This is a genomic window from Citrobacter sp. Ce104 (assembly GCF_030334595.1).
Lineage (GTDB): Bacteria > Pseudomonadota > Gammaproteobacteria > Enterobacterales > Enterobacteriaceae > Citrobacter > Citrobacter europaeus.
Genome location: NZ_JAOWDP010000068.1, coordinates 748,252 through 805,922, shown reverse-complemented (window position 1 = coordinate 805,922; position 57,671 = coordinate 748,252). Strand labels below are relative to the sequence as shown.

General features: G+C 52.3%; 47 protein-coding genes and 1 riboswitch (2 of these 48 only partly in view). Of the genes, 29 read left to right on the top strand and 18 right to left on the bottom strand.

Annotated features, from left to right (window positions below; translation table 11 throughout):
* From OGW16_RS22205 to trhP, 7 genes are all read left to right on the top strand, one after another.
* Positions 1–2,784 carry the 3' portion of an MdtB/MuxB family multidrug efflux RND transporter permease subunit gene (locus OGW16_RS22205; RefSeq protein ID WP_286518873.1) on the top strand. 339 nt of this gene lie to the left of the window's left edge, so the window shows 2,784 of its 3,123 coding nt (coding positions 340–3,123); its start codon lies beyond the left edge, outside the window; it ends in the stop codon at positions 2,782–2,784.
* Positions 2,785–5,865 carry a multidrug efflux RND transporter permease subunit MdtC gene (gene mdtC, locus OGW16_RS22200; protein ID WP_043016892.1) on the top strand — a complete coding sequence of 1,027 codons (3,081 nt, stop codon included), beginning with the start codon at positions 2,785–2,787 and terminating at the stop codon, positions 5,863–5,865.
* Complete coding sequence (locus OGW16_RS22195; RefSeq protein WP_286518871.1) at positions 5,862–7,274, top strand: MFS transporter; 1,413 nt, start codon at positions 5,862–5,864, stop codon at positions 7,272–7,274. Before mdtC ends, OGW16_RS22195 begins: the two co-directional genes overlap by 4 nt.
* Entirely contained in the window at positions 7,274–8,677 is a 1,404-nt protein-coding gene (gene baeS / locus OGW16_RS22190; RefSeq protein ID WP_286518869.1) for an envelope stress sensor histidine kinase BaeS, read from the top strand. Before OGW16_RS22195 ends, baeS begins: the two co-directional genes overlap by 1 nt.
* Positions 8,674–9,396, top strand: coding sequence for an envelope stress response regulator BaeR (gene baeR, locus OGW16_RS22185; RefSeq protein WP_043016895.1), 723 nt, complete (start codon positions 8,674–8,676; stop codon positions 9,394–9,396). Before baeS ends, baeR begins: the two co-directional genes overlap by 4 nt.
* Before the next feature lie 26 nt (positions 9,397–9,422).
* Positions 9,423–10,133, top strand: coding sequence for a tetratricopeptide repeat protein (locus OGW16_RS22180; RefSeq protein WP_172863322.1), 711 nt, complete (start codon positions 9,423–9,425; stop codon positions 10,131–10,133).
* A gap of 120 nt (positions 10,134–10,253) precedes the next feature.
* Entirely contained in the window at positions 10,254–11,615 is a 1,362-nt protein-coding gene (gene trhP, locus OGW16_RS22175; protein ID WP_043016896.1) for a prephenate-dependent tRNA uridine(34) hydroxylase TrhP, read from the top strand.
* A gap of 268 nt (positions 11,616–11,883) precedes the next feature.
* Here trhP and clpA read toward each other — a convergent pair whose 3' ends face one another.
* Together clpA and clpS are read right to left on the bottom strand one after the other, a co-directional pair.
* Positions 11,884–14,160 carry an ATP-dependent Clp protease ATP-binding subunit ClpA gene (gene clpA, locus OGW16_RS22170; protein WP_286518866.1) on the bottom strand — a complete coding sequence of 759 codons (2,277 nt, stop codon included), beginning with the start codon at positions 14,158–14,160 and terminating at the stop codon, positions 11,884–11,886.
* A gap of 30 nt (positions 14,161–14,190) precedes the next feature.
* The gene (gene clpS / locus OGW16_RS22165) at positions 14,191–14,511 is read right to left on the bottom strand and encodes an ATP-dependent Clp protease adapter ClpS (RefSeq protein WP_003036810.1); all 321 of its coding nucleotides are present in this window, start codon (positions 14,509–14,511) and stop codon (positions 14,191–14,193) included.
* A 323-nt stretch (positions 14,512–14,834) separates the two neighbouring features.
* On the opposite strand from clpS, the gene cspD reads away from it, so the two are divergent.
* A complete protein-coding gene (cspD, locus tag OGW16_RS22160; protein WP_003036813.1) occupies positions 14,835–15,059 on the top strand; it encodes a cold shock-like protein CspD in 225 nt (74 codons plus the stop codon).
* Positions 15,060–15,133: 74 nt separating this feature from the next.
* Here the strand turns inward: cspD and macB are convergent, their stop codons facing one another.
* Positions 15,134–17,080: a macrolide ABC transporter ATP-binding protein/permease MacB gene (macB, locus tag OGW16_RS22155; protein ID WP_043016897.1), complete on the bottom strand. Its 1,947-nt coding sequence runs from the start codon at positions 17,078–17,080 to the stop codon at positions 15,134–15,136.
* Complete coding sequence (gene macA, locus OGW16_RS22150) at positions 17,077–18,192, bottom strand: macrolide transporter subunit MacA (protein ID WP_080624943.1); 1,116 nt, start codon at positions 18,190–18,192, stop codon at positions 17,077–17,079. Before macA ends, macB begins: the two co-directional genes overlap by 4 nt.
* A 160-nt stretch (positions 18,193–18,352) precedes the next feature.
* Between macA and OGW16_RS22145 the strand changes: the two genes are divergently transcribed.
* Positions 18,353–19,303 (top strand): VirK/YbjX family protein, encoded by a 951-nt coding sequence (locus tag OGW16_RS22145; RefSeq protein WP_075145940.1) that lies wholly within the window; start codon positions 18,353–18,355, stop codon positions 19,301–19,303.
* Here OGW16_RS22145 and OGW16_RS22140 read toward each other — a convergent pair.
* Positions 19,300–20,958 carry an ATP-dependent endonuclease gene (locus tag OGW16_RS22140; RefSeq protein WP_043016900.1) on the bottom strand — a complete coding sequence of 553 codons (1,659 nt, stop codon included), beginning with the start codon at positions 20,956–20,958 and terminating at the stop codon, positions 19,300–19,302. The genes OGW16_RS22145 and OGW16_RS22140 overlap by 4 nt on opposite strands.
* A gap of 372 nt (positions 20,959–21,330) precedes the next feature.
* Here OGW16_RS22140 and aqpZ point away from each other — a divergent pair, with 372 nt between their 5' ends.
* The 5 genes from aqpZ to OGW16_RS22115 all read left to right on the top strand — a co-directional run bounded on the left by aqpZ (position 21,331) and on the right by OGW16_RS22115 (position 27,675).
* Entirely contained in the window at positions 21,331–22,026 is a 696-nt protein-coding gene (aqpZ, locus tag OGW16_RS22135) for an aquaporin Z (RefSeq protein WP_043016901.1), read from the top strand.
* Positions 22,027–22,169: 143 nt separating this feature from the next.
* Entirely contained in the window at positions 22,170–23,069 is a 900-nt protein-coding gene (locus OGW16_RS22130) for a LysO family transporter (protein ID WP_043016902.1), read from the top strand.
* 156 nt (positions 23,070–23,225) lie between these two features.
* Positions 23,226–24,878 (top strand): hydroxylamine reductase, encoded by a 1,653-nt coding sequence (hcp, locus tag OGW16_RS22125; protein WP_172863170.1) that lies wholly within the window; start codon positions 23,226–23,228, stop codon positions 24,876–24,878.
* Positions 24,879–24,888: 10 nt separating this feature from the next.
* A complete protein-coding gene (gene hcr, locus OGW16_RS22120) occupies positions 24,889–25,857 on the top strand; it encodes an NADH oxidoreductase (RefSeq protein WP_172863171.1) in 969 nt (322 codons plus the stop codon).
* Positions 25,858–26,058: 201 nt separating this feature from the next.
* Positions 26,059–27,675 carry an FAD-NAD(P)-binding protein gene (locus tag OGW16_RS22115; RefSeq protein ID WP_172863172.1) on the top strand — a complete coding sequence of 539 codons (1,617 nt, stop codon included), beginning with the start codon at positions 26,059–26,061 and terminating at the stop codon, positions 27,673–27,675.
* 70 nt (positions 27,676–27,745) lie between these two features.
* On the opposite strand, the gene OGW16_RS22110 is transcribed toward OGW16_RS22115, so the two are convergent.
* On the bottom strand, positions 27,746–28,180 hold the full coding sequence (locus OGW16_RS22110) for a DoxX family protein (RefSeq protein WP_043016906.1): 435 nt from the start codon (positions 28,178–28,180) through the stop codon (positions 27,746–27,748).
* A gap of 152 nt (positions 28,181–28,332) precedes the next feature.
* On the opposite strand from OGW16_RS22110, the gene poxB reads away from it, so the two are divergent.
* The 4 genes from poxB to OGW16_RS22090 all read left to right on the top strand — a co-directional run bounded on the left by poxB (position 28,333) and on the right by OGW16_RS22090 (position 33,760).
* Positions 28,333–30,051 (top strand): ubiquinone-dependent pyruvate dehydrogenase, encoded by a 1,719-nt coding sequence (poxB, locus tag OGW16_RS22105; protein ID WP_043016907.1) that lies wholly within the window; start codon positions 28,333–28,335, stop codon positions 30,049–30,051.
* A 155-nt stretch (positions 30,052–30,206) separates the two neighbouring features.
* A complete protein-coding gene (gene ltaE / locus OGW16_RS22100) occupies positions 30,207–31,208 on the top strand; it encodes a low-specificity L-threonine aldolase (RefSeq protein WP_043016908.1) in 1,002 nt (333 codons plus the stop codon).
* A gap of 10 nt (positions 31,209–31,218) precedes the next feature.
* Entirely contained in the window at positions 31,219–32,649 is a 1,431-nt protein-coding gene (locus OGW16_RS22095; protein WP_043017946.1) for an SDR family oxidoreductase, read from the top strand.
* Between the two features lie 97 nt (positions 32,650–32,746).
* The gene (locus OGW16_RS22090) at positions 32,747–33,760 is read left to right on the top strand and encodes a 3-beta-hydroxysteroid dehydrogenase (protein ID WP_075145934.1); all 1,014 of its coding nucleotides are present in this window, start codon (positions 32,747–32,749) and stop codon (positions 33,758–33,760) included.
* Here the strand turns inward: OGW16_RS22090 and OGW16_RS22085 are convergent.
* Together OGW16_RS22085 and OGW16_RS22080 are read right to left on the bottom strand one after the other, a co-directional pair.
* Positions 33,757–34,587: an N-acetylmuramoyl-L-alanine amidase gene (locus OGW16_RS22085; RefSeq protein ID WP_080624939.1), complete on the bottom strand. Its 831-nt coding sequence runs from the start codon at positions 34,585–34,587 to the stop codon at positions 33,757–33,759. The two genes, OGW16_RS22090 and OGW16_RS22085, sit on opposite strands and share 4 nt — an antisense overlap.
* Positions 34,584–34,907, bottom strand: coding sequence for a heavy metal-binding domain-containing protein (locus tag OGW16_RS22080; RefSeq protein ID WP_043016911.1), 324 nt, complete (start codon positions 34,905–34,907; stop codon positions 34,584–34,586). Before OGW16_RS22080 ends, OGW16_RS22085 begins: the two co-directional genes overlap by 4 nt.
* A 126-nt stretch (positions 34,908–35,033) precedes the next feature.
* Here OGW16_RS22080 and OGW16_RS22075 point away from each other — a divergent pair, with 126 nt between their 5' ends.
* The 7 genes from OGW16_RS22075 (at position 35,034) to yegS (ending at position 40,669) form a co-directional block, all read left to right on the top strand.
* Entirely contained in the window at positions 35,034–35,549 is a 516-nt protein-coding gene (locus OGW16_RS22075) for a lipoprotein (RefSeq protein ID WP_181634558.1), read from the top strand.
* 225 nt (positions 35,550–35,774) lie between these two features.
* Positions 35,775–36,503 (top strand): arginine ABC transporter ATP-binding protein ArtP, encoded by a 729-nt coding sequence (artP, locus tag OGW16_RS22070; protein WP_003027295.1) that lies wholly within the window; start codon positions 35,775–35,777, stop codon positions 36,501–36,503.
* 16 nt (positions 36,504–36,519) lie between these two features.
* Positions 36,520–37,251, top strand: a complete 732-nt coding sequence (gene artI, locus OGW16_RS22065; protein ID WP_003027298.1) for an arginine ABC transporter substrate-binding protein ArtI — start codon at positions 36,520–36,522, stop codon at positions 37,249–37,251.
* A 6-nt stretch (positions 37,252–37,257) separates the two neighbouring features.
* Positions 37,258–37,974 carry an arginine ABC transporter permease ArtQ gene (artQ, locus tag OGW16_RS22060; protein ID WP_043016913.1) on the top strand — a complete coding sequence of 239 codons (717 nt, stop codon included), beginning with the start codon at positions 37,258–37,260 and terminating at the stop codon, positions 37,972–37,974.
* Positions 37,974–38,642: an arginine ABC transporter permease ArtM gene (gene artM, locus OGW16_RS22055; protein ID WP_075145931.1), complete on the top strand. Its 669-nt coding sequence runs from the start codon at positions 37,974–37,976 to the stop codon at positions 38,640–38,642. Before artQ ends, artM begins: the two co-directional genes overlap by 1 nt.
* A 264-nt stretch (positions 38,643–38,906) precedes the next feature.
* Positions 38,907–39,638, top strand: a complete 732-nt coding sequence (gene artJ / locus OGW16_RS22050) for an arginine ABC transporter substrate-binding protein ArtJ (protein WP_043016914.1) — start codon at positions 38,907–38,909, stop codon at positions 39,636–39,638.
* Positions 39,639–39,769: 131 nt separating this feature from the next.
* On the top strand, positions 39,770–40,669 hold the full coding sequence (yegS, locus tag OGW16_RS22045) for a lipid kinase YegS (protein ID WP_043016915.1): 900 nt from the start codon (positions 39,770–39,772) through the stop codon (positions 40,667–40,669).
* Between the two features lie 21 nt (positions 40,670–40,690).
* Here yegS and fbaB read toward each other — a convergent pair whose 3' ends face one another.
* Entirely contained in the window at positions 40,691–41,743 is a 1,053-nt protein-coding gene (gene fbaB / locus OGW16_RS22040; protein ID WP_043016916.1) for a class I fructose-bisphosphate aldolase, read from the bottom strand.
* Positions 41,744–41,995: 252 nt separating this feature from the next.
* Between fbaB and OGW16_RS22035 the strand changes: the two genes are divergently transcribed.
* From OGW16_RS22035 to OGW16_RS22025, 3 genes are read left to right on the top strand one after another with little or no spacing between them, the layout of a single operon-like run.
* Complete coding sequence (locus tag OGW16_RS22035; protein WP_181231262.1) at positions 41,996–43,273, top strand: nucleoside permease; 1,278 nt, start codon at positions 41,996–41,998, stop codon at positions 43,271–43,273.
* Entirely contained in the window at positions 43,270–44,274 is a 1,005-nt protein-coding gene (locus tag OGW16_RS22030; protein WP_087051337.1) for an ADP-ribosylglycohydrolase family protein, read from the top strand. The genes OGW16_RS22035 and OGW16_RS22030 overlap by 4 nt, the downstream gene beginning before the upstream one ends.
* On the top strand, positions 44,271–45,236 hold the full coding sequence (locus OGW16_RS22025) for a PfkB family carbohydrate kinase (protein ID WP_286518858.1): 966 nt from the start codon (positions 44,271–44,273) through the stop codon (positions 45,234–45,236). The genes OGW16_RS22030 and OGW16_RS22025 overlap by 4 nt, the downstream gene beginning before the upstream one ends.
* On the opposite strand, the gene OGW16_RS22020 is transcribed toward OGW16_RS22025, so the two are convergent.
* From OGW16_RS22020 to OGW16_RS22000, 5 genes are all read right to left on the bottom strand, one after another.
* Positions 45,210–45,956, bottom strand: a complete 747-nt coding sequence (locus OGW16_RS22020) for a GntR family transcriptional regulator (RefSeq protein ID WP_043016920.1) — start codon at positions 45,954–45,956, stop codon at positions 45,210–45,212. The genes OGW16_RS22025 and OGW16_RS22020 overlap by 27 nt on opposite strands.
* A gap of 41 nt (positions 45,957–45,997) precedes the next feature.
* Positions 45,998–46,798 (bottom strand): bifunctional hydroxymethylpyrimidine kinase/phosphomethylpyrimidine kinase, encoded by an 801-nt coding sequence (gene thiD / locus OGW16_RS22015; protein WP_286518857.1) that lies wholly within the window; start codon positions 46,796–46,798, stop codon positions 45,998–46,000.
* Positions 46,795–47,583: a hydroxyethylthiazole kinase gene (thiM, locus tag OGW16_RS22010; protein WP_043016922.1), complete on the bottom strand. Its 789-nt coding sequence runs from the start codon at positions 47,581–47,583 to the stop codon at positions 46,795–46,797. Before thiM ends, thiD begins: the two co-directional genes overlap by 4 nt.
* A gap of 31 nt (positions 47,584–47,614) precedes the next feature.
* Positions 47,615–47,712, bottom strand: a riboswitch (TPP riboswitch).
* Positions 47,713–47,933: 221 nt separating this feature from the next.
* The gene (locus OGW16_RS22005) at positions 47,934–48,551 is read right to left on the bottom strand and encodes a TetR/AcrR family transcriptional regulator (RefSeq protein ID WP_047410037.1); all 618 of its coding nucleotides are present in this window, start codon (positions 48,549–48,551) and stop codon (positions 47,934–47,936) included.
* A complete protein-coding gene (locus OGW16_RS22000) occupies positions 48,544–51,669 on the bottom strand; it encodes an efflux RND transporter permease subunit (RefSeq protein WP_100194583.1) in 3,126 nt (1,041 codons plus the stop codon). Before OGW16_RS22000 ends, OGW16_RS22005 begins: the two co-directional genes overlap by 8 nt.
* 813 nt (positions 51,670–52,482) lie before the next feature.
* Here OGW16_RS22000 and OGW16_RS21995 point away from each other — a divergent pair.
* A complete protein-coding gene (locus OGW16_RS21995) occupies positions 52,483–52,815 on the top strand; it encodes an RcnB family protein (RefSeq protein WP_003834436.1) in 333 nt (110 codons plus the stop codon).
* Positions 52,816–52,870: 55 nt separating this feature from the next.
* On the opposite strand, the gene OGW16_RS21990 is transcribed toward OGW16_RS21995, so the two are convergent.
* The 4 genes from OGW16_RS21990 to yehD form a co-directional block, all read right to left on the bottom strand.
* Entirely contained in the window at positions 52,871–53,893 is a 1,023-nt protein-coding gene (locus tag OGW16_RS21990; RefSeq protein WP_181634552.1) for a fimbrial protein, read from the bottom strand.
* Positions 53,894–53,904: 11 nt separating this feature from the next.
* Positions 53,905–56,391 carry a fimbrial biogenesis outer membrane usher protein gene (locus tag OGW16_RS21985; protein WP_286518855.1) on the bottom strand — a complete coding sequence of 829 codons (2,487 nt, stop codon included), beginning with the start codon at positions 56,389–56,391 and terminating at the stop codon, positions 53,905–53,907.
* 13 nt (positions 56,392–56,404) lie between these two features.
* Positions 56,405–57,085 carry a fimbrial assembly chaperone gene (locus tag OGW16_RS21980; RefSeq protein ID WP_172863181.1) on the bottom strand — a complete coding sequence of 227 codons (681 nt, stop codon included), beginning with the start codon at positions 57,083–57,085 and terminating at the stop codon, positions 56,405–56,407.
* Between the two features lie 63 nt (positions 57,086–57,148).
* On the bottom strand, positions 57,149–57,671 hold the 3' portion of the coding sequence (yehD, locus tag OGW16_RS21975) for a fimbrial protein YehD (RefSeq protein WP_286518853.1). 17 nt of this gene lie beyond the right edge of the window; 523 of the gene's 540 nt are visible here — the last part of the coding sequence; its start codon lies off the right edge, out of view — the gene reads right to left on this strand; it ends in the stop codon at positions 57,149–57,151.

Sequence of the window (57,671 nt, the reverse complement as noted above, 5' to 3'; positions counted from 1 at the left end):
GAACAGGAAGTCCAGGCTGCGATTAACGCCGCCACCAACCTGTTACCGACCGATCTGCCTAACCCGCCGGTGTACAGCAAGGTAAATCCGGCGGATCCACCGATCATGACGCTGGCGGTCACCTCCAGCGCCATGCCGATGACGCAGGTGGAAGATATGGTCGAGACCCGCGTCGCGCAGAAAATATCCCAGGTTTCCGGCGTCGGTCTGGTGACGCTGTCCGGTGGACAACGTCCAGCAGTGCGCGTGAAGCTTAACGCACAGGCTATTGCCGCTCTCGGTCTGACCAGCGAAACCATCCGTACGGCCATTACCGGCGCTAACGTCAATTCGGCAAAAGGGAGTCTTGATGGCCCAACGCGTGCCGTTACCCTTTCAGCCAACGACCAGATGCAGTCCGCAGACGAATATCGTCAGCTCATTGTTGCCTATAAAAATGGTGCGCCGGTTCGTCTGGGCGATGTCGCCACTGTCGAACAAGGTGCAGAAAACAGCTGGCTGGGCGCATGGGCCAATAAGCAACAAGCTATAGTCATGAATGTTCAGCGCCAGCCTGGAGCGAACATCATCTCCACGGCAGACAGTATCCGCCAGATGCTGCCGCAGCTCACCGACAGCCTGCCCAAATCAGTTAAGGTCAGCGTGCTTTCGGATCGTACGACCAATATTCGTGCGTCTGTTGCTGACACCCAGTTCGAGCTGATGCTGGCGATTGCGCTGGTAGTCATGATTATCTACCTGTTTTTGCGCAATATTCCGGCGACTATTATTCCCGCGGTTGCCGTTCCTCTATCGTTAATCGGTACCTTCGCGGTAATGGTGTTTCTTGATTTCTCTATCAATAACCTGACCCTCATGGCGCTAACCATCGCGACAGGCTTTGTGGTGGATGACGCTATCGTGGTCATCGAGAATATTTCGCGCTATATCGAAAAAGGCGAAAAACCGCTAACTGCCGCCCTGAAAGGTGCAGGTGAGATTGGGTTTACCATCATCTCTCTGACATTTTCACTGATCGCCGTGCTGATCCCGCTGTTGTTTATGGGGGATATCGTGGGCCGGTTGTTCCGTGAGTTTGCCGTTACGCTGGCCGTGGCGATTCTGATTTCCGCCGTCGTATCACTCACCCTCACGCCGATGATGTGCGCACGTATGCTTAGTCAGGCCTCGTTGCGTAAGCAGAACCGCTTCTCTCGCGCCTCGGAGCGTATGTTCGATCGCGTTATTGCCGGGTACGGCCACTGGCTAGCAAAAGTGCTTAACCACCCTTGGCTCACACTGGGCGTGGCGCTCGGCACGCTGGCACTGAGCGTCATGCTCTGGGTCTTTATTCCCAAAGGTTTCTTCCCAATCCAGGACAATGGCATTATCCAGGGTACGCTACAGGCACCGCAGTCCAGCTCATTTGCCAGCATGGCCCAGCGCCAGCGTCAGGTTTCAGATGTCATCCTTCAGGATCCGGCGGTAGAGAGCCTGACCGCTTTTATCGGCGTGGATGGCACTAACCCGGCACTGAACAGCGCACGTTTGCAAATCAATCTTAAACCGCTGGATGAGCGCGACGATCGCGTGCAGAAAGTGATCGCGCGGCTACAGGACGCGGCTGACAGAGTACCCGGCGTCGACCTTTATCTTCAGCCCACCCAGGATCTGACGATTGATACCCAGGTCAGCCGGACGCAATATCAGTTTACGCTGCAAGCAACGTCCCTGGATGCCCTCAGCACCTGGGTTCCACAACTGTTAGCAAAACTACATCAGCTACCGCAACTGTCCGATGTCAGTAGCGACTGGCAGGATAAAGGCCTGGTGGCGTATGTGAACGTCAATCGCGACAGCGCCAGCCGTTTAGGCATCAGCATGGCGGATGTCGATAACGTTCTGTACAACGCTTTCGGCCAGCGACTGATTTCAACCATTTACACCCAGGCAAACCAGTATCGCGTGGTGTTAGAGCATGACACTAATAGTACGCCGGGACTTGCCGCGCTCGACACTATCCGCCTGACCAGTAGCGAAGGCGGCGTGGTACCGCTCAGCGCGATAGCAAACATTGAACAGCGTTTCGCCCCACTGTCGATTAACCATCTCGATCAGTTCCCGGTCACCACCATCTCGTTCAACGTGCCAGACGATCATTCACTGGGCGATGCGGTGCAGGCGATTCTGGATGCCGAAAAAACGCTTAACCTGCCCGTGAATATTACCACCCAGTTCCAGGGCAGCACGCTCGCTTTCCAGGCCGCGCTGGGTAACACCATCTGGTTGATTGTGGCTGCGGTTGTCGCGATGTATATCGTGCTCGGCGTGCTGTATGAGAGCTTTATTCACCCGATTACCATTCTCTCCACGCTACCCACGGCGGGCGTCGGGGCGCTTCTGGCGTTAATGATTGCCGGGAGCGAACTGGACGTCATCGCGATTATCGGCATTATTTTGCTCATTGGTATCGTCAAGAAAAACGCCATCATGATGATCGACTTCGCCCTGGCTGCAGAGCGCGAACAGGGCATGGCACCGCGCGAAGCCATCTTCCAGGCGTGTCTGCTGCGTTTTCGCCCAATTCTGATGACCACGCTGGCAGCACTGCTCGGCGCCTTGCCGCTGATGTTAAGTACCGGCGTAGGTGCCGAATTACGCCGCCCATTAGGAATTGGTATGGTCGGCGGGCTGCTGGTAAGCCAGGTATTAACCCTGTTTACCACCCCGGTGATTTATCTGCTGTTTGACCGTTTGTCGCTGTATGTGAAAAGCCGCTTCCCGCGCCAGGAAGAGGAAGCGTAAATGAAATTTTTTGCGCTTTTCATTCATCGTCCGGTGGCGACCATTCTCATTTCGGTAGCGATCACCCTGTGCGGGATACTGGGCTTTCGTCTGCTGCCGGTCGCTCCGCTGCCGCAGGTGGATTTTCCGGTGATTATGGTCAGCGCCTCGTTACCGGGGGCGTCGCCTGAAACAATGGCATCATCCGTTGCCACCCCGCTGGAGCGCTCTCTGGGGCGCATCGCGGGCGTGAATGAAATGACCTCAAGCAGCTCGCTTGGCAGTACACGTATTATTCTCGAATTTAAATTCGACCGTGACATCAACGGCGCGGCGCGAGACGTTCAGGCCGCGATTAACGCCGCACAAAGCCTGCTACCAAGCGGAATGCCCAGTCGCCCAACGTACCGCAAAGCCAACCCTTCCGACGCGCCGATTATGATCCTGACGCTCACCTCTGATACGTATTCCCAGGGTGAGCTGTACGATTTCGCGTCAACCCAGTTGGCGCAAACCATCGCGCAAATCGACGGCGTGGGTGACGTGGATGTGGGAGGTAGTTCTCTGCCTGCCGTGCGCGTAGGCCTCAACCCACAAGCGCTGTTTAACCAGGGCGTATCGCTGGACGACGTGCGTAGCGCAATCGACAACGCCAACGTGCGTAAGCCGCAGGGCGCCATCGAGAATGATGCCCATCGCTGGCAGGTACAAACCAACGATGAGCTGAAAACCGCCGCCGAATATCAACCCATTATCATTCACTACAACAACGGCGCTGCAGTGCGGCTGGGCGACGTTGCGTCTGTAACTGATTCGGTGCAGGACGTTCGTAACGCGGGGATGACCAATGCCAAACCGGCCATTCTGCTGATGATCCGCAAACTGCCGGAAGCCAATATTATTCAGACGGTAGACAGCATTCGCGCCAAATTACCGGAGTTACAAACGATGGTCCCGGCCGCCATCGATCTGCAAATCGCTCAGGACCGTTCGCCGACTATTCGCGCCTCACTGGAGGAAGTCGAACAGACGCTGATTATCTCCGTTGCGCTGGTTATCCTGGTGGTCTTTGTTTTCCTGCGCTCCGGGCGCGCGACCCTGATCCCCGCGGTAGCGGTTCCGGTCTCGCTCATCGGGACGTTTGCCGCCATGTATCTGTGTGGATTCAGTCTGAACAACCTGTCGTTGATGGCGTTAACCATTGCCACAGGATTTGTCGTTGATGATGCCATCGTGGTGCTGGAAAATATTTCCCGTCACCTGGAAGCGGGAATGAAGCCGCTCCAGGCGGCGTTACAAGGAACGCGTGAAGTGGGATTCACGGTGCTCTCCATGAGCCTGTCGCTGGTGGCGGTGTTCCTGCCGCTACTGTTAATGGGTGGATTACCTGGGCGCTTGCTGCGCGAGTTTGCCGTCACGTTGTCGGTTGCTATTGGTATCTCGCTGCTGGTATCGCTGACCTTAACGCCAATGATGTGCGGCTGGATGCTTAAATCGAGCGCCCCGCGCGAACAGTCCCGGAAACGGGGTTTTGGTCGTGTGCTGGTCGCGCTACAGCAAAGTTACAGCACCTCGCTTAAATGGGTGCTGCGCCATACGCGACTGGTAGGCGTGGTGTTACTTGGCACCATTGCGCTGAATATCTGGCTTTATATTTCCATCCCCAAAACCTTCTTCCCGGAGCAGGATACGGGCGTATTGATGGGTGGGATCCAGGCCGACCAGAGCATCTCTTTCCAGGCGATGCGCGGCAAACTGCAGGATTTTATGAAGATAATCCGCGACGACCCGGCGGTGAATAACGTCACCGGCTTTACCGGTGGTTCACGGGTTAACAGCGGGATGATGTTTATTACCCTCAAGCCACGCGGTGAGCGCCATGAAACCGCTCAGCAGGTGATCGACCGCCTGCGTGTCGCGCTTGCCAAAGAACCCGGAGCAAACCTGTTTCTGATGGCGGTGCAGGACATTCGCGTCGGCGGTCGTCAGGCCAACGCCAGCTATCAATACACGCTGTTGTCAGATGACCTCGCGGCACTGCGCGAGTGGGAACCGAAGATCCGTAAGGCGCTTGCCGCCCTGCCCCAACTGGCGGACGTCAACTCCGATCAGCAGGACAATGGCGCGGAGATGAATCTGATTTACGATCGCGACACCATGTCTCGTTTGGGGATCGACGTTGCCGCCGCCAACAGCCTGTTGAATAACGCTTTCGGACAACGGCAGATTTCAACTATCTATCAACCGATGAACCAGTACAAAGTGGTGATGGAAGTCGATCGACGTTACACCCAGGACATCAGCGCGCTGGATAAAATGTTCGTCATCAACAATGACGGTAAGGCCATCCCGCTATCGTACTTTGCAAAATGGCAACCGGCGAATGCCCCGCTGTCGGTGAACCATCAGGGCTTGTCCGCCGCCTCAACCGTGTCGTTTAACCTGCCGACAGGGTCTTCACTGTCCGAAGCGACAGAGGCCATCAACCGAACCATGACCCAGCTCGGCGTCCCGTCCACGGTTCGCGGTAGCTTTGCCGGAACGGCACAGGTATTTCAGGACACCATGAACTCACAGGTGATCCTGATTATTGCCGCCATCGCCACGGTCTACATCGTGCTGGGTATGCTGTATGAAAGCTATGTCCATCCGCTGACCATTCTCTCCACGCTACCTTCGGCTGGCGTCGGAGCGTTGCTGGCACTGGAACTGTTCAATGCCCCGTTCAGCCTAATCGCCCTGATAGGGATCATGCTATTAATTGGCATTGTGAAGAAAAACGCCATCATGATGGTCGATTTTGCGCTGGAAGCGCAGAGAAACGGTAAGCTGCAGCCGGAAGAAGCTATCTTCCAGGCCTGCCTGTTGCGCTTTCGCCCAATAATGATGACCACGCTGGCGGCGTTGTTTGGCGCGTTGCCGCTGGTGTTATCCGCAGGGGATGGCTCCGAACTGCGCCAGCCTTTGGGGATAACCATTGTCGGAGGGCTGGTCGTGAGCCAACTCCTGACGCTGTACACCACGCCCGTGGTCTATCTCTTTTTCGACCGTCTGCGTCTGCGTTTTTCGCGTAAAAACAGCAAACCGGTAGCAGAGTTATGACAGAACTTCCCGACAGCACCCGCTGGCAACTTTGGATTGTGGCATTCGGCTTTTTTATGCAGTCGCTGGATACCACCATCGTTAATACCGCGCTTCCCTCAATGGCGGCAAGCCTCGGGGAAAGCCCGTTACACATGCATATGGTCATTGTGTCATATGTTTTAACCGTTGCCGTGATGCTGCCCGCCAGCGGATGGCTGGCGGACAAAGTTGGCGTGCGTAATATCTTCTTCACCGCCATTATCCTGTTTACGCTTGGCTCGCTGTTTTGTGCCGGGTCCAGCACCCTCAACGAGCTGGTGATGGCGCGCGTCTTACAAGGCGTTGGCGGTGCGATGATGGTGCCGGTCGGCAGGCTAACGGTGATGAAAATCGTCCCGCGTGAGCAATATATGGCGGCGATGACGTTTGTCACTTTGCCCGGTCAGATTGGTCCTCTGCTGGGGCCGGCATTAGGCGGGATTCTGGTTGAGTACGCCTCCTGGCACTGGATATTTTTGATTAACATTCCGGTTGGTATTGTCGGCGCGATAGCGACGTTAATGTTGATGCCCAACTACACCATGCAAACCCGACGCTTCGACCTCTCGGGATTCGCGATGCTGGCGGTCGGCATGGCGGTACTGACGCTGGCGCTCGATGGCAGTAAAGGAACTGGCCTCTCCAGTATCACGCTGGCGGCGCTGGTTATCTGCGGGGTGTTGGCTATTGCGCTGTATCTGAAACACGCCCATCGAAATCCACGCGCGCTGTTCAGCCTGAATCTGTTTCGCACACCAACCTTCTCGCTGGGGCTGTTCGGCAGTTTTGCCGGACGCATCGGCAGCGGCATGCTGCCGTTTATGACGCCGGTGTTTTTACAGATTGGTCTCGGTTTTTCACCTTTTCATGCCGGGCTGATGATGATCCCAATGGTGCTGGGTAGTATGGGTATGAAGCGCATTGTGGTACAGGTCGTTAACCGCTTTGGCTACCGTCGCGTACTGGTCGCCACAACGTTTGGCCTGTCGCTGGTCAGTTTGCTGCTGATGACCACCGCGCTGCTCGGCTGGTATTACGCTCTCCCCTTCGTGCTGTTCTTACAGGGAATGGTCAACTCAACGCGCTTTTCATCCATGAACACCCTGACGTTAAAAGACCTGCCTGACGATCTCGCCAGTAGCGGCAATAGCCTGCTGTCGATGATCATGCAACTGTCGATGAGTATTGGGGTGACCATCACGGGCCTGCTGCTAGGTATGTTCGGTCAGCAGCATATTGCCATCGATAGCGGTAGTACGCATACCGTCTTTATGTATACCTGGCTGTGCATCGCCTTCATTATTGCGCTGCCCGCCATTATTTTTGCCCGCGTGCCGAACGACACGCAAACCAACGCGGTGATTTCACGGCGCAAAAGGAGCACCTGATGAAGTTCTGGCGGCCCGGTATCACCGGCAAACTGTTTCTGGCGATTTTCGCCACCTGCATCGTATTGCTGATCAGCATGCACTGGGCCGTACGCATAAGCTTCGAACGTGGTTTTATTGACTATATCAAGCACGGTAACGAACAGCGGCTGCAAATGCTCAGCGACGCATTAAGCGAGCAGTATGAGCAGCACGGCAACTGGCGGTTCTTGCGCAATAACGATCGTTTTGTTTTTCAGATCCTGCGCTCTTTTGAACACGACAACGACGATGATAAGCCAGGTCCAGGCATGCCGCCGCACGGCTGGCGTACGCAGTTTTGGGTTGTTGATCAAAATGCCCACGTTCTGGTCGGTCCGCGTGCTCCGGTTCCCCGCGACGGTATGCGCCACCCTATCCGCGTCAACGGTAGCGAAGTGGGCGCCGTGATTGCCTCTCCCGTGGAACGCTTAACGCGGAATACGGATATCAATTTCGACATGCAGCAAAGGCGTTCCAGTTGGCTCATCGTTGCGCTCTCCACAATCCTGGCGGCACTGGCAACGTTTACGCTGGCGCGCAGCCTGCTGGCCCCGGTCAAGCGGTTGGTGGAAGGCACCCATAAACTGGCGGCAGGCGATTTCACCACTCGCGTTGCGCCAACCAGTACGGATGAGCTGGGCAAACTGGCGCAGGACTTCAACCAGCTCGCCAGTACGTTGGAAAAAAACCAGCAGATGCGTCGAGATTTTATGGCCGATATTTCTCACGAGCTGCGCACGCCGCTGGCGGTGTTACGCGGTGAACTGGAGGCCATTCAGGATGGCGTACGCCAGTTTACCCCTGACTCCGTCGCCTCGTTGCAGGCTGAAGTCGGTACCCTCACCAAGCTGGTGGACGATCTTCATCAGCTCTCTATGTCTGACGAAGGCGCGCTGGCTTACCAGAAAACCTCGCTGGATCTTATTCCCCTGCTGGAAGTGGCAAGCGGTGCATTTCGTGAACGCTTCGCCAGCCGTGGACTGACGATACAACTTTCGCTCCCCGACAGCATGACGGTGTTTGGCGACAGGGATCGTCTGATGCAGTTGTTCAACAATCTGCTGGAAAACAGCCTGCGCTACACCGACAGCGGCGGCGGGCTGCACATCAGCGCCGAACAACGCGAGCGTATGGTTTTAATAACCTTTGCGGATTCCGCTCCCGGCGTAAGTGACGGCCAGTTACAGAAGCTGTTTGAGCGATTTTATCGCACCGAAGGCTCGCGTAACCGCGCCAGCGGAGGTTCCGGGTTGGGGCTGGCGATTTGCGTCAATATCGTACAGGCGCATAATGGTCTGATCCGTGCCGACCATTCGCCTTTTGGCGGGGTTAGCATTACAGTAGAGTTACCGCTGGAACGCGATTTACAGAGAGATGTATGACTGAGTTACCCATTGATGAAAACACGCCGCGTATTCTGATCGTGGAAGACGAGCCCAAGCTGGGACAACTGCTTATCGACTATCTGCGGGCGGCAAGTTACGCGCCTACGCTCATCAGCCATGGCGATTTGGTGCTGCCTTACGTGCGTCAAACGCCGCCCGATCTGATCCTGTTGGATCTGATGCTGCCCGGTACCGATGGCCTGACCCTGTGTCGGGAAATTCGCCGTTTCTCTGAAATCCCTATCATGATGGTAACCGCCAAGATAGAAGAAATTGACCGTCTGCTGGGACTGGAGATTGGTGCCGATGATTATATTTGTAAACCCTACAGCCCGCGCGAAGTTGTGGCTCGCGTGAAAACAATTCTGCGGCGTTGTAAACCGCAGCGCGAACTGCAACAAATGGATGCCGACAGCCCGCTGATTGTCGATGAAGGTCGCTTTCAGGCATCGTGGCGGGGGAAAATGCTCGACTTAACGCCGGCTGAATTTCGCTTACTCAAAACGCTGTCGCATGAACCGGGAAAAGTGTTCTCTCGTGAACAGTTGCTCAATCATCTCTATGACGATTACCGCGTCGTCACCGACCGCACCATCGACAGCCATATTAAGAACCTGCGACGCAAACTGGAGTCGCTGGATGCGGAGCAGTCGTTTATCCGCGCGGTCTATGGCGTAGGATATCGCTGGGAAGCGGACGCCTGCCGAATTGCTTAATGTCTTTAAAGGATGCATACATGAAAATGGACTTACGCTGCGGACCGTTACTGTTTTTACTGGCCTCAGGTTTTACCCACGCTGAAATCACTGAGCAGCAAATCAAAGCTGACTGTGCCAAAGTCCCGACCTACGCCAGCCAGGGCGAACAGTTCTACAAAGCTAAGAACTACGCAAAAGCGCGTGAAGCTTTTGAAAAGCAGGTCACCTGGAGCGAAGGCTGCCGCCTTGATGATAAAACCGTAGCGACGGCTTACAACAACGTGGCCCTGACCTGGATGCGCGAAGGACAATGGCGTAAGGCGCAGGCCTGGCTGATGATCAATCCCAATGATGCGAAGTCGGTTTACAACCTGGGTCTTATCAAAGATAAGCTGGCCGCACTGCCAAAGAACGATTCTCCTGCCGGTGAATACTGGAACTACGCAGGTCTGGCATCCTGGGAAACGCTGGTCATTAAACCTACAGAGCATAAATCAGACTATCAGGTTGATTTTCAGGGTTATTACTTTGGCATGATGGCTCTTTATTATGGCCCAAACATGGGTGAATTCTCAGAATTGGTCACGCTGAAAAACGATAAAGGCGTGATCGCGCTCAGGGAGGGCGACTATATCCACTGCGATATCTCACTTACGGTCACGCCTGAGGGCATCGACGCCAGAACCGACGACCCGCAAAACTGCGGTTTCGGTATGAATGTCAGCGCCGACGGACACTATCTACGGGTTGATTGAGCCTACAAGGTTTACGGCATCTTCGCGCAGCGCTACAATGCCCGCCCTTAATATGGGGGCACTCCCCTAACCGCCTCATTGAGTGAGGCGAGTCTGACCTGTCATCAGAACGAGAAAATTATGTTTAAACCGGAACTCCTTTCCCCGGCGGGAACGCTGAAAAACATGCGTTACGCTTTCGCCTATGGCGCAGACGCTGTGTATGCGGGCCAACCGCGTTACTCACTGCGCGTACGTAACAACGAATTCAACCACGAAAACCTGCAGCTCGGCATTAATGAAGCCCATGAACTGGGTAAAAAATTCTATGTGGTGGTTAACATTGCCCCACACAATGCCAAGCTGAAGACCTTTATTCGTGACCTGAAACCGGTGGTGGAAATGGGACCGGATGCACTGATCATGTCGGACCCGGGTCTTATCATGCTGGTGCGCGAAAACTTCCCCGACATGGACATTCACCTTTCAGTACAGGCTAACGCCGTAAACTGGGCGACAGTGAAATTCTGGAAGCAGATGGGGCTGACCCGAGTGATCCTCTCTCGCGAACTGTCACTGGAAGAAATCGAAGAAATCCGCACTCAGGTGCCGGATATGGAGCTTGAGATCTTCGTTCACGGCGCCCTGTGCATGGCCTACTCCGGTCGCTGCCTGCTCTCTGGCTACATCAACAAGCGTGACCCAAACCAGGGTACCTGTACCAATGCCTGCCGCTGGGAATACAACGTACAGGAAGGCAAAGAAGACGTGGTGGGCAATATCGTGCATAAGTACGAGCCTATCCCGGTACAAAACGTTGAGCCAACGTTAGGTATTGGCGCACCGACAGACAAAGTCTTTATGATTGAAGAAGCCCAGCGTCCGGGTGAGTACATGACCGCGTTTGAAGACGAACATGGCACTTACATCATGAACTCAAAGGATTTGCGTGCCATTGCCCACGTTGAACGTCTGACGCAGATGGGCGTGCATTCGCTGAAAATCGAAGGCCGCACCAAGTCATATTATTACTGTGCACGTACCGCGCAGGTATATCGCAAAGCCATTGATGATGCCGCGGCCGGTAAACCGTTCGACCCGCAATTGCTGGAAACGCTGGAAGGCCTGGCCCATCGCGGTTACACCGAAGGATTCCTGCGCCGCCATACGCATGACGACTATCAAAACTATGAATACGGTTTCTCCGTTTCCGAGCGTCAGCAGTTTGTCGGCGAATTCACTGGCGAGCGTAAAGGCGAGCTGGCAGCCGTACTGGTGAAAAACAAATTCACCGTTGGCGACAGCCTGGAGCTGATGACCCCACAGGGCAACATCAACTTTACTCTCGAGCAGATGGAAAACGCGAAAGGCGAAGCGATGCCAGTTGCGCCAGGCGATGGTTACACCGTGTGGATGCCTGTACCGGAGGATATCGATCTGAATTATGCATTGTTGATGCGTAATTTTACCGGTGAGTCCACACGCAACCCACATGCTAAGTAGTTAATTACGGTTATTTTTCAGCGTTCGGAAGATTCTTAGAAATCGATCACATACCGTTTCGTTCATTAAGGGTATTATCGCTTCCGCTGAAAAACATAACCCATAAATGCTAGCTGTACCAGGAACCACCTCCTTAGCCTGCGTAATCTCCCTTACGCAGGCTTATTTTTTGCCTGCCGTTTAAACTCTGCGAGTCCCCCTATTCTATTCACTACTTTCAGGCGAAAAAAAACCGGGCATTATGCCCGGCTTATTAGGTGATTAGAAATTAATGTGCTGCTTCTGGCTTGTGCTTTTGCGCACTCTGGAAACCATAGGTCAGCTCATTTTTCTCTTTATCCAGCGCAACGGTCACCTGACCGCCATCCACAAGCGAACCGAACAGCAGTTCGTTAGCCAATGGTTTTTTCAGGTTATCCTGGACCACACGCGTCATTGGACGTGCGCCCATTGCACGGTCGTAGCCTTTCTCTGCCAGCCAGTCACGGGCTTCCTGACTCACTTCCAGAGAGACACCTTTCTGATCAAGCTGAACCTGAAGCTCGACGATAAACTTATCAACAACCTGATGAATCACCTCTGTAGAGAGATGATCGAACCAGATAATGTTGTCGAGACGGTTACGGAATTCCGGCGTAAACACTTTTTTGATTTCGCCCATTGCATCGGTACTGTTGTCCTGATGAATAAGCCCAATCGATTTACGCTCGGTTTCACGTACGCCGGCGTTAGTGGTCATGACCAGCACCACGTTGCGGAAATCCGCTTTACGCCCGTTATTGTCGGTCAGCGTGCCGTTATCCATTACCTGCAGCAGCAGGTTAAAGACGTCCGGATGCGCTTTTTCGATTTCATCCAACAGCAGTACCGCATGCGGATGCTTAATGACTGCATCGGTCAGCAAACCGCCCTGGTCGAAACCAACATATCCCGGAGGCGCACCAATCAGGCGGCTAACGGTGTGGCGTTCCATATATTCGGACATATCAAAACGCAGCAGTTCAATACCCAGCGCTTTGGATAGCTGTACCGTGACCTCGGTCTTACCGACGCCAGTTGGCCCGGCAAACAGGAACGAACCAACCGGTTTATGCTCGTGACCCAGACCGGCACGGCTCATTTTGATCGCTTCAGTCAGCGCCTCAATGGCTTTATCCTGTCCGAATACCAGCATCTTCAGACGGTTACCCAGGTTTTTCAGCGTATCACGATCGCTTTGCGAAACGCTCTTCTCCGGGATCCGCGCAATGCGGGCCACGACGGACTCGATATCCGCCACGTTGACGGTTTTCTTGCGCTTGCTGACCGGCATCAGACGCGCCCGCGCGCCCGCCTCGTCGATCACGTCAATCGCTTTATCCGGCAGGTGACGATCGTTAATGTACTTCACCGCCAGTTCGACCGCTGCACGCACCGCTTTGGCGGTATAGCGGACATCATGGTGCGCTTCGTATTTCTGCTTCAGACCGTTGATTATCTGCACGGTCTCTTCGACCGATGGCTCAGTGACATCGATTTTCTGGAAACGGCGCGCTAACGCACGGTCCTTTTCAAAGATATTGCTGAATTCCTGATAAGTAGTAGACCCTATCACACGGATCTTACCGCTGGAGAGCAACGGCTTGATCAGGTTAGCCGCATCCACCTGGCCGCCCGATGCCGCACCCGCACCGATAATGGTATGGATCTCATCGATGAACAGAATGCTGTTAGTATCCTGTTCCAGCTGTTTCAGCAGCGCCTTGAAGCGTTTTTCAAAATCGCCGCGATATTTGGTACCCGCCAGCAGCGAGCCGATATCCAGAGAATAAAGGGTACAATCAGCCATGATTTCAGGCACATCGCCCTGGACGATACGCCAGGCGAGGCCTTCAGCAATCGCGGTTTTACCGACGCCAGACTCTCCCACCAGCAGCGGGTTGTTTTTTCTGCGACGGCACAGTACCTGAATGGCGCGCTCCAGCTCTTTGTCCCGGCCAATGAGCGGATCAATTCCGCCCACACGGGCAAGCTGGTTAAGGTTAGTCGTGAAGTTCTCCATACGGTCCTCCCCGCCAGCTTGCTCTTCGTTATTCGGCTGATTACCAGAGTCAGAAGACTGACTTGGTTCGTCTTTGCGCGTGCCATGAGAAATAAAATTCACCACATCAAGGCGACTCACTTCATGCTTACGCAGCAGATAAGCCGCCTGAGATTCCTGCTCGCTGAAGATAGCGACCAGCACATTCGCGCCGGTAACTTCATTGCGCCCGGAGGACTGAACATGGAAGACCGCACGTTGCAACACTCGCTGAAAACTCAACGTTGGCTGCGTGTCGCGCTCTTCTTCACTGGCAGGCAATACGGGTGTGGTTTGTTCAATGAAGGCTTCGAGTTCCTGACGCAGCGCCACCAGATCCACAGAACACGCTTCCAGCGCTTCGCGGGCCGATGGGTTACTGAGCAACGCCAGTAACAAGTGCTCGACGGTCATAAACTCATGTCGGTGCTCGCGCGCTCTGGCGAAAGCCATGTTTAAACTGAGTTCCAGTTCTTGATTGAGCATAGGCACCTCCCCCAATATTTATGCCTGCATTCAGGCTTTTTCTAGCGTACACAGCAACGGATGCTCGTTCTCCCTCGCATACTTGTTCACCATCGCCACTTTGGTTTCAGCTACTTCGGCAGTGAATACGCCGCAGATCGCTTTACCTTGATAGTGAACTGCAAGCATCAGTTGCGTTGCACGTTCTACGTCATAAGAAAAGAATTTTTGTAACACGTCAATAACAAACTCCATCGGAGTGTAATCATCATTGACTAATATCACTTTATACATAGATGGCGGTTTTAGCGCGTCGCGCAATTTATCTTCCGCCAGCAGATCGAAATCCAGCCAGTCGTTCGTCTTACCCATTGTCTGTCGTCATCTTCAGTTACGGTTTCCGGCAGAAAATCTTGCCGCTGACAAGCAGCCTATGCGCACAATCAATCTACCTCAAGTATTAGATAACTATCATCTATTAGTGCCATCCGCGACATCTGTCACATAACCGACAATAGCGTTAACTGCTTCAAATTTTGATGCATTTTTACCCTATTCCGTCTGCCTGGCGCTTGACGCCTCGCCTGATTTCTCTAAATTGTAGTTTCGAGAGTTGGCGAGGTTTTGAACAGCCCCCACTCCGCCACCGGTTCATTCCATCTTACTTATATAAGATTTACGAAGGATGTCGAAGTATGGAAACGGGTACTGTTAAGTGGTTCAACAACGCCAAAGGGTTTGGTTTCATCTGCCCCGAAGGCGGCGGCGAAGATATTTTCGCCCATTACTCCACCATTCAGATGGATGGTTACAGAACGCTAAAAGCCGGACAGTCTGTCCAGTTTGATGTCCACCAGGGGCCAAAAGGCAATCATGCCAGTGTCATCGTGCCTGTCATTGAAGCAGAAGCTGTCGCATAACTCTTCTGTCTCATTGTGTACATCCCGCAGTCAAAATGCCAGCCCTTGCGGCTGGCATTTTTATCTCAGTGGCATTATTCCCGCGCCAGGGCATCTACCGGATCCAGCCGCGCCGCATTTCGTGCTGGTAGCCAGCCAAACAAAATCCCGGTCGCGGTTGAGCACAGAAACGCCGTCAACAAGGCCACGGGTGAGAAACCAATTTCCCAGCCAGGCAGGAATAGCTGAAGCGTAAAGGCGATCAACATCGACAGGCTAATACCTAACGCACCGCCCACCAGACATACCAGCACCGCTTCAATTAAGAACTGCTGCAGCACGTCACTGGCGCGAGCGCCAACCGCCATACGAATGCCAATCTCGCGCGTTCGCTCGGTTACCGAAACCAGCATAATATTCATCACGCCAATCCCACCGACCACCAGCGAAATCACCGCCACCAGCGTCAGGAAGAGTTGTAATGTACGTGTGGTCTTTTCGGCAGTTTTCAAGACGCCGTCCATGTTCCACGTGAAGAAATCTTTCTTACCGTGGCGCAACGTCAACAATCGGGTGAGCTGCTGCTCGGCCTGGGCACTATCAAAACCGTCCTTCACCCGCACGGTTATCGAGTTCAGCCACGACTGCCCCATAATTCGCCCGGACATGGTGCTGTAAGGCAGCCAGACCCGCAGGATCTTGCTACTGCCAAACATCGACTGTTTCTCTTCTGCAACGCCGATAACCGTGGCAGGCATATTCCCCACCAGCACGACTTCGCCAACGACTTTCGCTTTATTGGGGAACAACTGACGCCGGGTATTGCTGTCGAGCACCACCACCTGAGCGCGGCCCGCCAGTTGTTCAGCGTTAAAAGTGGTCCCTTCGCTAAACGTCATGCCATAGACGTTGAAATAGTCGCCGCTCACGCCGTTAGCACTGGCTGCCACATCGATATTGCCATAGCGTAGCCGCAGGTTCTTCGACACCGCAGGCGTCACCGAACTTACCCATGGCTGCTTCTGTAGCGCCGTTAAATCGTCATACTTCAACGCCTGTTGATATTGCGGGTCGTCGTCGCCGAAATCTTTGCCAGGGTAGATATCGATGGTATTAGTGCCGATAGCGCGAATATCCGCCAGCACCAGCTGTTTAGCCGCATCGCCAACCACCACGATCGACACCACCGAAGCAATACCGATGATGATCCCAAGCATGGTCAGCAGCGTTCGCATTTTATTCGCGGCCATTGCCAGCCAGGCCATAGTGAGGGCTTCACGAAAACCACTGACAAACTGCCCCCAGCCGGACGCCGCTTTCACCGTCGGCTCCACGATGTCGCGCCCGCCAGAGGGCTTGTGTGACGGAGGATTGCGCACAATCTCGCCGTCACGAATTTCAATGACGCGTTCAGCCTGCGCGGCGACCTGGCTATCGTGAGTGACGATAATCACCGTATGCCCGCGATCGCGCAACTGATGCAAAATCGCCATCACCTCTTCGCCGGAATGGCTGTCCAGCGCACCGGTGGGTTCGTCAGCAAGGATCACCTGCCCTCCGTTCATCAGCGCACGCGCAATACTGACCCGCTGCTGCTGACCACCGGAAAGTTGAGAAGGCTGATAGTCAACTCTGTCACCCAGCCCCAGCCGCTGAAGGAGTTCCTGCGCACGAGCCAGGCGCTGTTTGCGTTCGGTGCCAGCGTAGACCGCGGGTACCTCAACATTTTGCGCGGCGGTTAAATGCGACAGCAAATGATAACGCTGGAAGATAAAACCGAAATGCTCACGACGCAGTTGCGCTAGCGCATCGCTATCCAGCGTGGAGACATCACGCCCGGCAACCCGATACGTACCGCTGGTGGGTTTATCCAGACAGCCGAGAATGTTCATCAGCGTCGATTTACCCGAGCCAGACGCCCCGACAATCGCCACCATTTCCCCGGCCTGAATGCTCAAGGATACGTCCTTCAACACCTCAACCTGGCCTTCGCCTGACGGATAGCTGCGGCGGATATTGCTCAGTTCAAGCAATGCCGTCATTTTGCAGCTCCAGCGTTGCCCTCACCGGTGATGACTTCATCCCCCTCTTCAAGCCCTTTCACGATCTCCACATCGGTGTCATTACGCGCGCCGATAATCACTTCACGTTCGCGGGTTTCGCCGTTGCGCAGCAGCCTGACGTTATAACGATTGTTGCCGATAGGATCGCCCAATGCCGACAGCGGGATCGTCAGGACATTTTTAACATCCGTAAGCTGAATATGGACCTGCGCGGTCATATCCAGGCGCAGGATCCCTTTCGGGTTGGGAACTTCGAAGCGAGCATAGTAGAAAATAGCGTCATTCACTTTTTCTGGCGTCGGAAGAACATCTTTGAGCTTACCTTCGTAACGCGTCTGCGGATCGCCGAGAACGGTAAACCAGGCCTTTTGCCCAGGATGCAGATGAATCACATCCGCCTCGGAAACCTGCGCTTTCACCAGCATGGTGCTCATATCGGCCAGCGTCAGAATGTTAGGTGCCTGCTGGGCGGCAATAACGGTTTGCCCCTGCAGGGTAGTAATTTGCGTGACTTCACCTGCCATTGGCGCGACGATGCGGGTGTAATCAAGGTTAGTTTTTGCCGTATCAAGAGAGGCCTGATTACGCTTAATTTGTGCGTCAATTGTGCCGATTTGCGCCTGTTTTACCGCCATCTCGGTAGCCGCGGTGTCGAGATCCTGCTGTGAGACCGCCTGGGTTTTCGCCAACTGTTGCTGACGGGAAAGCGTCACCCGCGCCAGTTTCCACTCGGCTTCAGCCTGTAACCGCTGGGCGCGTAATTCCATCAGCGTCGCTTCGACCTCTTTGATCTGGTTTTGCGCCTGTTCAGGATCGATAACGCCGAGCAGTTGATCTTTTTTTACTTTGTCGCCAATCGCGACAGACAGCGTTTTTAACTGCCCACTGACCTGCGCCCCGACGTCAACTTTACGCAGCGCATCCAGTTTCCCGGTTGCCAGTACGCTTTGCTGCAGATCGCCCGGACGAACAATTAAGGTTTGATACTGAGGTAAAGGCGCATTAAGCGTTCGCCAAAGTGCAATTATCGCCACAATAATGATGATGGCGAAAAGAATATAGCGTTTTTTGATTTTTCCCTTGAGCTTCATAAATGTCCCAATTTCCCCCAATACGTCCACCAGAGTGAAGTGTTAAACATCAACGTTAAATAAATAGCCGTTGAAAAATGCAAGAATAACAGAGTTATTGATGAATGGTTAAGATCCGCTGTGCTGAAATTAGTGCCAGAGTATCCATCGGATTGTTATTATGAGCCAGCTAACTGACAGCACTTTTCATTCTTCAAAACCAGTCACAAGTTTTAGTCTCTTTTGTAGCCTGATGACCGGACATTGGCGCCCCGGAAAATTTTGGCATCAGCGAAGCTTTCGTCGTAAGTTTTTGTTGCGCTCAGCGCTTATGCCGAGATTAACGCGTGAATGGATGTCTGAGCTGGCACAATGGCCTGACCTGGATAGCGTACTTGCACGCCAGCCTCGATTGCCGGTTCGTTTGCATCGCGCCTATCTTGCGCAAAACCTTGACCGGAAGACGAAACTGGATGCTGTGCGTTATCATTACCATGCTATCCGCAGCTCTTTTTCAACCACTGAGTTTAAGGATTATTTAAGTGCAGATGGATTACAACTGGCACAAATTGAAGGCAAAAACAGCGAAATATTTAACGTAATAATGGCCTCATTTATCTCACTGGATAAAGAAGGTGAAAGCACCATTTTGGTACGTAATTGCGCTGGCGAGACTTTAGCGGAAATGACGTTTACGCTATGCAATTATCAAGGAAGCAGTACGTTGTTTATTGGCGGGTTACAGGGAGGCAGCCGATTACTGCCACATGAAGAAATTCAAAAAGCGACCAAGTCATGCCATGGGATTTTCCCAAAACGTATTGTGATGGAAGCCATTTGCTGTTTTGCAGAACAATTGAATGTCGAACAAATTCTTGCTGTCAGCAATGAACAGCATATTTTTCGCAGCCCTCGTTACCACGACAAAAACAAGGTAATCCTTTCCGACTACAACACATTTTGGGAGTCGGTTGGCGGTGAGTGCGACAGCCACGGTTACTATCATATTCCACGCACAATGGCGCGAAAAAGCGAAGCGGACATTGCCAGCAAAAAACGCGCGGAATACCGCCGTCGCTATCAGCTACTGGACAGCATCCACTCGCAGCTGTCGTCGATGTTTCGCCACTAATCCGCTCTGCCGCGTGCCAACCACAGCACGCGGGAAAACATTTTTCGCAGCAACGTTGGCACCGCGTCAACGCCGCGCCGCCCGGCTTCCATCGCCACCTCAATGGCTAAATCTGGTTTTGACGACCGGTGAATCGCTTTTGAGATAATTTTGCGCATATTCATGGGCACGTTTTCGGGGATTTGCGCCACCCGGTGAAAAACGTCAGCGAATCCCTGGCGATACATAAAGTGTTCCATATCCAGCGCGGGGAGCATGGTTAAATGATCGCGCTCTTCTTCCCTGTCGTTATTCAATAAACTCCGCACCGTAGCGGCATACTTTTTCCCGGCTTCATCTCCATCGACCAGCACATGCCACTCGATTCCCATCCGGCGGGCAAACTTAACCAGCGGCTTAAGTCCAGACTGGGCAAATTCAATCACCTTGATACCTTCCGCGTCAAAATGGTGGCCGCACTGTCGGGCCAGTTCGTTAATGACCCAGGTTTCCGTTTCGCCTTCCACCAGTAGCCAGCAGCGAGCAAACAACGACGAAGCACGATTGAAACGAATATGGAAGGCAATGCGCCGACCATCTTCTGCGCTGATCCCACCCGGTCCAAGCCGCCAGGCAGCAACCCGGGAGGATTCACGCACCAGGCGGACAACGTGTTCCACGGGCGTGAGGGACAGCAGTTCACCAGAGTTGGTAGTCGCTACCCGCTGCAGAGGCAGTAAATTCAGCAGGTGCCAGGCAACGGAGAGCATAATAGGATGTAAACGCGTTTCCGGATCTTCGACCAGCAGCAAAGGCCGGGCGTCTTTATCCAGTCTCAGCGTACCTTTGGCCTGTAACAACGTTGAAAACAGGCCCAGCAGGATCACCCGGTGCGTGCGTCCGCCGGGTTTATCAATCATCCGGTTGATAATATCCAGATAGCGCCAGCTACGTTGTTCGTTATTAGAACGCCGACGCATCAGACGATAGCGGGACTGGCCGGAACCCTGCTCAGAAAAATAGTGTTCTAACAGCTGGACCATAGCCGATAGCCCCTGACGTATCTGCCCATCTGTCAGGTTTTGCGGTCGGGTGGCCAATTCGCGCGCCAGAAAATCCAGTTGCCGGGCGGTCACTTCGACATCCGCCGAATCCGGCACCGTACCGTTACGGATACGTCGCATGAAACGCGCGTCGCGCAGGCGCAGGACCGGCATCAAACGCACGAGATGCCGCGCCATATCGTTAATGTCGTCAAGAGTGAGCGGGTGGCCCTCGCCATCAAGAAAACTGCGTAACGTCAGAACGCTACCATCATCCGCACATTCACCTTCCAGCCGATAGAAAATGCGGTGATAGCCATCCTGGCACTGCGTCCAGCAGTTTTCCAGAGGACGATATCTGCGTACGCGGTGGCGACCCGGTTGAGACTCACGAAAGGTCAGGATGATATGCAGGTGATGTTCCCGCCCTTGTATATCACCCGGCGGGAACCAAAAATCTTCGCGGTCAAAGTGGTACAAATCAGTTTCCGGTGACAGCAGAAGGGTTAAGGCATCCAGCAGACTGGACTTCCCCCACGCGTTCTCCCCAATCAGCACGTTGCTCTGCTCCAGCATCAACGACAGACGGTTAATACCACGAAATCCAACAATCTCAACGCGTTCGAGAATCATATAGCCTCCGGAAATGCTAACTTTTTCCTTCAAGTTATCAGGAGTATAACGGCAAGCGGGCGCGCAGGACACCCGATATCATCAGGAGGTTAGTCGCAGAAATTGAATAATATAAGAATATTCTTCTTATGTTTTCCTCGGAATATTATTTCAGAACTCAATCATCACCTTTTTCTAATTGAACTATGCTTCATTCATCCAATATTCATAAAGGAATAACAACATATTGCCTTAAATCAAATTTTTTCATCAATTTAACTGGCGAAGGGATGATTTTTTTATCTAAAATACCCGCTCTTTCATCATCGTCCCTTTTTAGCGATGAATTACCGGGCAAGGAACACGAACCCGGAACTTTTAATTGAGGTGGTTATGTTCAGGAAATTAGCAGCCGAATTCTTCGGTACGTTTTGGCTCGTCTTTGGCGGGTGCGGTAGCGCAATACTGGCCGCAGCATTCCCGGAGTTGGGTATTGGATTTGCCGGTGTGGCCCTGGCGTTTGGTCTGACCGTACTGACCATGGCATTCGCCGTAGGTCATATTTCCGGTGGGCACTTTAACCCAGCGGTAACCTTCGGTTTATGGGCTGGCGGTCGCTTCCCGGCAAAAGACGTTATTGGTTATGTTATTGCTCAGGTTGTGGGCGGTATTGTTGCAGCAGCGGCGCTGTATCTTATTGCCAGCGGTAAAGCAGGTTTTGATGCCTCCGCCAGCGGTTTTGCCTCGAACGGCTTTGGTGAACATTCACCAGGCGGCTATTCCATGCTTTCTGCCGTAGTAATTGAAATTATTCTGACCGCTGGTTTCTTATTAGTAATCCATGGCGCAACTGATAAACATGCTCCGGCAGGTTTTGCCCCCATTGCGATTGGTCTGGCGTTAACCCTGATCCACTTGATCAGTATTCCGGTTACCAACACGTCGGTAAACCCGGCGCGTAGTACCGCAGTAGCCATCTTCCAGGGTGGCTGGGCGTTACAACAATTGTGGTTCTTCTGGGTTATGCCGATTATCGGTGGGGTTCTCGGCGGTCTTATTTACCGCACCCTGCTCGAAAAACGCGATTAATCGCTAACAAAAAGGCCTGGCGAAAGTCAGGTCTTTTTTTTCCTCTCTATATTTCCTTTTATTTGCAACTTTACTCCCCTCTTTGCATTGAGTAGTGTGTGCTGGCGCATTTCGTCTTACATCTCAGCAAGGATCGGGTTTTCATGTTTTCAGGGCTGTTAATCATTCTGGTTCCCCTTATTGTGGGCTACCTTATTCCGCTTCGGCACAGGGCTGCATTAAAACTCATCAATCGCCTGTTGAGCTGGATCGTCTACCTTATTCTCTTTTTTATGGGTATCAGTCTGGCGTTTCTGGATAATCTCGCCAGTAACCTGCTGGCCATTCTTCATTATTCTGCAGTCAGCGTGACGGTCATTTTGCTGTGTAATATCGCGGCGCTGTTCTGGCTGGAGCGTACGCTGCCCTGGCGACATAATCACAAGCAAGAAAAGCTCCCCTCACGAATAGCAATGGCGCTTGAGTCACTTCAGCTTTGCGGCGTCGTCGTCATCGGTTTTCTGCTCGGCCTCACCGGTCTTCCCATTCTGCAGCACGCCACCGAAGCCAGCGAATATACGTTAATCTTTTTACTGTTCCTGGTGGGGATCCAACTGCGCAACAGCGGTATGACCTTAAAGCAAATTGTGCTGAATCGCCGGGGGATGATTGTAGCGGTGGTGGTGGTCGCCAGTTCGATGCTGGCGGGGGTTATCAATGCGTTGATTCTCGGCCTGCCGTTGAAAACCGCGCTGGCGATGGCGTCAGGTTTTGGCTGGTATTCCCTGTCAGGTATTTTGTTGACCGAATCGTTCGGCCCGGTAATTGGGAGTGCCGCCTTCTTCAACGACCTGGCGCGCGAGCTGATCGCCATTATGTTGATTCCAGGACTGGTTGGCCGTAGCCGCTCTACCGCGTTGGGGCTATGTGGCGCGACATCAATGGATTTCACCCTGCCCGTACTACAACGCAGCGGCGGCCTGGAAATGGTCCCGGCAGCCATCGTTCACGGTTTTATTCTGAGTCTGTTGGTGCCTCTGCTGATGGCGTTTTTCTCCGCCTGAAACCCGAACAAATACCTCCCTGGCGGTAGTCAGCTACCGCCAAAATTGCGCTAAATCAATCTCCCTGCAAGTTGTAGCAGAAATCCCTTTTATCCCTTCGCGCACAGGCATAACCTTAAACATGTATATTAAATATAACTTTAAAAAGGTGTGACCATGTTTTGTGTGCAATGTGAACAAACCATCCGTACTCCGGCAGGAAACGGCTGCTCTTACGCGCAGGGTATGTGCGGTAAAACGGCTGAAACCTCCGATTTGCAGGATCTGCTGATTGCTTCCCTACAAGGTCTGTCTGCATGGGCTGTTAAAGCACGTGAATACGGCATCATCGACCATGAGGTTGATAACTTTGCGCCGCGTGCATTCTTCTCCACGCTGACCAACGTAAACTTCGATTCCCCGCGTATTGTTGGCTATGCCCGTGAAGCTATCGCCATGCGCGACGCCCTAAAAGCGCAATGCCTGAACATCGACGCGAACGCAGCGGTCGCCAACCCGATGGCCGATCTGCAACTGGTCAGCGACGATCTGGGCGACCTGCAACGTCAGGCCGCTGAATTTACCCCGAATAAAGACAAAACAGCCATCGGCGAGAATATTCTCGGCCTGCGACTGCTGTGCCTGTACGGCCTGAAAGGTGCGGCAGCTTATATGGAGCACGCACACGTTCTCGGCCAGTACGACAACGACATCTATGCTCAGTACCACAAAATCATGGCGTGGCTGGGTACCTGGCCTTCCGATATGAACGCTCTGCTGGAGTGCTCAATGGAAATCGGCCAGATGAACTTCAAAGTGATGAGCATTCTGGACGCCGGTGAAACCACCAAATACGGTCACCCGACTCCGACTCAGGTCAACGTCAAAGCCACCGAAGGTAAGTGCATTCTGATCTCCGGTCACGACCTGAAAGATCTGTACAACCTGCTGGAGCAAACCGAAGGTACCGGCGTTAACGTCTATACCCACGGTGAAATGCTGCCGGCACACGGTTACCCAGAACTGCGTAAATTCAAACACCTGATCGGTAACTACGGCAGCGGCTGGCAGAATCAGCAGGTTGAATTCGCCCGCTTCCCAGGTCCAATCGTGATGACCTCTAACTGCATCATCGACCCAACCGTTGGCGCGTACGACGACCGTATCTGGACCCGTAGCATCGTCGGCTGGCCGGGCGTGAGCCATCTCGAAGGCGACAACTTCGGTCCGGTAATTGCTCAGGCACAGCAAATGGCGGGCTTCCCGTATAGCGAAATTCCGCACCTGATAACCGTAGGTTTTGGTCGTCAAACCCTGCTGGGCGCCGCGGATACCTTGATCGACCTGGTCAGCCGTGAAAAACTGCGTCACATCTTCCTGGTGGGCGGTTGTGACGGCGCACGTGGGGAACGTAACTACTTCACCGATTTCGCGACCAGCGTACCGGACGACTGCCTGATCCTGACCCTGGCGTGCGGTAAATACCGTTTCAACAAACTGGAGTTCGGCGATATCGAAGGTCTGCCGCGTCTGGTGGATGCCGGTCAGTGTAACGATGCTTACTCTGCCATCATCCTGGCGGTAACCCTGGCTGAGAAACTGGGCTGTGGCGTGAACGATCTGCCGCTGTCTCTGGTGCTCTCCTGGTTCGAACAGAAAGCGATTGTTATCCTGCTGACCCTGCTGTCTCTGGGCGTGAAAAATATCGTTACTGGCCCGACCGCGCCAGGCTTCTTCACACCGGACCTGCTGGCCGTGCTCAACGAGAAGTTCGGTCTGCGTTCCGTGACCACCGTTGAAGAAGATATGAAGCAGCTGCTGAGCGCGTAAGGAGTAAAGAATGTCAATGCCAACTCATCAGTGCCCATGGCGGATGCAGGTTCATCACATCCATCAGGAAACGCCGGATGTATGGACAATTTCGTTGCTGTGCCACGACTATTATCCATACCGCGCCGGGCAGTATGCACTGGTCAGCGTACGTAATTCAGCGGACACGCTGCGTGCTTACACCATCTCTTCAACGCCGGGCGTTAGCGAATACATCACGCTGACCATCCGCCGGATTGACGATGGCGCAGGCTCACAGTGGCTGACCCGCGACGTGAAGCGCGGCGACTATATCTGGCTGTCTGATGCAATGGGTGAATTCACCTGTGAAGATAAAGCGGAAGACAAGTTCCTGATGCTGGCCGCCGGCTGCGGCGTTACGCCAATCATGTCAATGCGCCGCTGGTTGGCAAAATACCGCCCACAGGCTGATGTGCAGGTGATCTTCAACGTACGTTCTCCGCAAGATGTTATTTTTGCCGACGAATGGCGCGAGTATCCGGTGACATTAGTTGCTGAAAACAATGCCACTGAAGGTTTTGTTTCCGGCCGACTGACTACCGAACTGCTGCAAAGCGTTCCGGACCTCACCTCGCGCACCGTGATGACCTGTGGCCCGGCGCCGTACATGGATCTGGTCGAGAAAGAAGTCAAAGCGCTGGGCGTGACGCGCTTCTTTAAAGAGCAGTTCTTTACCCCGGTGGCTGAAGCCGCCACCAGCGGTCTGAAGTTCACTAAACTGCAGCCGGCGAAAGAGTTTTATGCGCCGGTGGGCAGTACGCTGCTGGAAGCGCTGGAAAGCAATAAAGTACCGGTTGTTGCCGCTTGCCGTGCAGGCGTTTGCGGCTGCTGCAAAACCAAAGTGGTTGACGGTAACTACACGGTAAGCAGCACCATGACGCTGACCGACGCAGAAATCGCTGAAGGTTATGTACTGGCGTGCTCCTGCCATCCGCAGAGTGACTTAGTGCTGGCGTAATCGCCTGATATCAGATGTACAAAAGGCTACCTGGCTATACCGGGTGGCCTTTTTTTATCCTGTCAGGCGCTGCAAAATTCTGATTTTTCCATCCCCAAGGGCAAAATAGCACCTTCCTCCCGCCAATTATCGACCACACTTACCCTGCACAACGTAAGCAATATCCCCGACTACCACGTCGAACTTTCTACAAGGATCCCCATGAAAAAAGTGGCCATTGTCGGCGTCGGTCCCACCGGTATTTATACGTTTTATGCCCTGGTTGAGCGTGGTGAACCGCTGGAGATACAGCTTTATGAGCAAGCTGAGGAAGCGGGCGTCGGCATGCCTTATAACAGCGACAACAACGCAGAACACATGTTGGCAAATATAGCCAGCATCGAGATCCCACCGATTTATATCAGCTACCTGACGTGGCTACAAAATCAAAGCGATGACTACCTGGCGCAGTTTCGAATTGAACGCACCTCTTTGCATGAGCGGCAATTTTTGCCCCGCGTGATCCTCGGCGACTATTATCGCGATCGTTTTTTAGCCATCGTCGATAACGCGCAAAGAGCCGGTTTTACGATTCGCATATATGAATCAAGCCAGGTCACCGACCTGCAAGCAACGTCGAATGGGGTCTCCCTGTGGATCAACCGCGCGTCCCAACCCGTTGAGGTGGATTTCGCCGCTATCGCTACCGGTCATCTGTGGCCCGAAACGGATGCTCAGGCACGCAAGTTTTTCCCCAGTCCGTGGACCGGTCTGATGGACGCCGAGATTAGCGCTTGCAGGGTGGGGATTCTGGGCACATCGCTAAGCGCTATCGACGCAGCGATGGCCGTGGTCTGTCAGCATGGCACCTTTACGACCAATACCGACCATTCACTGCGGTTCACACGTAAACCTGACAGCCAAAATCTGAAACTGACCCTGATGTCGCGCAGCGGAGTGCTGCCTGAAGCTGATTTTTACTGCCCTCTTCCCTATGAACCGCTGAATATCGCGACGCCAGAAGCGATTGAAGACGCCATTGCCCGGGGCCAAAACGGATTGCTGGACCGCATCTTCCGCCTTATTGCTCGACAACTGCAAGATGCGGCGCCAGGGTGGTGCCAACAGATAACACTTGCGACGCTTAACGCCGACACATTCCCCGAAGTCTATTTTGCCAACAGGATCAGGCATGACCCTTTTGACTGGGCGAGACGTAATCTGGTGGAGGTTGAACGCAACAAGCAGGAACAACATACCGTCGCCTGGCGATATACCTTGCTGCGCCTGCACGAGGTTATCGAAGAGATAGTCCCTCATCTTGATGACTGCGACGAAAAACGTTTCAGGCGCGGACTGGCGCGCGTATTTATTGATAACTATGCGGCTATCCCGTCTGAGTCTGTCCGCCGACTGCTGGCGCTGCACGACGCCGGGCTGATAGAGATCCTCGCGCTCGGCTCAGATTATGAGCGTATGAATGAACAGGGAATGACGGTGATTTACCACCAGGGCCAGCGCCACGAATTTGATGTGTTTATTGACGCCCGAGGACAACGGGCATTGCAGAGCAAAGATATCCCGTTCCCAACGCTACGCGATCAACTGCTGGCTTGTGGCGATGAGATCCCGGAGATTGGCGAGGATTACACACTGCAAGCGCCGGAGTATGCCCGCAATCGCATCGCTTTTGGCGGGCTGCCGTGGTTGATGCACGATCGTCCGTTCATTCAGGGACTGGTGGTCAGCGCTGAAATAGGCGCCGCGATGGCCAAAGCATTGACGCAGCGAGCGCTGAGACGTCGGCACAAACTCTGGAACAGAGACGACATAGATTAGCTACACAATGAACGACGAGGCGGAGCAAGGCTACGCGTTCCCGCCTCTGTATTGATTCTCGGATGGCAAACTATCGCCAGGCTGAATTTCCGGCAAGGGAGAATCGCCCCGCCCCCAAAAACGCCACGGCCAGCGCGCCGATGAAGAAATACACCAGACTTTCAATCGCCCATGCACCGGTTTTATCCAGTAACCAGGTTTCGCCCATCCCAACCATCAGCCATGCCACAACCATCGTAAACGCCAGCCCCAACGCTGCAGGACGCGTCAGGATCCCAAGGATAATCAGACACGGCGCTACAACTTCTCCCAGCAGGACGCCATACGCAATAAAGCCCGGGAAACCTTTCGCTATCAGCATGCCGCTGATGCCATCAATACCCGCGAACAGTTTATGCAACCCATGAAAAAGCATCAGCCCCCCCACGGCAAGGCGTAACAAAAACTTGCCAAAATCTTCATGAGTCAGTACCCGGTTAACGCTATTTAATAGTTTTATAACCATCTGAATTTATTCCTTGTTTCGCCATGTCCAATAACAAACTACGCTTAGTACAGGTCAAATGAAACCTGCCGGAAATAAGGGGGAATGAGAAGCATAACTATTATCTTCATCTAAACTTGTAACCGGTATCACATTAAAGGAGAAGGAAAACCATGAAACAAACGGTTGCCGCTTTTATTGCTAAAACACTCGAACAAGCTGGCGTAAAACGCATTTGGGGTGTAACGGGTGACTCACTCAATGGCCTAAGTGATAGTCTGAATCGTATGGGAACGATTGACTGGATGCCAACCCGTCATGAAGAGGTTGCTGCCTTCGCCGCAGGTGCTGAAGCGCAGTTAACGGGTGAATTGGCCGTCTGTGCAGGCTCGTGTGGGCCAGGCAACCTGCACCTGATTAATGGCCTGTTTGATTGCCACCGCAACCACGTCCCGGTGCTGGCCATTGCCGCACATATTCCATCCAGCGAGATAGGCAGCGGTTATTTCCAGGAGACCCACCCACAAGAGTTGTTCCGCGAATGTAGCCATTATTGCGAGCTGGTTTCCAGCCCTGAACAGATCCCACAGGTGCTGGCAATTGCCATGCGTAAAGCGGTGCTCAACCGCGGTGTCTCTGTGGTGGTATTACCTGGCGATGTCGCGCTGAAGCCGGCCCCTGAGAGCGCCACCACGCACTGGTACCATGCGCCGCTGCCGGTGGTCACTCCGGAAGAAGAAGAGCTCAGAAAACTGGCGCAACTGCTGCGCTACTCCAGCAATATCGCTCTGATGTGCGGCAGCGGCTGCGCCGGTGCGCATAAAGAGCTGGTTGAGTTTGCGGCTAAAATCAAAGCGCCGATTGTGCACGCCCTGCGGGGTAAAGAGCATGTTGAGTACGATAACCCGTACGACGTGGGCATGACCGGGCTAATTGGCTTTTCATCCGGCTTCCATACCATGATGAATGCCGACACGCTGATCCTGCTCGGCACCCAGTTTCCCTATCGCCCGTTCTATCCAACCGACGCCAAAATTATTCAGATTGATATCAATCCGGCGAGTATTGGCGCGCACAGTAAAGTTGATATGGCGCTGGTGGGCGATATTAAATCCACCCTCCGCGCCCTGCTGCCGCTGGTGGAAGAAAAAACCGAGCGGAAGTTTTTGGACAAAGCGCTGGAGCACTACCGTGAAGCGCGCAAAGGGCTGGATGATTTAGCTAAACCCAGCGATAAAGCCATTCACCCGCAGTATCTGGCACAGCAAATTAGCCACTTTGCCGCAGACGACGCCATCTTCACTTGCGACGTTGGCACGCCAACGGTGTGGGCGGCACGCTATCTGAAAATGAACGGCAAACGTCGCCTGCTCGGTTCGTTTAATCATGGTTCGATGGCCAATGCCATGCCGCAGGCACTCGGCGCCCAAGCGACCGAACCGGGACGCCAGGTTGTCGCAATGTGCGGGGACGGCGGATTTAGTATGCTGATGGGCGACTTTCTGTCGGTGGTCCAGATGAAGCTGCCGGTGAAGATTATCGTCTTTAACAACAGCGTACTGGGATTTGTGGCGATGGAGATGAAGGCTGGCGGTTATCTGACCGACGGCACGGAGCTGCACGATACCAACTTCGCGCGGATTGCCGAAGCCTGCGGCATTACGGGCATTCGTGTGGAGAAATCCTCAGAGGTTGATGAAGCGCTGCAAAGGGCAATGTCGATTGACGGCCCGGTGCTGGTCGATGTGGTTGTGGCGAAAGAAGAGTTAGCCATCCCGCCACAGATCAAACTCGAACAAGCGAAAGGTTTTAGCCTGTATATGTTGCGCGCAATCATCAGTGGACGCGGTGATGAAGTGATGGAACTGGCGAAAACTAACTGGCTCAGGTAAAACATCCTTATTAAATCACACACAAAATCATTCATGATGCATCAAGGCGGCTAACCCGAAAATCCCCAGGAGCATAGGTAAACTATGTGACTGGGGTTTAAGGGTGCGGCCAACGCAGAGGCAGCTTGAAGGATGAAGTGTAATAAGGAGACACCATGATTGATTTACGCAGTGATACCGTTACCCGGCCAAGTCGCGCCATGCTGGAAGAGATGATGGCGGCCCCGGTCGGGGACGACGTGTACGGTGATGACCCTACCGTTAACGCCCTCCAGCAATACGCTGCAGAGCTCTCTGGCAAAGAAGCCGCTATTTTCCTACCCACCGGCACTCAGGCAAACCTGGTTGCGCTGCTCAGTCATTGCCAGCGCGGCGAAGAGTATATTGCCGGTCAGGGCGCACATAACTATCTCTATGAAGCGGGCGGCGCAGCGGTGCTTGGCAGCATTCAACCGCAACCCATCGACGCCGCCCCGGATGGTTCCCTGCCGTTAGACAAAGTTGCAGCGAAAATCAAAGCTGACGATATCCATTTTGCCCGCACCCGTCTGCTCAGTCTGGAAAACACCCACAACGGCAAAGTGCTTCCGCGCGAGTATCTGAAAGACGCCTGGGAATTCACCCGTGAGCGCAATCTTGCCCTACACGTCGACGGCGCGCGTATTTTTAACGCCATCGTCGCCTATGGCTGTGAGCTTAAAGACATCACGCAATACTGCGACTCGTTCACCATTTGTCTTTCCAAAGGTCTGGGAACGCCGGTAGGTTCGCTGCTGGTCGGCAGCCAGGACTACATCAAGCGCGCCATTCGCTGGCGCAAAATGACCGGTGGCGGAATGCGCCAGGCCGGTATTCTGGCGGCGGCGGGACTGTATGCGCTGAAAAATAACGTGGCGCGTTTGCAGGAAGACCATGACAACGCCGCCTGGATGGCAGAACAACTGCGCGAAGCAGGGGCAGACGTCATGCGCCACGACACCAACATGTTGTTTGTTCGCGTTGGTGAAGAGCACGCTGCCGCGCTGGGTGAATACATGAAAGCGCAAGGCGTGCTGATTAACGCCTCCCCGATTGTGCGCCTGGTGATGCATCTGGACGTATCGCGTGAACAACTTGCTGAAGTCGTCGCCCACTGGCGCGCTTTTTTAACCCGCTAAGGAGATGGGCGTGCCGCAACGGATTTTGGTTCTTGGCGCCAGTGGCTACATTGGTCAGCATCTGGTTCAGGCGCTCAGCCAGCAAGGGCATCAGGTGCTGGCTGCGGCACGCCGCATTGAACGTCTGGAAAAGCAGCAACTGGCCAACGTCAGTTGCCATAAGGTCGATTTGAATTGGCCAGATAACCTCACCCCGCTGTTGACGGGTGTTGATACGGTTTACTATCTGGTTCATGGTATGGGTGAAGGCGGTGATTTTATCGCCCACGAACGCCATGTGGCGATGAACGTACGCGATGCGCTGCGTAATACGCCAGTTAAACAGCTTATTTTCCTGAGCTCATTACAGGCTCCCCGGCATGAACAGTCCGATCATTTGCGTGCGCGGCAAATAACCGCTGACACCCTGAGAGAGTCAGGCGTGCCAATGACGGAATTGCGCGCTGGCATTATCGTAGGGGCAGGTTCCGCCGCCTTTGAAGTGATGCGCGACATGGTCTATAACCTGCCGGTTCTCACCCCTCCGCGCTGGGTACGTTCGCGTACCACGCCCATCGCGCTGGAAAATTTGATGTACTATCTGGTGGCGCTGTTGGACCATCCCACAAGCCATCACCGCATACTCGAAGCTGCCGGGCCGCAGGTGTTGAGCTATCAGGAACAGTTCGAGCATTTTATGGCGGTCAGCGGTAAACATCGCCTGCTCATCCCCATCCCCTTTCCTACCCGCTGGATTTCGGTCTGGTTTTTAAACGTCATTACGTCAGTACCGCCGACCACGGCCAAAGCGCTTATCCAGGGTTTAAAACACGATCTGCTGGCCGATGACACCGAATTACGCGCGCTGATCCCGCAAAAGTTGATTGCCTTTGATGACGCGGTACGCAGCACGTTGAAAGAAGAGGAGAAGCTGGTCAATTCCAGCGACTGGGGTTACGACGCGCAGGCGTTTGCCCGCTGGCGCCCTGAATATGGCTATTTTGCCAAACAGGCAGGCTTTAGCGTTGAAACCTCCGCCAGCAAAAAAGCGCTATGGCAGGTTGTGAATCGACTCGGCGGCAAAGAAGGCTATTTTTTTGGCAATATTTTGTGGAAGACGCGGGCGGCGTTAGACCTGCTGGTTGGCCATAAGCTGGCTAAAGGTCGACCAGAACACTCTCTGTTGCAGGTTGGCGATACCGTCGATAGCTGGAAAGTTATCATCGTTGAACCAGAAAAACAGCTGACGCTGCTGTTTGGGATGAAAGCGCCTGGTTTGGGTCGCCTGAGTTTCACCCTGGAAGATAAAGGCGATCACCGACGCATTGATGTACGTGCCTGGTGGCATCCGCACGGCATGCCAGGACTCTTCTACTGGCTGTTGATGATCCCAGCTCATCTGTTCATTTTCAGAGGGATGGCGAAGCGTATTGCTAAACTTGCAGAACAAATCACAGACTAATGATAAAAAGAGCCTGTATTCTTTCATGTTTCCCATTGCATACAGGCGTATTTCACGGAAGAATGCGCACGATGTTTTTTAAACACAGTGGATTGATATGAAGGTACTGGTTACCGGAGCCACCAGCGGCTTGGGCCGAAACGCGGTTGAGTTTCTATGCAGCAAAGGCGTCAGCGTCAGAGCTACCGGTCGCAATGAAGCGATGGGCAAGCTGCTGGAGAAAATGGGCGCAGAGTTTGTACATGCCGATTTGACCGAGCTGGTGTCTTCACAGGCAAAAGTGATGCTTGCCGGCATCGACACGCTGTGGCACTGCTCCAGTTTCACCTCACCGTGGGGAACTCAGGAAGCCTTCGATCTGGCCAACGTTCGAGCGACCCGACGTCTGGGCGAGTGGGCCGTGGCCTGGGGCGTACGTAACTTCATTCATATCTCCTCTCCATCGCTCTATTTTGATTATCACCACCATCGCGATATCAAAGAAGATTTCCGTCCACATCGCTTCGCCAATGAATTCGCCCGCAGCAAAGCGGCAGGCGAAGAGGTAATTGCGCTGCTCGCGCAGGCTAACCCGCAGACCCGCTTCACGGTATTGCGCCCACAAAGTCTGTTCGGACCTCACGATAAAGTCTTTATTCCACGCCTGGCCCATATGATGTATCACTACGGCAGCATCCTGCTGCCGCACGGCGGAAGCGCGCTGGTGGATATGACCTACTACGAGAATGCAGTGCACGCGATGTGGCTGGCCAGTCAACAAGCCTGCGATAAGCTGCCGTCGGGACGCGCGTACAACATTACCAACGGCGAGCATCGCACCCTGCGCAGCATTGTGCAGAAACTTATCGACGAGCTGAATATTGATTGCCGTATCCGCTCCGTGCCCTACCCGATGCTGGATATGATTGCCCGCAGCATGGAGCGTTTAGGCAATAAATCGGCGAAAGAGCCAAAGCTTACGCATTACGGCGTCTCGAAGCTGAATTTCGATTTTACGCTGGATACTACCCGCGCTCAGGAAGAGTTGGGTTATCAGCCCGTTGTGACGCTGGATGCAGGAATTGAGCGTACCGCGGCCTGGCTGCGTGACCACGGTAAGCTGCCGCGTTAACCCTGCCCGTATTTCTCCAGTAACGCTTCGGCAATTGCCTGAGTTTCTGCATCCGCCACGCCGTTCCACAACGTCGGGCGGAAGTGCATCTGAAACGCCATAATCACCCGCTGCTGTTCACGCGGCGTCATATCAGGTTTTACTTCATAACCATAGCGCGACAGCAGATCGAGTAATGATGCGGTTTCTACCGGCGTATGGGGCGCTCGTCCGGCAAGATAAAATGCCACGCGCTGGGCATCGGGCCACGCGCCGATGCCCTGAGCGGCCAGTGCTTTCCACGGAAATAGCGGGCCGGGATCGTCCTTGCGCTGCGGAGCGACGTCCGCATGGGCCACCACGTTCTGCGGTTTTATGTCGTAGCGGGCGATAATATCTTTCGCCAATGGGATTAACGCCTGAATTTGCGCGGGCTCAAACGGCGCAAAATACTTGCTGCCCGCTGATTTTTGCCAGCCGCGGTTTTCCAGCTCAATGCCGATCGAAGTATCGTTGATACGCGTAGCGCCGCGCCAGAAGCTAATCCCTGCATGCCAGGCCAGATCTTTTTCCGGGACCAGTTGCCAGATACGCGGCTTGCCGTGGTAGAGCGGCGGCACTGCCGGGATCAGATAGTGTGAACTGACGTTTTTATCGGTCAGCGTAGCCAGAGAAGCGTCGAAATCATCCGCCGTGTAATGGATAACCAGCACTTTAATGCGCGGGTAAGCAGCCTGCGCCTGACGGCGGGTATCTAACTGATACCCGTCTTTGTCGACTATTCCTTTTTCGCCAGTACACCCCACCAGCAGTAGCGTTAATGTCAGCAAATACAACAGACGTTTCATCGACGAGTTTTCACCGCGGTGCCGCTGACGCTCACCATCAGCATGCTACCGTCCTTGCCCACCGTTTCGTAATCGATATCGATACCGACTACCGCATCAGCACCGAGTGCTTTCGCCTGTTCACCAAGCTCCTGAAAAGCAATTTCACGCGCTTTACGCAGCTCTTTTTCATACGCGCCGGAGCGACCGCCGACAATATCGCGAATGCCGGCGAAAAAATCGCGGAAGATATTCGCGCCTAAAATGGCTTCGCCAGTAACAACACCGCAGTATTCCACGATGCTCTGTCCTTCCAGCATAGGGGTTGTCGAAAACTGCATGATTAATCTCCTTTTTGCGCTAAGAGCACGATCTCAAAAGCATTATCGAACCGATCCACTATCATTGAAAGGATATATTCTATCAACGTAGAACACTAATAGTAGAAAGCTAATAAGGAAATCATTATGCGCTACTCGAAACTCTCTCTGCTGGTTCCCTGTGCACTACTTCTCAGCGCCTGTACTACCGTGACGCCGGTCTATAAAGATAACGGCACGCGTAGCGGTTCATGCGTAGAAGGCGGGCCAGACAGCGTGGCTCAACAATTCTATGATTACCGTATTCAGCATCGAAACAATGACATTACCTCCCTTCGCCCGTACCTCAGCGACGACCTGGCTAAGCTGCTGAACGATGCCAGCCGTGATAACGCGCATCGCGAACTGTTTAACAGCGATCCGTTCTCCAGTCGCGCCACGTTACCGGACAGCGTCAGCGTCGCCAGCGCATCGACTATTCCGAATAGTGATGCACGCAACATTCCACTGCGTGTAGAGCTGAAACAAGGTGACCAAAGCTGGCGTGATGAAGTGCTGATGATCCGTGAAGGCCAGTGCTGGGTCGTTGACGATGTCCGCTATCTGGGCGGCAGCGTACACGCGCCAGCCGGGACGCTGCGCCAGTCTGTCGAAAACCGCTAACCGCCCCATTCACCTGCTTAAATCATAATCCCCATAAATTGTCTGGCATTCTGCATAGAATGCCGACAATTATTCTTGCCCACTGGTGGCCCCGCTATTTTGTGCTATGTTTAGATAAGAATGCGGTTTGCATTTAACTTTTAACGCATAAATATTGCATAACTATTCTGTCAAAGGTAGTATCTGCGGCTTCAATAGCTATCAGACTGCCAGTATCGAGTGTCAATGAGTATTCAATTAAACGGCATTAACTGCTTCTACGGCGCACATCAGGCGCTGTTCGATATCACGCTGGATTGCCCTCAGGGTGAAACACTGGTGTTACTTGGCCCTAGTGGCGCCGGGAAAAGCTCGCTGCTGCGCGTACTCAACCTGCTTGAGATGCCGCGCTCGGGCACGCTCTCTATTGCGGGTAACCGTTTCGACTTCACTAAGACCCCGTCAGATAAAGCCATTCGGGATCTGCGTCAAAACGTGGGCATGGTCTTCCAACAATACAACCTCTGGCCACATCTCACGGTTGTGCAGAATCTGATTGAAGCGCCCTGCCGCGTACTGGGTCTGACAAAAGAGCAAGCGATGGCGCGCGCCGAGAAACTGCTGGAACGTCTGCGCCTGAAGCCATACAGCGATCGCTATCCGCTGCATCTCTCAGGCGGCCAGCAACAGCGTGTGGCCATTGCCCGCGCGTTGATGATGGAGCCACAGGTGCTGCTGTTTGATGAACCGACCGCCGCGCTTGACCCGGAAATTACCGCCCAAATCGTCAGCATCATTCGTGAACTGGCGGAAACCAACATTACTCAGGTGATCGTCACTCACGAAGTGGAAGTTGCCCGTAAAACGGCCAGCCGTGTGGTGTATATGGAAAACGGTCATATCGTCGAGTTTGGGGATGCGAGCTGCTTTGCCAACCCGCAAACCGAAGCGTTTAAAAACTATCTTTCTCACTAAGATTCGGGACAATACAATGAAAAAAGTTCTGATTGCCGCGCTAATCGCAGGTTTTAGCCTTTCCGCTACCGCAGCCCAAACCATTCGTTTCGCCACCGAAGCGTCTTATCCTCCGTTTGAATCAATCGATGCTAATAACAAGATCGTCGGGTTTGACGTTGATCTGGCGAATGCGCTGTGTAAAGAGATTGACGCTACCTGTACCTTCACCAATCAGGCCTTCGACAGCCTGATTCCGAGCCTGAAGTTCCGTCGTTTTGACGCGGTAATGGCCGGTATGGACATCACCCCAGAGCGTGAAAAACAGGTGCTGTTCACCACCCCGTATTACGACAACTCTGCGCTGTTTGTTGGCCAACAGGGTAAATACACCAGCATTGATCAGCTGAAAGGCAAAAAAGTCGGTGTACAAAACGGGACTACGCACCAGAAATTCATCATGGATAAACATCCGGAAGTGACTACCGTGCCGTATGACAGCTACCAGAATGCCAAACTCGATCTGCAAAACGGTCGTATTGACGGCGTATTTGGCGATACCGCAGTGGTGACCGAGTGGCTGAAAGATAATCCTAAGCTCGCCGCGGTTGGCGACAAAGTGACGGATAAAGATTACTTCGGTACCGGTCTGGGCATTGCTGTGCGCCAGGGCAATACCGAACTGCAGCAGAAATTTAACGCTGCGCTGGAAAAAGTGAAGAAAGATGGGACTTACGAGACCATCTACAACAAATGGTTCCAGAAGTAATATTTGATGAATGAATTTTTTCCTTTAGCAAGCGCCGCCGGGATGACCGTCGGCCTTGCCGTTTGTGCGCTGATCATTGGCCTCGCGCTTGCCATGTTGTTTGCCGTCTGGGAGTCAGTTAAATGGCGTCCAGTGGCATGGGCTGGCTCGGCTCTGGTCACCATCCTGCGCGGTCTGCCGGAAATTCTGGTGGTTCTGTTTATCTATTTTGGCTCCTCGCAGCTGCTGCTGACGCTGGCCGATGGCTTTACGATCAATCTCGGGTTTGTACAAATCCCGGTTCAGATGCAGATCGAAAACTTCGACGTCAGTCCGTTCCTGTGCGGTGTGATTGCGCTGTCATTGCTGTATGCCGCTTACGCGTCGCAAACGTTGCGTGGCGCGCTGAAGGCCGTGCCACTCGGACAATGGGAGTCAGGTCAGGCGTTAGGTTTGTCTAAAGCTGCGATCTTCTTCCGTCTGGTGATGCCGCAGATGTGGCGTCATGCACTACCGGGACTGGGTAACCAGTGGCTGGTATTGCTGAAAGATACTGCGCTGGTCAGCCTTATCAGCGTGAACGATCTGATGCTGCAAACCAAGAGCATCGCCACCCGTACCCAGGAGCCGTTTACCTGGTACATTGTGGCGGCGGCTATTTACCTGGTGATTACGCTGGTGAGCCAGTACATTCTCAAACGCATTGACCTGCGCGCGACACGTTTTGAGCGGAGACCAGGCTGATGCTTGAGTATTTACCTGAATTGTTGAAAGGGCTGCATACCAGCCTGACGCTGACGGTCGCCTCCATCGTGGTTGCTCTGGTGCTGGCATTGATTTTCACCGTCATCCTGACGCTGAAAACACCGGTTCTGGTTTGGCTGGTTCGCGCTTATATCACGCTATTTACCGGTACACCGCTGCTGGTGCAAATCTTCCTGATCTACTACGGGCCAGGACAATTTCCGACGTTGCAAGAGTATCCGGTGCTGTGGCATCTGCTGTCAGAACCGTGGCTGTGCGCTTTAATTGCGCTGTCGTTAAACAGTGCGGCCTATACCACTCAGCTGTTCTACGGCGCTATTCGTGCAATCCCGGAAGGCCAATGGCAGTCCTGCGGAGCGTTGGGGATGAGCAAGAAGGATACGCTGGCGATTCTGTTGCCGTACGCCTTTAAACGCGCCCTCTCCTCGTATTCCAACGAAGTGGTGCTGGTGTTTAAAAGTACTTCGCTGGCATACACCATCACGCTGATGGAAGTCATGGGCTATAGCCAACTGCTGTACGGTCGCACTTATGACGTCATGGTTTTCGGTGCGGCAGGTGTGATTTACCTGATCGTCAACGGTTTGCTGACGCTGATGATGCGCTTAATCGAACGTAAAGCGCTGGCGTTTGAACAGCGGAATTAAACATATGCCTGATGGCGCTACGCTTATCAGGCCTACGGTTCATGCACCTTTTGTAGGCCGGATAAGGTGCTAGCACCGCCATCCGGCAAATATGCATAAAGTAAAAAACATGAAGACGGACAAGAACCTAAATTGTCCGTCTTTTTTTATATCAGAAAAAAATATTTAATCATTTTTATTGCATATAAATTCATTAAGTGGCATTGTTAATCCACGCCGCAGATACGGTAAATAATCATAAGATTGACAGACGGGAGTTCCACCATGAAAAAGTTAGTACTGGCTGCATTACTTGCTACTTTCGCCGCTGGCGCCTCAGCCGCTGATAAAATTAGTTTCGGTGTATCAGCAACTTACCCGCCATTTGAGTCGCTCGACGCAAACAATAAAATTGTCGGATTTGACATCGATCTGGCAACGGCGCTGTGCAAACAAATGCAGGCTGACTGTACTTTCACCAATCACGCTTTCGACAGCCTGATCCCCGCGCTGAAATTTAAGAAATATGATGCGGTAATTTCCGGAATGGATATCACGCCTGAGCGTAGCAAGCAGGTTGCATTTACTCAGCCGTACTATGCAAACTCCGCGCTGGTGATTGCGAAAAAAGACACCTATAAAACCTTTGCCGACCTGAAAGGAAAACGCATCGGCATGGAAAACGGCACCACGCACCAGAAATACTTGCAGGACAAACATCCTGAAGTGAAAACCGTGGCCTACGACAGCTATCAGAATGCGATTATCGACCTGAAAAATGGTCGTATTGATGGCGTATTTGGCGATACCGCTGTGGTTAACGAGTGGCTTAAAACCAACCCGCAGCTAGGCGTAGCCACTGATAAAGTGACCGACCCACAATACTTCGGTACTGGCCTTGGCATCGCGGTTCGCCCGGATAACAAAGCCCTGCTGGAAAAACTGAACAGCGCGCTGGCGGCAATCAAAGCTGACGGCACGTACCAGAAAATCAGCGATCAGTGGTTCCCACAGTAACGTCTGCCCAATCTGAAAAGCCGCGCTCTGCGGCTTTTTTTATCTCTTCGCCTGCGCTTTCAGTCAGTTCTTACGCCAGAAACGCATTCCTGGCGTACACTTGTTAAAACGAAAAAAAGTGAGGCAAAAGGATGATAGCATTCCCTGCCAGTTTACTGATCCTCAATGGAAAAAGTGCTGATAACCTTCCCCTGCGTGACGCCATTGCGAATCTGCGTGATGAGGGCGTGGAAATTCATGTTCGCGTTACCTGGGAAAAAGGCGACGCCCAACGATACGTTGATGAAGCTCGTCAGTTGGGCGTTGAAACGGTGATTGCCGGTGGCGGCGACGGCACAATAAACGAAGTCTCGACGGCGCTTATCCAGTCGCAGGGCGGCAATATTCCGGCGCTGGGTATTTTACCGTTGGGAACGGCGAATGACTTTGCCACCAGCGTTGGTATACCCGACGACCTTGATAAGGCGTTAAAGCTGGCTATCGCCGCAAATGCGACGGCGATCGATATGGTGCAGGTCAATGATAAAACCTGTTTTATCAACATGGCGACCGGTGGCTTCGGCACACGCATCACGACCGAGACACCAGAAAAACTCAAGGCTGCGCTGGGTGGCGTATCGTACTTTATTCACGGATTAATGCGCATGGATACGCTCAAACCCGACATCTGCGATATTCGAGGGGAAGACTTTCACTGGCAGGGTAAAGCGCTGGTAATTGGTATCGGTAATGGTCGCCAGGCCGGTGGGGGGCAACAGCTATGCCCGACAGCGCTTATCAACGATGGTCTGCTGCAACTGCGTATTTTTACCGGAGAAGAGCTGTTGCCTGGGCTGCTTTCGGCGTTAACGCAATCCGAAGACAACCCTAACATTATCGAGGGCGCATCATCGTGGTTTGATATCCGCGCCCCGCATGAAATTACCTTTAATCTCGATGGCGAACCGCTCAGCGGACAAGAGTTTCATATTGAAATCCTGCCCGCGGCGTTACGTTGCCGACTGCCGCCGGGTTGTCCGCTGTTGCGCTAACACGACGGCAGTCGCCTGAAATCAGGCGATGGTGACTTTGCTATCCAGATAAACATCCTGCACGGCGTTAATCAGCTTAACGCCGTCGGCCATGGTTTTCTTGAATGCCTTGCGCCCAAGAATCAGCCCCATGCCGCCCGCACGTTTGTTAATCACCGCAGTACGTACCGCATCGCTCAGATCGGTTTCGCCGCCAGCCGCACCGCCAGAGTTAATTAACCCGGCGCGTCCCATATAGCAGTTCGCCAGTTGATACCGCACCAGGTCAATCGGGTTGTCGCTGGTCAGCTTGCTATAGACGCGATCGTCGGTGTAGCCAAAATTGACCGCTTTATACCCGCCGTTATTTTCCGCCATTTTTTGCTTCACGATATCCGCCCCGATAGTGGCCGCCAGATGGTTAGCCTGCCCGGTAAGATCGGCAGAAACATGGTAATCCACGCCATCTTTTTTAAACGCCGGGTTACGCAGATACGCCCACAGCACCGTGACCATACCCAGCTCATGAGCACGCTCGAATGCGGCAGAAATCTCTTCAATCTGGCGGCGAGACTCCTCTGAACCGAAATAGATGGTTGCCCCCACCGCAACCGCACCCATATTGAACGCCTGCTCTACGCTGGCATACAGCGTCTGGTCAAACGTATTGGGATAGCTCAGCGTTTCGTTGTGGTTAATTTTTACCAGGAACGGAATGCGGTGCGCGTAGCGACGGGAAACAGAAGCCAGCACGCCATAGGTCGATGCCACGCAGTTACACCCTGCTTCGATAGCCAGCTCCACAATATTCTTCGGATCAAAGTACAGCGGGTTAGCCGCAAACGATGCTCCAGCGGAGTGCTCCACGCCCTGGTCCACCGGTAGAATAGACAGATAACCTGTCCCGGCCAGTCGGCCCGTGTTATACAGCGTCTGCATATTACGCAGCACGGCTGGCGGACGGTTGTTATCCACCATCACGCGGTCGACGTAATCATGTCCAGGCAGGTAAAGTTGATCAGAAGGAATGGTCATACAACGATGCTGTAAAAGGTTGTCGGCGTCTTTGCCAAGCAACTGCGCAATATCAGTCATAGCTATGCTCCCGTAAGTTCCGCTTTGAAAACGGAATGTGGATTGTCCTGGCCCGTTTTGTTGCGGGCAGCAATAAGCCTGGTACCGACTGCGTTTTTTTTCCATCTTTAGCGCACTTTTCAGCAACTTCTGCTGGCTCGATTCAGGAAGAAATAATGTTAAGGCGGTCAAATTTAGACCTCAAAGGTATTTTAAAGGTATTATCGAATGGTACTATCATGGCGTACCTTACCTGTCATGAAGGATTTAAAGATGAAAACTACAGTTAAGCTGTCGTTCATGATGTTTGTAGAGTGGTTTATCTGGGGCGCCTGGTTTGTACCGCTGTGGCTGTGGCTGAGTAAAAGCGGCTTTAGCGCCGGGGAGATCGGCTGGTCTTACGCCTGTACCGCGATCGCCGCGATCCTGTCGCCCATCCTGGTCGGCTCTATCACTGACCGCTTTTTCTCCGCGCAGAAAGTGCTGGCGGTGTTGATGTTCGCTGGCGCTATTTTGATGTATTTCGCCGCTCAGCAAACCACCTTCAGTGGATTCTTCCCGCTGTTACTGGCCTATTCGTTAACCTATATGCCGACGATTGCGCTGACCAACAGCATCGCTTTTGCCAACGTACCGGACGTTGAACGTGATTTCCCACGCATCCGTGTGATGGGGACCATCGGCTGGATTGCTTCTGGTTTGGCCTGCGGTTTCTTACCGCAAATGCTTGGCTATAGCGATATTTCACCCACCAATATCCCCCTGCTTATCACTGCCGGAAGCTCTGCGCTGTTGGGCGTCTTTGCGTTCTTTTTACCGGATACGCCGCCAAAAAGTACCGGCAAGATGGATTTCAAAGTCATGCTGGGTCTGGATGCGCTGATCCTGCTGCGTGATAAGAACTTCCTCGTCTTTTTCTTTTGCTCTTTCCTGTTCGCAATGCCGCTGGCGTTCTATTACATCTTCGCCAACGGCTACCTGACAGAAGTTGGAATGAAAAACGCCACCGGCTGGATGACGCTGGGCCAGTTCTCTGAAATCTTCTTTATGCTGGCGTTACCGTTTTTCACCAAACGCTTTGGCATTAAAAAGGTATTGCTGCTTGGTCTTATTACTGCGGCTATCCGCTACGGATTTTTCGTTTACGGCGGCGCGGAGGAATATTTCACTTATGCTCTGCTGTTTCTCGGCATTCTGCTGCACGGCGTTAGTTACGACTTCTACTACGTCACGGCCTACATTTATGTCGATAAAAAAGCACCGGTACATATGCGCACCGCTGCGCAAGGGCTTATCACCCTCTGCTGTCAGGGATTCGGCAGCCTGCTCGGTTACCGTCTGGGCGGCGTGATGATGGAAAAAATGTTTGCTTATCGGGAACCGGTTAATGGTCTTACCTTCAACTGGGCTGGCATGTGGGGATTTGGCGCGGTCATGATCGCCGTCATTGCCGTGATGTTTATGATTTTCTTTCGCGAATCAGATAAAGAAATCACCGCCATTAAGGTGGACGATCGCGATGTAGCGTTGAAACAAGGGGAAGTGAAATGAAAGCAGAACGTATTCTCGGTGCCCTTTACGGGCAGGCGTTAGGGGATGCGATGGGTATGCCGTCGGAACTGTGGCCACGAACCCGGGTTAAGGCCCATTTCGGTTGGATCGACCGTTTTTTGCCCGGCCCTGCGGAGAATAATGCCGCCTGCTATTTTAACCAGGCGGAGTTCACTGATGACACGTCAATGGCGCTGTGTCTGGCAGATGCCCTGCTCGAGTGCGACGGAGAGATTGTGCCAGACGTTATTGGCCGCAATATTCTGGCCTGGGCCGAACGTTTTGACGCCTTTAATAAAAACGTGCTCGGCCCAACCTCAAAAATCGCGCTAAAAGCCATTCGCGACGGCAAACCTGTCGCCGAACTGGAAAACAACGGCGTGACCAACGGAGCGGCAATGCGCGTTTCGCCGCTGGGATGCCTGCTACCCGCCCGTGATGTCGATGCTTTTATCGATGATGTGGCATTGGCCTCCAGCCCGACGCATAAATCGGATCTGGCTATCGCTGGGGCTGTTGTGGTCGCGTGGGCGGTATCACGCGCTATCGACGGAGGCAAGTGGTCAGAGATTGTCGATGCGCTACCTGCCATTGCCCAACATGCGCAGCAAAAAAGGATCACGACCTTTAGCGCATCACTCTCTGCACGACTTGAGCTGGCACTGAAAATCGTCCGTAACGCTACCGGCATTGAGTCTGCCTGCGAGCAGTTGTATCAGGTTGTGGGCGCCGGAACCAGTACCATTGAATCCGTGCCTTGCGCCATTGCCATGGTTGAACTGGCGCAGACCGATCCTAACCGCTGCGCTATTCTGTGCGCAAACCTCGGGGGTGATACCGACACCATCGGGGCGATGGCAACCGCCATTTGTGGCGCTATCCATGGCGTAAGCGCGATTAACCCGACATTGAAACATGAGCTGGATGCGGTGAATCAACTGGACTTTATCCGTTACGCCAGTGGATTGATGCGACTGCGCGAGCAGCGGGAGGCGCTATGATCGCCACGCATCTGCAACACCTCCTCCCGCAGTTGTGTACACAGCGGCCAGTTACGGTGGTGGGTGCGGCGGTAATTGATGTCATTGCCGATGCATATGCCCTTCCCTGGCGCGGATGTGACATTGAACTCAAACAGCAGGGGGTGAACGTTGGCGGCTGTGCGCTCAATATTGCCGTGGCGCTCAAACGTTTAGGTATCGACGCCAGTAATGCTTTACCGCTGGGTCAAGGGGTGTGGGCCGACATTATCCGCAACCGGATGGCAAAAGAGGGATTGCACAGCCTGATCGACAATGCCGCGGGCGATAACGGCTGGTGTCTGGCTCTGGTCGAGCCGGATGGCGAACGTACCTTTATGTCCTTTAGCGGCGTTGAAAATCAGTGGAACGCTGACTGGCTGGCACAGCTGGATATCCCACGCCATAGTCTGGTGTATCTCTCGGGCTATCAGTTAGCCTCTGGGTGTGGCGAACTGCTGGTGCAGTGGCTGGAAGGTCTGGAGGAGGTGACGCCGTTTATTGATTTTGGGCCACGCATCGGCGACATTCCCGAGCCCTTACTGGCAAGAATTATGGCCTGCCGTCCGCTGGTATCACTTAATCGTCAGGAAGCGGAAATTGCCGCCGAGCGGTTTGCATTGAGCCATGATGTAGAGGGTTTTGGCGCAGAATGGGTACAACGTTTCGCCTCGCCGGTAGTGGTACGCCACGATAAAGACGGCGCGTGGTATTTCAGCGCTCAGACATCCGGTTGCATACCGGCATTTGCGACAGCGGTCGTTGATACTATCGGCGCAGGCGACAGCCACGCGGGCGGCATGCTGGCCGGACTGGCGTCTGGCTGGACCCTGGCTGATGCCGTACTGCTGGGTAACGCGGTTGCGTCCTGGGTGGTAGGGCATCGCGGCGGCGATTGCGCCCCTTCGCGCGAGGCGTTACTCCTCGCACACAAAGACGTATAGATCGCTTCGACAATAGCTGATGCTGTATTCAATGGGCCGTTGCTGCTGGTCAAGCGCTACTTGCTTGATCACCAGTACCGGCACTTTGCTGTCCATTTGAATGTGCGCCTGGAACTCCGCATCAGGCATTCGGGCGCTGACGCGGGAGCGCGTGCGCTGCGGGAAAATATGCTGGCTGCGAAAATAGTCATACAGTGAAACGCCGATGGCATCCACGTCATGGATAAGATGGGCAGGAACCCATGACTCTTCAATAGAAACCGCGTCTTCATCTACATAGCGAATGCGCTTGAGCAGGAAGACGTCACTCCCCGCGGCAACAGCCAACTGCTGAGCCACCTCTTCCGGGCAAGGCACAATACGCTTGTTGACCCACAGCGTATCTGGCTTTTTACCGCGCAAAACCACCTGCTGTGAAAAACCACGCGCTTCTTTTAGCGAATACTCGAAGATGTTGTTGATCTGCGTCCCGTAACCACGGGCGCGCGTCACTACGCCTTCTTCTTCCAGGGCCTGCATCGCCTTGCGTACCGTAATTCGCGAAACGCCGGTTAACTGGCTGAGATCGCGCTCGCCGGGCAGGATATTTCCATGCTCCAGAATCCCGCTACGCACAGCGTTTTTCACTGTTTGCGCAAATTTCATATACAGCGGCGTGTTATCTGCCGCTGCAATGCGTTCATTCAGTTGCGCGATAAGCTGGGTATGCGCTTGTTCCATTTATCTTTTTCCTGCAGCCTTCTCTGCAGCCAGTATACCCATTACCACCACGCGTGGAAATGATGTACCGGACCAATTCCCTCACCAACCTCCAGGGTGTCGGCCTGCGCCAACGCCGCAGAAAGCCACAGCTTAGCTTCCTGCACTGTCTGTGCCCAGTTGTCATGGCACGGACGCAGCGCCGCCAGCGCCGCGGATAGCGTACAGCCGGTGCCATGGGTATTTTTGGTCATCACCCTTGGCGCGGTAAAACGCTGCTCTCCCTCACGGGTAAAGAGCCAGTCGGGGCTTTGCGCATCCTCCAGATGACCGCCTTTCATCAACACCGCCTCGCAGCCCAGCGCCCGCAGTGCCCTTCCCTGCTCTAGCATCTCCTGCTCAGTCTGCGCATGGGGAGCCCCGAGCAGTGCCGCAGCTTCGGGTAAATTAGGGGTGATAATCGAAACCTGCGGCAGCAAATGGGTACGCAGTGTTTCTACCGCCGAGGGCGACAGCAACGGATCGCCGCTTTTCGCCAGCATCACCGTATCCAGTACGACATTTTGCACCCGATGGCGACGCAAACGTTCGGCAACCGCTTCAACAATATCCGTCTCCGCCAGCATACCGATTTTGGTGGTGTCGATACGCACATCACTCAACACCGAGTCCAGTTGTGCGGCAACAAAGTCAGGTTCTATGCGATAAACCGACTGCACCCCGCGCGTATTTTGCGCCACCAACGCCGTGATAACCGAACAGCCGTAAGCGCCCAGCGCCGAGAAGGTTTTTAAATCGGCCTGAATACCCGCACCGCCGCTTGGATCGGTTCCGGCGATCGTTAATGCGTTAATCCGTTTCATGCTTGCTCCTGTGCGTTCAGGTTATAGAGGGCATCGAGAAAAGCCGGGACAAAACTGCCCGGTCCGGTTGATTGTTGTGTGGCTATTTGCCCGGCCTGTTTCATCCAGCTACAGGCGGAGGCGATGTTATCAAGCCGGTCACCGTGCAGGGCGCAACTGGCCGCAACGACCGCCGACAGCGCGCATCCGGTGCCCACCACGCGGGTCATCAACGGATCACCGCCGTTCACGCAGACGGTACGCTGACCATCGGTCACGTAGTCCACTTCGCCGGTAACCACGACAATGGTCCCAACCTGACGAGCCAACGCCTGCGCAGCGGAAAGCGCAGCGGCTGGCGTATCTGTCGTGTCGACGCCGCGGCCCCCGCTGTTCATACCCGCCATAGCAAGTATTTCCGAGGCGTTGCCACGGATAGCGGCAGGCTGTAGTACCAGTAAATCCAGACAGAAGCGACGGCGAAACTCTAGCGCGCCCACGGCAACGGGATCGAGCGTCCACGGGGTTTTAACGAGATGTGCCCGCTCAACGGCGGCACGCATCGCCGTAGCCCGCGTCTGGGTTAAAGTGCCGACATTCACCAGCAACGCACTGGCGATAGCCGCAAACTGGCTGGCTTCCTCAGGCTCGATTACCATCGCAGGGGATGCGCCCAGCGCCAGTAGCGTATTGGCCGTAAAGCTTTGCACGACCTCGTTGGTCATACAGTGTGTGAGTGGTGAAAGCGTTCTAAATTGGTGCAAGGTGTGAGCCGCGAGTGCGCGGCTGTGCAGGTCAGGCTGCATGGTTTAGCTCCTGCCCGCGCGAAGAAGGGACACGAGCAGTGTCAGACTTCCCTACGCTGGCATTATCCAGATCAGGTGGTACGGGTATTTCTCAGCCTTCAATGAAGAAGGGCACCCCGAGTCGTTGTTACATAAAACTCAATAATATTAAAAGGACAGTAAGGGAAACTTACATACTTAAGCCCCTGCTATCCATTTACTGAATGGCGGAATGTATCCACACCGCATACTTTACCAGCCAGCGAGGGAGGTGAACAGCAGCGGTTTATTCTGGAAGGGGAGCTCATTGCCGCAGGCGTCGTCATCCACTCAGGCATTTCGTAGCGCGTCTCAATGCTGAGACACCACGATCATCCGCTCTTAAATTCCCAGGCAGACAGAAAGGTTGCAATTGAACATTCAGCCAGTTTCTCAAGTTTATGGGGATCAACTGCTTTTTGCGAGATTATTGCTCCAGGAAGCAGATATCCCATAATGGCCCCGAGGAAAGCAGTAGCCTGTAATTCCGGATTATCTAACGTGACTATTCCTTCATTATTTTTCTGTTCCAGAATTTCTGTCAGCGCCTGCAAAACGCGTCCAGAGTTTCTTTGTTCCAGCATAACGTGTAAATCGGGCTTTTGAACCAGCACTTGAATCAATAATCGCTGGAAATGGATATTCTCAGGGGTATAGAAATGATTCTGTACAACCCGGGCAAAACCTCTCAGGAGATCGGGAAAATCCAGTTGCTCCTGGAGTAACTGGCGTAAAGGCGGCTGCATTTTGTCATTCAGAAATTCAAACGTCGCCAGCAGGAGAGCATCCTTTCCCCCCGGAAAATGGCTGTAAAGGGTCGGCCGCGTTGTCCCTGCTTCACTGGCGATAGTATCAAGGGACACGTCAATGCCATGCTTGAGAAACAGCTCACATGCCGTTTGTAAAATGCGAGGGCGGGACTTCATTGGCCGCCCACGTTGATTAACCATTATTGCATTCCTTACGTTTGCCTTTTTTCAGTCTCGAGATTCCCTGCTGAATGAGAATAAAAAACAGTGGGACAAAGAGCAGCGTCAGTAACGTGCCAGTGAGCATACCGCCGATTACCGAAGTTCCAATCTCTTTCTGGCTGGAGGCCCCTGCGCCCGTAGAGAGTACCAGAGGGATAACTCCAACAACAAATGCCAGAGACGTCATGATGACAGGACGTAAGCGTAATCTTGCGCCTTCAAAAGCGGCCTGAATCAACGGTTTACCCCTGCGGATTTGCGCCAGAGCGAATTCAATAATGAGAATTGCATTTTTTGCTGACAGCCCCATCGTTGTTAGTATACCTACCTGGAAGTAGACATCATTTTCGAACCCGGTGATTAAGGCTGCACTCACTGCGCCGAGAACCCCAAGTGGGATAATCAGAAGCACAGCAATAGGCACAGACCAGCTTTCATATAAAGCAGCCAGACACAAAAATACGAACGCAACGGAGGCAAGATATACCCACAGTGTCTGTGCCGAGGAAGCCTGTTCCTGCCAAGATATCCCGCTCCACTGCAGATCAAATCCTTCGATTGGCGCTATCAGCCTGGCCATTTCAGCCATTGCTGCCCCAGAACTTATGCCGGGAGCTGCATCTCCTTGAAATTGCACAGCAGGTAATCCATTGAATCGCTGAAGCATTTGTGGACCAGTAGTCCAGCGGAAGGAGGCAAAACTGGCGAATGAGGTCATATCATCGCTACTGTTACGTACAAACCAGGCGGATAAGTTTTCAGGTATTGAACGCCATGGCGCATCACCTTGTATATAAACCCGTTTTACTCGGCCACGGTCAATAAAGTCATTAACATAAATCCCTCCCCATGCAGCAGAAAGAGTTTCGTTGATATCCGCCTGTTCAAGGCCGTGAGCTTGTGCTTTTTGTCTGTCAATATCTACCTGCAGCAACGCCTTTGCGGCAAGGCTGTTCACTCGCACAGCGTTCAGATTTTGGTTTTCTCTGGCGGCCGTAAGTAACATTGTTTGCGCCTGATTAAGACTGTGATAACCGCGGTCTGAAATATCCTGAAGCCATAATTCGAACCCACTGGATTGTCCCAGCCCACGAACTGTGGGTGGAGATACAATGCTGATAGCTGCGTTCTGAGACGTTTGATTAAAATATTGATTAGCCCTTGCGATAATAGCCTGAGCGCTGTTCGTTTCACCCTGACGCTCGTCCCAGTGCTTTAACTCAGCAACGGACATTCCCACATTTTGCCCGCTACCTGCGTTATTTCGGCCAGCGACCGTAAATATAGCGTTAAGATTGGCACTCTCCTGTGTCATAAAATAGCGTGTGATTTCATCTCCAACCTTCTGAGTCATTGACATTGGCGCCCCTGGAGGAAGAGTGAACTGGATTGATATTGCCCCCTGGTCCTCCTCCGGAAGAAAACTGGTCGCGAGTTTTTGATATTGCCAAACCATGAACATCGACATCAGAAAAGCGAGAATAATGATTCTCACAGGACGCGCTGATATTTGCGCAAGCATATTAATGTAGCGATGCTGACTTTTTTCGACATACCTGTTGAAATGAGTGAAGAATTTCCCTTTCTTCTCATTTCGGCTTTTAAGCAAATGAGCGCACAACGTAGGGGTTAAAGTCAGTGCAACCAGCACGGAAAGCGACATAGCAGAAACAATGGTCACTGTGAACTGGCGGTAAATAATGCCGACTGAACCACCAAAAAACGCAATTGGAATAAAAACGGCGGATAAGACCAGCGCGATACCTATTAATGCACCGGTTATTTCCCGCATGGAGTGGAGCGTAGCCTGCAGCGGATCGAGATGTTCTTCTTCCATCACTCGTTCGACATTCTCAACCACGACAATCGCGTCGTCGACAAGTAGCCCAATGGCAAGCACCATGGCAAAGAGTGTTAAGGTATTGATGCTATAACCCAGCAGACTGAGGATGCCGAATGTGCCCAATAATACGACGGGCACCGTCAATGAGGGGATTAATGTGGCTCTCCAGTTTTGTAAAAATAGATACATTACCGCCACAACAAAAACAATCGCTTCAATCAGCGTCTGCACAACATTCCCGATGGACACCGTCACAAACGGTGTACTGTCACGAGGATAAGCAACGACAATGCCTTGCGGAAACCGATCTTTTAATCTGTTAACTTCAACGCGAATCTTTTCAGCAGTTTCCAGTGCATTAGCTCCGGATGCGAGTTGAATAGATATTCCAGCAGCAGGATGACCATTAAGTGTGGTCAGATTCTGATAGTTTTCAGCCCCAAGTTCGATTCGAGCAACATCTCGCAAATATACAGCTGAACCATCATTATTTGTCCGAAGAATGATACTTTCAAATTGCGTTGATGTTTCCAGGCGGGACTGGGCGGTCACCGTCGCATTCAGATACTGATCATTGAGAGAAGGAAGAGAGCCAATCTCTCCGCTGGTCACTTGCGAGTTTTGTGCTTCGATAGCCGTTTGTACATCTGATGGCATCAAACCATAATTATTGAGTTGATGTGGGTTGAGCCAAATCCGCATGGCATATTGCGCACCAAAAACAGTTGTTTCTCCCACCCCCTTTATTCTACTTAAGGGCTCCTGCAACGTATTGATAAGGAAGTCGCTAATATCGACACTGGTTAAACGATCGTTCTGGTCATATAAGGCGATAACCATCAGGCTATCTCCCTGTGATTTAGTCACAGAAAGCCCCTGTTGTTGCACCTCCTGCGGTAGCCGTGTCATAGCCTGATTTACAGCATTTTGCACCTGGACCTGCGCTATATCGGGATTAATACCTTGTTCAAAGCTAAGACTGATACGAGACTGACCAGCTGAACTGCTGGTTGAAGAAAAATAAAGCAGACCATCAATTCCTTTGATTTGCTGTTCAAGTAGCTGCGTTACGCTGTCCTCAACGTTTTGCGCAGAAGCGCCTGGGTAGTTTGCCGTAACGTTCACCCCCGGAGGCGCAATATCCGGATACTGCTCAACAGGCAATGTGAAAAGAGCCAGGATACCGGCAGAAACGATGCAAATAGCAATGACCGCGGCGAATACAGGACGGAAAATAAAGAAGTGAGCCAGCATCGTGTTTTCCTCCGTTTAGTCAATGGGGTCGCGCAGTGAAAACACGTGCGGAGGCCTGGCACGCTGAATAAAAGCCATATGCGATGTTTGCCACAAATTAAAAACAGGTTGAGGTATGGGCAATGTGACCGTTGCTGGGCATAGCAGAATATTGATTGCTTTTGCGACAATGTATCTGCTGATTTCAAGGCAAGACATTGTTCGTTGATGTTCACGCCAGAGATAGTCATAGGTTTGGATAGTGAAACTATTTTGTAGTAGTAAAAAACGTAAATAGCTGAGTCGTAGCTGCATATGCTGATAATTCAAATCAGTGCACTGAGAGCAAGCCAGCTCACGGTCCCGCGTGACCAGACAGCGTTCAACAGTCTTTGGTTCCACAGATACCCCCTCATGCAGAGAGGCGTTAAGATGACATGAAAAAGCCATTAACATAATGAAAAATAATAATTTTCCCAAGTTAATCATAGCAAAATCCCATGAATTTATTTACTTTACAGTAAAGTAAATAAATTGATTAAACAAGCATCAATTTTTAACGCTATTCCAGTAATGGGTCTTCTTGAAGACAACTGTTCCGGGTCACAGAGACCGGAGCAACTCCTGTATGTCGTCTAACAGCTCCACTCTGAATTGATATGCAAAAACGTGATACTTCATCGCTAAAATGCCGCTCGAAATTGTCGCAATGCTGTACATTCATTTACACTTTTTACGAAATTACTGGTGTGATAACAAAAAAGTTCTTGTCAGATGCCCTGTAAGCCAGGAATGATACATGACTGATTTTGATGACCCGAAGAGGTAGAGAGGATGGGTATGAAGAATAAAATGTTGCTGGGTGCACTCCTGCTTGCAAGCAGTGTCGTCTGGGCCGCGCCGGCTGCAACAGCTGCCCCCACAGGTATCGATAAGTATGAGCTGAGCAGCTTTATTGCTGACTTCACCCATTTCAAACCCGGTGACAAGGTTCCACCACTGTATCTCACCGAAGAATACACCATTAAACAGTGGAATCTGCGCAACCTGCCTGCACCAACAGCAGGTACCCACTGGACCTACATGGGTGGCGCCTACGTGCTGGTCAATGATGCCGATGCCAAGATCATTAAAGCCTACGACGGCGAGATTTTTTATCACCGATAAAAAAAAGTACCTTCATCACGAAGGTACATTTTTTAGAAACATCACACCGCACTAATTAGTCATAAGATACCGCAAATATGACTTTACTTTGAACCTCACCAGGCCGTAACGATTCTCCTGTTACACGAACATATTTCGCAGTAATAGGGAAAGTGTACTGATTGTTGATTGTATCCAGTTTAGCTATTCTGTTCATCAGAGTATCCCCCAGTTTTAGGGGAGTCGTCGCGGTGCCGTTATATATCTGGAACCCCACTCCTTTTGCGCCATTCGTTAGCGTATTTTTTAGTATTTTCCCGCCTTCATCCCAGTCACCGCGAGCCACCTTAAAACTCACGGGGTTGGTGGTAACGTTATATATACTTTCACAATTCAGTATCAGATTTGTGGAGCCTGATTTAGTATTTGTTGCTGTATTAATCTCGTTTAACGTTGTATCGGGCATTTTAATTTCGTATATTGCCTGTGAAAAACGGCAGGTTGTTGGTCTGTGCTTGACGGTAAACGTAATATTTTGTGAGTAAGATACGTTGCTGTTAAATTTCCCTCCAATCCAACAGACAATCCATGACCATAGGCTGCTATTGCAGGTATTATCAGTTAATATACTAATAGCGGGACGTCCAAGGTTTATCGTATTGCCACTGGCTATCGTCAGATCAGCAGTACCAGATCTGACATAAGAAGCCTCGATAACGAATGGTCTCGGGTTAATAACTTCTTGTGTTTTATACTCTTTGGGCGTTGAGTTATATTGACCATCATTGCCTGTTGCAACAGGGAATCCGCTTCCGGTCAGTTTTAACTTCATAAAGATAGATTTTGTCGCACCGGGTTCTTTAAGTTCAATAATATAATCTTGTAATGGCGTTGCATAATACATTTTATCAGTTGACGCATTACATGAAAATGTATCATTCAGGTTGGTATTGAACGCTACAGTAACCACAGAACCAACTGTTGCTGACGTCATATCAAGTTCTACAGTTTGCTGTGCGGTCGTATTCTTCCCTAGGGTACATTTAGCCTGCCCCCAAAAAGAGAATGCCAATAAAAGCAAAAACAAATATTTTTTCATAAACCAATCCCTTATCGGCAAGTATAAACTTCATTCTCATCAATCGCCTTATCGAAGGTAATCGTACAGAACTTCCCCTGTTGTTTATTAACTGCAACGCGTACCGAAGCGGGAATATCATTGGTACGAATAAATAACCGGCTACCCTGCCCCACCAGGCCAACATTATTACCAAGTTCATCTTCCACTTCATAACCAAACGATAACGGAGAGCCGTCCGAACGCTCGGCAATGAAATACCAGGGTTTACGCCGATCGGTTTCAAACTCCGTCATCACGACCGCGCCGCGATAAGGTACTGTGCCTTTTCGATTGCCCAGCAACGCCACATCGCTATTACTGTCGGAAAGATCCAGCATCAGCATATTTTCACGATACGGCGTCAAACTGTCGTAAACCGCGTAACCTTTGCTGTTAGTTGTTAGATAACGATGTCCCTGCACGGCCGCGCCCTGTAACCCAGGCGCTTTAACAATGGCGAATGTATCTGAAAGCCGAGGAGCTAACGCGACACCATCTGACCACACGACTAACCCACCCTGAATATTGCCGCTGGCCTGCTGATATTTATTCGATTGACTATAACTGCTGCCAAAGGTCGCCATCGGCGCGCGCCAGACCAGGTTACCACCTGCCGTTGTCTCACTCTCCTGACGTTGATGGCTCAGATTTGCCCCTAAACTAAACTGATCGCGGTTTCCGGCAACACCGCTGAGACTGGTGTTACTCGACTGAAAGCCGTCATTATCAAACGTCGTCGAGTTGGATACGAACAAATCGCGTCGCGGCGTGGAAATCCCATCCCCCCACGAGAATGGGATGGAGATATACAGGTTAAAACGTTTATCCTCGTGGTTGTCTTCATCATAGGTCTGGCTAACAGACAAGGTGTAACTGACTCGCTGCCAGGCGTTCGAGTAGCTCAGCTGATAATCTTTGCCGGTTCCACTGCGCTGCCAATAGTCGCGCCACAGGCCGCTGACGGCCAGGGATCCCCAGTTCTCGGGTAACGCTTGATTGATATTTAGCGAAAAGCTGTTCTTACGACCAAAATCGTTCTGATAGTAGTCCGCAACGTCATAAACATCATTTTCATCGCGGTCATAGTGATTTTTGTTATTCGCCCATACGTAGTCATTAAAGGTACGATAATTTCGCGAGGAGTAACGAAAAGCTGCCAGCGCAAACTGCGTGCCGGTCTGAGCGACATACTTATTCCACGCAACCTGATAACTCTGACCATCAAAAACATCACCATTGTCCTGCTCACTATGCGATCGCGTGGCGTCTACCGATACTGCGCCAATGGGTGTATTCCAACCGGTCCCGAGCACAAATGAGGTATAGTTTTGTGACAGCATAGTGCCGCCATAGACCGTAAGCAGATTGTTCAGACCATATTGATAGCTACCTTGCAGGAAATCATACTGATTGCCAGCCCCCTCTATATGACTGCGCCCAGCAGCAAAATCATATTTCGATACGCCCGACTGCAGCATATTTGGTACAGATGAATAAGGCACCAGATAACGAGATACCGAACCATCCGCTTCTTTCACGCTCACATCTAAATCCGCACCACCGCCAGCGAGCTGTAGATCATCAATAGCAAATGGGCCAGGTGGAACTTCTTTCTGGTAAATAACAAAGCCGTTTTGTTCGATGGTTACCAGCGCGTTGCTCTGGGCAATCCCGCGGACTACTGGGGTAAAATTCTGTTTTGAGTTCGGTAACATTTGCATATCGCGCCAGATACGCACACCACGAAAACGTACCGCATCAAAGATATCCGCGCCGGTATACATATCTCCGGTACGTAGCGTGCCAAGTATTTGTGGGATACCTCGCTCCATATATAGCGTATTACTTTTCCAGTTGCCGCTGCCCTCGTTGCCTTTGGTATAGTTGGCATTTGAGTGCAACTGCCACCCTAGCAGGTTCAACCCGCTATTCAGGTTCACATAGCTGCTTTTATCATCACCACCGTGTTTATAATTACTGTAATACTGGCTGGCGTAATAAGAGGTATAAAAAGCGTTAACACCGCGATCCCAGGTTTCAGGCGGCACATATCCTGGTTCATATTCCAGCACATACGCCTGCGGAACGCTTAGATTCAAAATAAATTGCCCGATGTCATAACCAACACTGCCGCCCTGAACTGCTTCACGTAGCGGCACGCACTCCTCTTTTTTATCCGTTTTAATATTCTCTGTGCGAATACCAATTTGCTGCAATTGTGCCCAGGACAGACATGTCGCGTCAGGATCAGCGTTGATATTAATTTCGTACCGGCCACGCCACTGGTTATTAAGATAAACATCCATTTCATATATGCCGGGCATTGGCTTATCACCATCAATTTGATAGCGAGAGATTTTCTCGCCGTTCAAACCGCCGATCATAAAATTTGTATCAAACGTGTCTTCTTCAGCCCATGCGGATGAAGTGGCTAACACTGACAAGATTGCCAGTGTAATGGAGTTTATCTTTGACATAATCAGTCCTTGACTATCTTTCCGTTTTTATTTTTTCACTTAAGTAGTTTCCGTGATCGTCAATAAGAGTAACCTTGTAATGATTAACGACAGCAGCAGTGACAACCTTTTTATCTGACCACGGAGCAAGCAACACTGTCTCGCTGTTTATTTTTGAATTACCCACGAGCTCAGGTATCGTTATCCAGTTGGCAGAATTGTTTTTGATATTAATGCCACCACTGACATATCTGACGCTTAAGCGAGAAAAGCTTTTTTCATCTACACCGGCAATGCCCTGCGGACGATATATAAATTTGATGCGATTCTGCATAGCAAATTTAATCATATTCTTCCCTGCTGATTCCGCAGAATTAGGAGGAATATCCAACACATTAAGAAAAAAAAGGCTTTCACGATCTTTTGGCAGCGTATTTGCTAGTTGCTTGATTTTGAGTTGTTGACCAGAACCTCCGCTGACCTTAGCCACGGGAGGATTCATCACAAATGGCACCTGGATTTTTTCTGGTGGCAGGCTGGTATCTCCGTCATCTATCCAGGACTGGACCAGGGAGCTACGGCTACCTTCATTCATTAACTGTACGGTAATTTCTTTTTTCTGTGCCGGATAAATGACACGCGTGCCGTAAATGTACACGCCACCCCACGCAGGCAATACTGTGCCAACTAATAATAATACTATTATTTTTTTCATTATAATTATCCTTACTACGGAAATAATCGGCGACCAGAGCCGCCGATAAACAGGATAGCAATCTTAATCAGTAACAACAGTCATCGTCAGCGAAGAGGCAACGTCACCAGCGGAAACAGCGGCAGTACCAATTTTCGCGTAGCGTGCACTAAAGTTCAGCGTATATTTATTGTCTGCGGTTTTGGTTAACTCAATACCTGTATCGGGGTTAACCTGTTTAGTAAAGTCATCACCATAGTAAACGGAGAAGCCAGCACCATTATTTGCGGCAGTATTTCGTGTAATATATTTATTAGTGCTGTCAAATTGAGAACTGGAGAAAGTAATTTTCGGTGCTTTATCCCCCGTACATTCAACAGTCAATGGCGCGGTAGTCTTATTTGAGTATCCGTCATAAACACCACCCGCACTTAAGTTATTTAATCTGTCAGCACCAATTTGGTTCATACCAATGGTCGCCGTGGTGTCACCCGTAAATTTACAGGTTGTTCCAACCACCTTACCAGTAATAATCAGTTCACCCTGATCGGTATCAGCAGCAAAAGCCCCAGCGCTCATAAATACAGCAGACAGCACAACAGCAGAA

Excerpts from the sequence above, each read along its gene's own strand:
- mdtC (WP_043016892.1), top strand. The coding sequence starts at position 2,785 with ATGAAATTTTTTGCGCTTTTCATTCATCGTCCGGTGGCGACCATTCTC.
- OGW16_RS22195 (WP_286518871.1), top strand. The coding sequence starts at position 5,862 with ATGACAGAACTTCCCGACAGCACCCGCTGGCAACTTTGGATTGTGGCA.
- baeS (WP_286518869.1), top strand. The coding sequence starts at position 7,274 with ATGAAGTTCTGGCGGCCCGGTATCACCGGCAAACTGTTTCTGGCGATT.
- baeR (WP_043016895.1), top strand. The coding sequence starts at position 8,674 with ATGACTGAGTTACCCATTGATGAAAACACGCCGCGTATTCTGATCGTG.
- OGW16_RS22180 (WP_172863322.1), top strand. The coding sequence starts at position 9,423 with ATGGACTTACGCTGCGGACCGTTACTGTTTTTACTGGCCTCAGGTTTT.
- trhP (WP_043016896.1), top strand. The coding sequence starts at position 10,254 with ATGTTTAAACCGGAACTCCTTTCCCCGGCGGGAACGCTGAAAAACATG.
- clpA (WP_286518866.1), bottom strand. The coding sequence starts at position 14,160 with ATGCTCAATCAAGAACTGGAACTCAGTTTAAACATGGCTTTCGCCAGA.
- clpS (WP_003036810.1), bottom strand. The coding sequence starts at position 14,511 with ATGGGTAAGACGAACGACTGGCTGGATTTCGATCTGCTGGCGGAAGAT.
- cspD (WP_003036813.1), top strand. The coding sequence starts at position 14,835 with ATGGAAACGGGTACTGTTAAGTGGTTCAACAACGCCAAAGGGTTTGGT.
- macB (WP_043016897.1), bottom strand. The coding sequence starts at position 17,080 with ATGACGGCATTGCTTGAACTGAGCAATATCCGCCGCAGCTATCCGTCA.
- macA (WP_080624943.1), bottom strand. The coding sequence starts at position 18,192 with ATGAAGCTCAAGGGAAAAATCAAAAAACGCTATATTCTTTTCGCCATC.
- OGW16_RS22145 (WP_075145940.1), top strand. The coding sequence starts at position 18,353 with ATGAGCCAGCTAACTGACAGCACTTTTCATTCTTCAAAACCAGTCACA.
- OGW16_RS22140 (WP_043016900.1), bottom strand. The coding sequence starts at position 20,958 with ATGATTCTCGAACGCGTTGAGATTGTTGGATTTCGTGGTATTAACCGT.
- aqpZ (WP_043016901.1), top strand. The coding sequence starts at position 21,331 with ATGTTCAGGAAATTAGCAGCCGAATTCTTCGGTACGTTTTGGCTCGTC.
- OGW16_RS22130 (WP_043016902.1), top strand. The coding sequence starts at position 22,170 with ATGTTTTCAGGGCTGTTAATCATTCTGGTTCCCCTTATTGTGGGCTAC.
- hcp (WP_172863170.1), top strand. The coding sequence starts at position 23,226 with ATGTTTTGTGTGCAATGTGAACAAACCATCCGTACTCCGGCAGGAAAC.
- hcr (WP_172863171.1), top strand. The coding sequence starts at position 24,889 with ATGTCAATGCCAACTCATCAGTGCCCATGGCGGATGCAGGTTCATCAC.
- OGW16_RS22115 (WP_172863172.1), top strand. The coding sequence starts at position 26,059 with ATGAAAAAAGTGGCCATTGTCGGCGTCGGTCCCACCGGTATTTATACG.
- OGW16_RS22110 (WP_043016906.1), bottom strand. The coding sequence starts at position 28,180 with ATGGTTATAAAACTATTAAATAGCGTTAACCGGGTACTGACTCATGAA.
- poxB (WP_043016907.1), top strand. The coding sequence starts at position 28,333 with ATGAAACAAACGGTTGCCGCTTTTATTGCTAAAACACTCGAACAAGCT.
- ltaE (WP_043016908.1), top strand. The coding sequence starts at position 30,207 with ATGATTGATTTACGCAGTGATACCGTTACCCGGCCAAGTCGCGCCATG.
- OGW16_RS22090 (WP_075145934.1), top strand. The coding sequence starts at position 32,747 with ATGAAGGTACTGGTTACCGGAGCCACCAGCGGCTTGGGCCGAAACGCG.
- OGW16_RS22085 (WP_080624939.1), bottom strand. The coding sequence starts at position 34,587 with ATGAAACGTCTGTTGTATTTGCTGACATTAACGCTACTGCTGGTGGGG.
- OGW16_RS22080 (WP_043016911.1), bottom strand. The coding sequence starts at position 34,907 with ATGCAGTTTTCGACAACCCCTATGCTGGAAGGACAGAGCATCGTGGAA.
- OGW16_RS22075 (WP_181634558.1), top strand. The coding sequence starts at position 35,034 with ATGCGCTACTCGAAACTCTCTCTGCTGGTTCCCTGTGCACTACTTCTC.
- artP (WP_003027295.1), top strand. The coding sequence starts at position 35,775 with ATGAGTATTCAATTAAACGGCATTAACTGCTTCTACGGCGCACATCAG.
- artI (WP_003027298.1), top strand. The coding sequence starts at position 36,520 with ATGAAAAAAGTTCTGATTGCCGCGCTAATCGCAGGTTTTAGCCTTTCC.
- artQ (WP_043016913.1), top strand. The coding sequence starts at position 37,258 with ATGAATGAATTTTTTCCTTTAGCAAGCGCCGCCGGGATGACCGTCGGC.
- artM (WP_075145931.1), top strand. The coding sequence starts at position 37,974 with ATGCTTGAGTATTTACCTGAATTGTTGAAAGGGCTGCATACCAGCCTG.
- artJ (WP_043016914.1), top strand. The coding sequence starts at position 38,907 with ATGAAAAAGTTAGTACTGGCTGCATTACTTGCTACTTTCGCCGCTGGC.
- yegS (WP_043016915.1), top strand. The coding sequence starts at position 39,770 with ATGATAGCATTCCCTGCCAGTTTACTGATCCTCAATGGAAAAAGTGCT.
- fbaB (WP_043016916.1), bottom strand. The coding sequence starts at position 41,743 with ATGACTGATATTGCGCAGTTGCTTGGCAAAGACGCCGACAACCTTTTA.
- OGW16_RS22035 (WP_181231262.1), top strand. The coding sequence starts at position 41,996 with ATGAAAACTACAGTTAAGCTGTCGTTCATGATGTTTGTAGAGTGGTTT.
- OGW16_RS22030 (WP_087051337.1), top strand. The coding sequence starts at position 43,270 with ATGAAAGCAGAACGTATTCTCGGTGCCCTTTACGGGCAGGCGTTAGGG.
- OGW16_RS22025 (WP_286518858.1), top strand. The coding sequence starts at position 44,271 with ATGATCGCCACGCATCTGCAACACCTCCTCCCGCAGTTGTGTACACAG.
- OGW16_RS22020 (WP_043016920.1), bottom strand. The coding sequence starts at position 45,956 with ATGGAACAAGCGCATACCCAGCTTATCGCGCAACTGAATGAACGCATT.
- thiD (WP_286518857.1), bottom strand. The coding sequence starts at position 46,798 with ATGAAACGGATTAACGCATTAACGATCGCCGGAACCGATCCAAGCGGC.
- thiM (WP_043016922.1), bottom strand. The coding sequence starts at position 47,583 with ATGCAGCCTGACCTGCACAGCCGCGCACTCGCGGCTCACACCTTGCAC.
- OGW16_RS22005 (WP_047410037.1), bottom strand. The coding sequence starts at position 48,551 with ATGGTTAATCAACGTGGGCGGCCAATGAAGTCCCGCCCTCGCATTTTA.
- OGW16_RS22000 (WP_100194583.1), bottom strand. The coding sequence starts at position 51,669 with ATGCTGGCTCACTTCTTTATTTTCCGTCCTGTATTCGCCGCGGTCATT.
- OGW16_RS21995 (WP_003834436.1), top strand. The coding sequence starts at position 52,483 with ATGGGTATGAAGAATAAAATGTTGCTGGGTGCACTCCTGCTTGCAAGC.
- OGW16_RS21990 (WP_181634552.1), bottom strand. The coding sequence starts at position 53,893 with ATGAAAAAATATTTGTTTTTGCTTTTATTGGCATTCTCTTTTTGGGGG.
- OGW16_RS21985 (WP_286518855.1), bottom strand. The coding sequence starts at position 56,391 with ATGTCAAAGATAAACTCCATTACACTGGCAATCTTGTCAGTGTTAGCC.
- OGW16_RS21980 (WP_172863181.1), bottom strand. The coding sequence starts at position 57,085 with ATGAAAAAAATAATAGTATTATTATTAGTTGGCACAGTATTGCCTGCG.